Below are 53600 nucleotides of genomic sequence, written 5' to 3'. Positions count from 1 at the left end.
CTTAGTGAAGCCTTCGGTAACACCGATAACCATGCCGTTCAGCAGCGCACGAGCGGTACCCGCCTGCGCCCAGCCGTTTGCAAAACCGTCGCGCGGAGCGAAGGTCAGTGCATTGTCAGCATGCTTAACTTCTACGGCATTATTGATAGTACGAGTCAGCTCGCCGTTTTTACCTTTAATCGAAATTACCTGACCGTCGAGTTTTACCTCTACGCCGGCAGGAACAACGACAGGTGCTTTAGCAACACGAGACATAGTTTCCTCCGATTACGCTACGTAGCAGATAATTTCGCCGCCAAGACCAGCCTGGCGTGCTGCACGATCAGTCATGACACCTTTAGAGGTAGAAATAACAGCAATACCTAATCCCGCCATAACTTTCGGCAGCTCATCTTTTTTCTTATAGATGCGCAGACCTGGGCGGCTGACACGCTGAATGCTTTCTACAACAGCTTTACCCTGGAAATACTTAAGAGTCAGTTCCAGTTCCGGCTTGATGTCGCCTTCGATTTTGAAATCTTCAATATAACCTTCTTCCTTCAGCACGTTGGCAATTGCCACTTTCAGCTTGGAGGAAGGCATGGTGACCGCAGCTTTGTTCGCGGCCTGACCGTTACGGATACGGGTCAGCATATCCGCGATCGGATCTTGCATGCTCATCTGTCTTTACTCCCGTGATTCAATTGGTGACAATTACCAGCTAGCCTTTTTCAGACCCGGGATTTCACCGCGCATAGCGGCTTCACGGACCTTGATACGGCTCAACCCGAACTTCCGCAGGAAACCGTGCGGACGACCTGTTTGACGGCAGCGGTTACGCTGACGAGACGGGCTGGAATCACGCGGCAGAGTCTGCAGCTTGAGAACAGCGTTCCAACGATCTTCGTCGGTTGCGTTCACATCAGAAATGATCGCTTTCAGTTCAGCGCGTTTTGCGAAGAATTTGTCTGCTAATTTCACACGCTTAACTTCGCGTGCTTTCATTGATTGCTTAGCCATTAAGTAACCCTACCTTACTTGCGGAACGGGAAGTCAAAGGCAGTCAGCAGAGCACGGCCTTCATCATCAGATTTCGCAGTAGTGGTAATGGTGATATCCAAACCACGAACGCGATCGACTTTGTCGTAGTCGATTTCTGGGAAGATGATCTGCTCACGAACGCCCATGCTGTAGTTGCCACGACCGTCGAAAGACTTCGCGGACAAACCACGGAAGTCGCGGATACGCGGTACAGCAATGGTGATCAGACGCTCAAAGAACTCCCACATGCGCTCGCCGCGCAGAGTTACTTTACAGCCGATCGGATAGCCCTGACGGATTTTGAAGCCTGCAACTGATTTGCGTGCTTTGGTGACCAGCGGTTTTTGACCGGAGATTGCTGCCAGGTCAGCTGCTGCGTTTTCCAGCAGTTTCTTGTCAGCGATCGCTTCACCAACACCCATGTTCAGGGTGATCTTCTCGACCCGAGGGACTTGCATGACAGAAGTGTAGCCAAACTCTGTCATGAGTTTCTGGACTACTTCGTCTTTGTAGTAATCATGCAGTTTCGCCATCGTACTACTCCAAATTACTTGATAGTTTCGCTGTTAGACTTGAAGAAACGGACTTTTTTGCCGTCTTCGAATCTAAAGCCTACACGGTCAGCCTTGCCGGTTGCCGCATTGAAAAGCGCAACGTTAGAAACCTGAATAGCGGCTTCTTTTTCAACGATGCCACCTGGTTGGTTCAGAGCCGGAACCGGCTTCTGGTGTTTCTTAACCAGGTTGATGCCTTCAACGATGACCTTGCCAGAAGACAGGACATTCTTAACTTTACCGCGCTTACCTTTATCTTTGCCGGTCAGCACGATAACTTCGTCGTTACGACGGATTTTCGCTGCCATTGTTCGCTCCTTAGAGTACTTCTGGTGCCAGAGAGATAATTTTCATGAACTTTTCAGTACGAAGTTCACGAGTTACCGGCCCAAAAATACGTGTTCCGATTGGCTGCTCGCTGTTATTGTTCAAAATAACGCATGCGTTACCATCGAAGCGAATGACAGAACCGTCCGGGCGACGAACACCCTTCCTGGTGCGCACCACTACCGCCTTCAGGACATCACCTTTTTTCACCTTACCACGCGGAATTGCTTCCTTGATGGTAACTTTGATGATATCGCCGACGCCTGCGTAGCGACGGTGCGAGCCACCCAGAACCTTGATACACATTACGCGACGTGCACCGGAGTTGTCGGCGACGTTCAGCATAGTCTGTTCTTGGATCATTTTAGTGCTCCGCTAATGTCAACTACTACTTCGGGACCCAAAATTCAGGTCGTTAGAAAGCCCCATATTTGAGGGCGCGGCATTATAACACCGGTTCTCACAGATGGGTAGAAAAAATGAACGGCTCAGCAATGGAGCCGCTTATTTTCCCTGATAACAGGGAGGGCGTATTCTAGGGAATAGTCTCAGCAGTAGCAAATGTAATCTGCCTTATTTTTCGACACTCGCCATTGTCTCCCTGTTTAGCGTCTTTAGGCCATCAGCTGCGCGGCCAGCTGATTATGACGATGCAGCACGTTCGGCAGGTCGATAACCGTCAATTCCCCGTTGCGCACCACCACTTTTCCATTAATAACGCTATAGGCCACCTGCCCCGGATTGCAGAAGACCAGCGCCGCAACCGGATCGTGCCCTGCCCCGGCCAGCCCCAGCCGGTTAAGATCGAAGACCGCCAGATCCGCCTGCATGCCGGGCGCAATGACGCCGATGTCATCGCGGTTCAGCACCTTTGCGCCGCCTCGCGTCGCCAGTTCCAGCGCCTGCCGCGCGCTCATCGCATCGGGGCCGAAGCCGACCCGCTGCAGCAGCATCGCCTGACGCGCTTCGCCAATCATGTCGGAACTGTCGTTAGAGGCGGAGCCGTCGACCCCGAGTCCGACGTTCACGCCCGCGTCGCACATATGCCGTATCGGCGCGATACCGGAGGCGAGACGCATATTGGAGCAGGGACAGTGCGCCACGCCGGTGCCGGTACGCGCAAACAGCGCGATGCCGTGATCGTCAAGCTTCACGCAGTGCGCGTGCCAGACGTCGTGCCCTACCCAGCCGAGATCCTCGACATACTGCGCCGGCGTCATATTGAACTTCTCGCGGCTGTAGCGGATATCGCTGTCGTTCTCCGCCAGATGGGTATGCATAGAGACGTTGTAGCGGCGAGCCAGTGACGCGGACTCCTTCATTAGCTCGCGACTGACCGAGAAGGGCGAACAGGGCGCGACGACGATACGCAGCATGGCGCCGCGACGGCTGTCGTGGTAACGCTCAATGACGCGCTGCGTATCCTCGAGGATAGCGGCCTCTTTCTCTACCAGGCTATCCGGCGGCAGGCCGCCCTGCTTCTGACCGACGCTCATGCTGCCGCGGCTGGCGTGAAAGCGCATGCCCATCTCCGCCGCCGCCGCGATGCTGTCGTCGAGCCGGCAGCCGTTGGGATAGACGTAAAGATGATCGCTGGTTGTGGTGCAGCCGGAGAGCATTAGCTCGGCCATCGCCGTCTGCGTGGAGACATGTATCATTTCCGGCGTCAGCTTCTGCCAGATGGGATAGAGGTGCGTCAGCCAGTTGAACAGCTCGCCGTTTTGCACCGATGGCACGACGCGGGTGAGGCTTTGATACATATGATGATGCGTATTGATCAGGCCCGGCACCACGATGTGCCCGCGCAGGTCGATAATCTCGTCTGCGCTTTGCGGCAGCTCGTCCGCTGTACCGACCGCCTCAATTTTGTCGCCTTTTATGTAGATGCTGCCATTGCGAATCTCGCGGCGCGCATCATCCATACAGACGACCCTCTCAGCATTTCTTAATAACAGAGTCCGTTGCATCCCATTCCCCTTCTGCTGCGGTGAGTGAAGGGTCGATAGTATCGCCTCTTTTTTCGCCAGGCCAACAGAAGGGATCGCCGCCAGCAGCGGCACGCTAAGCAGAGACCGACGAAGCCGGTCGGGGGATTCCTTTTTCACGCTACGCTTCCTTGTCCAAATGAGAAACAGAGTGCGGCGCCCTCGCCGCAGCACAAGCGTTAGCCATTATGAACAGGTCGGCAGGCGATAATTTAGCCATTATTGGGAATGGGGTGAATAACAGGCAAAAAAAAACCCTCTGCCGAGGCAGAGGGTTTCTTCAGAAAAAACAGTTCCTGTTACAGAACGGCTTTCTCGATGACGCGAACCAGAGTCCAGGATTTGGTCTTGGACAGCGGACGGGTTTCGCGGATTTCAACCACGTCACCAATACCGCATTCGTTGTTCTCGTCATGGATGTGCAGCTTAGTCGTACGCTTAATGAATTTACCGTAGATCGGGTGTTTCACGAAACGCTCGATAGCGACAACTGCAGATTTCTGCATTTTGTCACTAACAACACGACCTTGCAGAGTACGGATTTTATCGGTCATTACGCACCCGCCTTCTCAGTCAGTAAAGTCTTAACGCGTGCAACATCACGGCGAACCTGTTTCAGCAGATGGGTCTGCTGCAGTTGGCCAGATGCTGCCTGCATGCGCAGGTTAAATTGCTCACGCAGCAGATTAAGCAGCTCAGTGTTCAGCTCTTCAACGCTTTTTTCACGCAGCTCTGTTGCTTTCATTACATCACCGTCTTAGTAACAAAGGTGGTTTTGATAGGCAGTTTTGCTGCTGCCAGCTTGAAGGCTTCACGGGCCAGCTCTTCTGGTACGCCGTCCATTTCATACAGGACTTTACCAGGCTGAATCAGGGCAACCCAATACTCCACGTTACCCTTACCTTTACCCATACGCACTTCCAGCGGCTTCTCGGTGATCGGTTTGTCCGGGAATACACGGATCCAGATCTTACCTTGACGCTTAACTGCACGGGTCATAGCACGACGTGCTGCTTCGATCTGACGAGCAGTCAGACGACCACGGCCAACAGCTTTCAGACCGAAAGTACCGAAGCTAACATCCGTACCCTGCGCCAGACCGCGGTTGCGGCCTTTGTGCACTTTACGGAATTTTGTACGCTTTGGTTGTAACATCAGCGACTCTCCTTACTTACGGCCTTTACGCTGCTGCTTTTTAGGTTGAGCAGCCGGTTCCGGTTGTTCAACAGCAGCCATACCACCCAGGATCTCGCCTTTGAAGATCCATACCTTAACGCCGATTACACCATAAGTGGTGTGCGCTTCAGAGGTGTTGTAGTCAATGTCAGCACGCAGAGTGTGCAGCGGTACGCGACCTTCACGGTACCATTCGGTACGTGCGATCTCAGCGCCACCCAGACGGCCGCTAACTTCAACTTTGATACCTTTAGCGCCCAGACGCATGGCGTTCTGAACAGCACGCTTCATCGCACGACGGAACATCACGCGACGCTCCAGCTGTGAAGTGATGCTGTCAGCAACCAGTTTCGCGTCCAGTTCCGGCTTACGGACTTCGGCGATATTGATCTGTGCAGGTACGCCAGCGATGTTCGCGACGACCGTGCGCAGTTTCTCTACGTCTTCACCCTTTTTACCGATAACGATACCCGGGCGAGCGGTGTGAATGGTCACACGGATGCTCTTAGCCGGACGCTCGATAACGATGCGGGATACAGACGCTTTTGCCAGTTCTTTAGTCAGGAACTGACGAACTTTAAAATCGCTGTCCAGGTTGTCAGCGAATTCTTTGGTGTTCGCAAACCAGGTAGAGTTCCATGGTTTTACAATACCCAGGCGAATACCATTAGGATGTACTTTCTGACCCATTGCTAGTCTCCAGAGTCTCAGCGATCGGACACAACCACAGTAATGTGGCTGGTGCGCTTCAGGATGCGATCTGCACGACCTTTAGCACGCGGCATAATGCGCTTCATGCTCGGGCCTTCGTCTACGAAAATTTTCGCGACTTTCAGATCGTCGATATCAGCGCCATCGTTGTGTTCGGCGTTAGCAATGGCAGATTCCAGGACCTTCTTAACCAGTACAGCCGCTTTCTTGTTGGTGTAGGTCAGAATATCCAGAGCCTGCGACACTTTCTTACCGCGAATCAGGTCAGCAACAAGGCGAACCTTCTGAGCAGAAGAACGAGCATGGCGATGTTGAGCAATAGTTTCCATCTCTTCCTCCTACTTATTTCTTCTTGGCTTTCTTATCAGCAGCGTGGCCGCGATAAGTACGTGTCGGTGCAAATTCACCCAGCTTGTGGCCGACCATTTCGTCGGAAACAAAGACAGGAACGTGCTGACGACCATTATGGACAGCGATGGTCAAACCGATCATGTTAGGGAAGATCGTTGAACGACGGGACCAGGTGCGCAGGGGCTTCTTGTCTCCGCTTTCCACCGCTTTCTCTACCTTCTTCAGCAAGTGCAGGTCAATAAAAGGACCTTTCTTGAGAGAACGTGGCATGGCTTATCCTCTAAAATTATTTGCTACGGCGACGTACGATAAATTTATCAGTACGCTTGTTGCTACGGGTCTTCTTACCTTTGGTCTGAACGCCCCACGGAGTTACCGGGTGCTTACCAAAGTTACGACCTTCACCACCACCGTGCGGGTGATCTACTGGGTTCATCGCGGTACCGCGAACGGTCGGACGAACACCACGCCAACGAGTTGCACCAGCTTTACCCAGCACGCGCAGCATATGCTCAGCGTTGCCGACTTCGCCCAGGGTTGCGCGGCAATCAGCTTCGATTTTACGCATTTCGCCTGAACGCAGACGCAGGGTAACGTAGGAGCCTTCACGCGCAACGATCTGCACGTAAGCGCCAGCAGAGCGAGCGATCTGACCGCCTTTGCCCGGCTTCATTTCTACGTTGTGCACAGTAGAACCCACCGGGATGTTACGCATCGGCAGGGTGTTACCTGCTTTGATCGCAGCATCAACGCCAGACTGAATCTGGTCGCCGGCTTTCAGGCCTTTAGGGGCCAGGATATAACGGCGCTCGCCGTCTTTGTACAGAACCAGTGCGATGTTCGCAGAACGGTTCGGATCGTACTCAAGACGCTCAACAACTGCCGGGATACCGTCTTTGTTGCGTTTAAAGTCAACAATACGGTAAGCCTGCTTGTGACCACCACCGATATGACGGGTAGTGATACGACCATTGTTGTTACGACCACCGGATTTGCTGTTCTTTTCGATCAGCGGGGCAAAAGGTTTGCCCTTGTGCAGCTCAGGGTTTACCACTTTAACGACGTGGCGACGACCCGGAGATGTCGGTTTACATTTAACAACTGCCATTGTCTTTCTCCTCCGACTTACTCAGCGCCGCCGACGAAGTCCAGGTTCTGGCCTTCCTTCAGGGTGACGTAAGCTTTTTTCCAGTCGCTGCGACGACCGATACGCTGTCCGTGACGCTTAGTTTTCCCTTTAACAACCAGGGTATTCACGTCTTTAACTTCTACTTCGAACAGTTTTTCAACAGCAGCAACGATCTCTGCTTTGGTCGCGTCTTTAGCAACTTTGAGAACGATGGTGTTGGTTTTTTCCATCGCAGCAGACGCTTTTTCAGATACGTGCGGCGCGCGCAGTACTTTCAGCAGACGTTCTTCACGGATCATGCCAGCATCTCCTCAACTTGCTTAACTGCATCAGCAGTCATAACGACTTTGTCGAAGGCGATCAGGCTAACTGGGTCGATACCCGCTGCATCGCGCACGTCAACCTTGTACAGGTTGCGGGCAGCCAGGAACAGATTCTCATCCAGTTCACCGGTGATGATCAGCACGTCTTCCAGCGCCATGTCTTTCAGTTTCTGTACCAGCAGCTTGGTTTTCGGTGCTTCTACAGAGAACGTCTCGACAACGATCAGACGATCTTGACGTACCAGCTCGGACAGGATGCTTTTCAGCGCGCCGCGGTACATCTTTTTGTTAACTTTTTGACTGTGGTCCTGCGGACGCGCAGCGAAGGTCACGCCACCTGAACGCCAGATCGGGCTCTTTACAGAACCTGAACGCGCACGGCCGGTGCCTTTCTGGCGCCAGGGCTTTTTGCCCGAACCAGTTACTTCAGCACGCGTTTTCTGCGCGCGGGTACCCTGACGGGCGCCTGCAGCGTAAGCAACAACAACCTGGTGAACCAGCGCTTCGTTGAAATCACGACCGAAGGTAGTTTCGGAAACAGTCAGCGCGCTCTGCGCGTCTTTCAGTACTAATTCCATTGCTATCCCCTTACGCCTTCACAGCTGGTTTAACGATCAGGTCGCTGCCGGTCGCACCCGGGACAGCACCTTTCACCAGCAGCAGGTTGCGCTCAGCGTCAACACGTACCACATCCAGGCTCTGAACGGTTACGCGCTCATTACCCAGCTGACCTGCCATTTTCTTGCCCTTGAACACTTTGCCCGGAGTCTGGTTCTGACCGATAGAACCCGGAACGCGGTGAGAAAGGGAGTTACCGTGGGTAGCGTCCTGGGTACGGAAGTTCCAGCGCTTAACGGTACCTGCGAAACCTTTACCTTTAGAGGTACCGGTAACGTCTACTTTTTTAACGTCAGCGAAAATTTCAACACTGATGCTCTGGCCAACTGAGTACTCTTCACCTTCAACGGTGAGGAATTCCCACAGACCACGGCCGGCTTCAACGCCAGCTTTAGCAAAATGACCAGCTTCAGGTTTGGTCACACGGTTCGCTTTTTTCGCACCGGTGGTAACCTGGATTGCCTGGTAACCATCGTTCTCCAGGCCTTTGACCTGAGTAACGCGGTTTGCTTCAACTTCGATTACGGTTACTGGGATTGAAACGCCGTCTTCAGTGAAGACGCGGGTCATGCCCACTTTTTTACCGACTAAACCAATCATTGTATCAACCTCTCAATCGCTCGATGACCTGATTAACCCAGGCTGATCTGCACGTCTACACCGGCAGCCAGATCCAGACGCATCAGAGCATCAACGGTTTTTTCAGTTGGCTCAACGATGTCTACCAGACGCTTGTGAGTGCGGATTTCGTACTGATCGCGCGCATCTTTGTTAACGTGCGGAGAGATCAGAACGGTGAAGCGCTCTTTGCGAGTCGGCAGCGGGATCGGACCACGAACCTGCGCACCAGTGCGCTTGGCGGTCTCAACGATTTCCGCGGTTGATTGATCGATCAGACGATGATCAAACGCTTTAAGACGGATACGGATTCTTTGGTTCTGCATGAGACCAGAGCTCCAAACTTTTTATAGACGAAAAAAATTACTACTCGCACCCATTACGATTGATGGGAGAGTGTAATCGTTCAGCATATAACTCCACAATTGGGAGTATTGTCAGGCGACCTAACATGCTGCCGCCTGCGATTCTGCTCGAATCGCGCCTGCTAATATTGGCAAGCCCGCGCATTATACGTAAATCTGCTCAGGAAGCAACCCGTGTTCTGTTTTTAACCTTATTTTATAGCGGTATTATTGCGGCAGAACGTGGCGAAGCGGAGTAGAGGCGGATGTGTGCATCAGGATTAGGTAAAAAGACACAAGCCCGCTCTCGCTATCTGGCGGCGAAAACGGGCTCTTTTAAGGTGTGCTTCACGGCTGCTCTACTCTTCGTCTCTTTCCCGGATTTGCGCCTGCAGGTAGTTCTGAATGCCCAGCTTGTTGATGAGATCGAGCTCGGTTTCAATCCAGTCGATATGGTGCTCTTCATCCGCGAGGATTTCGATCATCATGTCGCGGCTGACGTAGTCATGCACCTTATCGGCGTAGGCAATAGCTTCGCGCAGGTCTTTCGCCCCTTCCAGCTCCAGCTGAAGATCCGAGCGCAGCATCTCCTCCACATCTTCGCCAATCCGCAGCCGGCCTAAATCCTGCAGGTTGGGAATCCCCTCCAGAAACAGAATGCGCTCGATATATTTATCAGCGTGCTTCATCTCGTCGATGGATTCATGGTACTCCGTGTCGTTGAGGCGCATCAGACCCCAGTTTTTAAACATCCGCGCATGAAGAAAGTACTGGTTGATGGCAACCAGTTCATTTCCCAGCAATTTATTGAGATGGCTTATGATTTTAATGTCGCCCTTCATTTTGCTTCCTCCGCTTCCAGTTAAATTAGAGCGTAGATGCGGATAAAAAGAAGTCAAAAAAACGCGACAAAATTTGTGGGTATTAAGGCCAGCGCGTAGGGAGGATTAGGCGATCTCTTTATAGAGCGGCACGTTTTGCAGTTCGTCTTCCATGATTTCTCGCGCTACGCGAATGCACTTGCCGCACTGCTTTCCGACCGGAACAAGCTGGCGCAGCTGCTGGATAGATTTAGGCTGATAGCGGCGAACCGCCTCGCGAAGGGTTTTGTCACTGACGGCGTTACACAAACAGACGTACATTTACTGCTCACCTCGATCGTTTTATGATCAAAGATTAAATGAGAATCGTTTTTATTTCAAACCTAAGATTAGTGTGGATAAGGTGGCCTGAGCAGGTTTCAGACATAAAAAAAGAGCACCGAAGTGCTCTTTTCTGCTCTGGTGGCCCGAAGGCCACCTGGCTAACGCAATTAAGCGATAACTTCAGCAACAACGCCCGCACCAACGGTACGGCCGCCTTCGCGGATTGCGAAGCGCAGACCCTGGTCCATCGCGATCGGATGGATCAGAGTAACGGTCATTTTGATGTTGTCGCCCGGCATTACCATCTCAACGCCTTCCGGCAGTTCGATGTTGCCAGTCACGTCAGTAGTACGGAAGTAGAACTGCGGACGGTAGCCTTTGAAGAACGGAGTGTGACGACCGCCTTCTTCTTTGGACAGAACGTAGACTTCTGACACGAAAGTGGTGTGCGGCTTGATTGAGCCCGGCTTAGCCAGAACCTGGCCACGCTCGATCTCTTCACGCTTGATACCACGCAGCAGAACGCCGACGTTCTCACCAGCCTGACCCTGATCCAGCAGTTTGCGGAACATTTCAACGCCGGTACAGGTTGATTTCGCGGTGTCTTTGATGCCCACGATTTCAACTTCGTCGCCGACTTTCACGATGCCGCGCTCAACACGACCGGTAACAACGGTACCACGGCCAGAGATTGAGAATACGTCTTCGATCGGCAGTAGGAACGGCAGGTCGATTGCGCGAACCGGATCCGGGATGTAGGTATCCAGGTGGCCAGCCAGCTCAACGATCTTCGCTTCCCACTCAGCGTCGCCTTCCAGCGCTTTCAGCGCAGAACCGCGAACGATCGGGGTGTCGTCGCCCGGGAAGTCGTACTGTGACAGCAGGTCACGGACTTCCATCTCAACCAGTTCCAGCAGCTCTTCGTCATCAACCATGTCGCACTTGTTCAGGAACACGATGATGTACGGAACGCCAACCTGACGACCCAGCAGGATGTGCTCACGGGTCTGCGGCATCGGGCCGTCAGTCGCAGCAACAACCAGGATAGCGCCGTCCATCTGCGCCGCGCCGGTGATCATGTTTTTCACATAGTCGGCGTGGCCCGGGCAGTCAACGTGCGCGTAGTGGCGAGACGGGGTTTCATACTCAACGTGAGAGGTGTTGATGGTGATACCACGTGCTTTCTCTTCCGGCGCGTTATCGATCTGGTCGAATGCGCGAGCCTGGCCGCCGTAGGTTTTAGCCAGAACGGTGGTGATTGCTGCAGTCAGGGTGGTTTTACCGTGGTCAACGTGACCGATGGTGCCCACGTTTACGTGCAGTTTGTTACGTTGAAATTGCTCTTTCGCCATGGCGATAATCCTTACTGTTATGCCTTCATCATTGATGAAGGCATCTGTTCACAATTTTTAAACCGTAGCCTTATTTGCTACGAGCTTCAATAACGGCCTGAGCGACGTTGTTCGGCGCATCATCGTACTTCAGGAACTCCATGGAGTAAGAAGCACGGCCTTTAGTCAGAGAACGCAACTGCGTCGCGTATCCGAACATTTCAGACAGCGGAACTTCAGCGTGAATCTGAACGCCGGTAGCGTTAGATTCCTGCCCTTTCAGCATACCACGACGACGGCTAAGGTCACCGATGACGTCACCGGTGTTCTCTTCCGGAGTCTCTACTTCAACCTTCATGATCGGCTCAAGCAGTACCGGCTGTGCTTTCTTAAAGCCATCTTTGAAGGCGATAGAAGCGGCCAGTTTAAACGCCAGCTCTGAGGAGTCCACGTCATGGTAAGAACCGAAGTGCAGACGCACGCCCAGATCAACAACCGGATAACCTGCCAGCGGGCCAGATTTCAGCTGTTCCTGGATGCCTTTGTCAACCGCAGGGATGTATTCGCCAGGAATCACACCACCTTTGATATCGTTGACAAATTCGTAGCCTTTCGGGTTTGAACCCGGCTCCAGCGGGTACATGTCGATAACAACATGACCATACTGACCGCGACCACCAGACTGCTTGGCGTGTTTACCTTCGATGTCGGTAACTTTAGAGCGAATCGCTTCGCGGTAAGCAACCTGCGGTTTGCCCACGTTCGCTTCAACGTTGAATTCGCGCTTCATGCGGTCAACGATGATGTCGAGGTGCAGCTCACCCATACCGGCGATGATGGTCTGGTTAGACTCTTCGTCAGTCCATACGCGGAATGACGGGTCTTCTTTAGCCAGACGGCCCAGAGCCAGACCCATTTTTTCCTGGTCAGCTTTGGTTTTCGGCTCAACGGCGATAGAGATTACCGGCTCCGGGAACTCCATGCGTTCCAGGATAATCGGGTTGCTCGGGTCACACAGGGTGTCACCGGTGATCACGTCTTTCAGACCGATCGCAGCCGCGATGTCGCCCGCGCGAACTTCGCTGATCTCTTCACGTTTGTTGGCGTGCATCTGTACGATACGGCCGAAACGCTCACGTGCGGATTTCACGGAGTTCAGTACGGTGTCACCTGAGTTAACCACGCCAGAGTAGACGCGGAAGAAGGTCAGGTTGCCCACGAACGGGTCGTTGGCGATTTTGAACGCCAGCGCAGAGAACGGCTCGCTGTCGTCAGCGTGACGCTCAGCAGGCGTGTCTTTACCGTCGTCCAGCATACCGTTGATCGCAGGAACGTCAGTCGGTGCCGGCAGGTATTCAACCACGGCATCCAGCATTGCCTGAACACCTTTGTTCTTGAACGCAGAACCACAGGTAACCAGGATGATTTCGTTGCGCAGTACGCGCTGACGCAGAGCGGTTTTGATCTCTTCTTCGCTCAGCTCTTCGCCGCTGAAGAATTTCTCCATCAGCTCTTCAGAAGCTTCTGCTGCCGCTTCGATCAGCTTGCCGCGCCACTCTTCAGCCAGTTCCTGCATGTCGGCCGGGATATCTTCGTAAACGAAGGTAACGCCCTGGTCGGCATCGTTCCAGTTGATGGCTTTCATTTTGATCAGGTCAACAACGCCGGTGAAGTTCTCTTCAGCGCCGATAGCCAGCTGCAGCGGAACCGGAGTCGCGCCCAGACGGGATTCGATCTGACCAACAACTTTCAGGAAGTTCGCGCCCATACGGTCCATTTTGTTAACGAACGCAATACGCGGAACTTTGTATTTGTTTGCCTGACGCCATACGGTCTCAGACTGCGGCTGCACGCCACCTACAGCACAGTAAACCATTACTGCGCCATCGAGCACACGCATTGAACGTTCTACTTCGATGGTGAAGTCAACGTGTCCAGGGGTGTCGATGATGTTGATACGGTGCGGCTCAAACTGCTTAGCCATACCGGACCAGAATGCGGTGGTCGCTGCAGACGTGATGGTGATACCACGCTCCTGCTCTTGCGCCATCCAGTCCATGGTCGCTGCGCCATCGTGTACTTCACCGATTTTGTGGTTAACACCGGTGTAGAACAGGATGCGCTCGGTCGTCGTGGTTTTACCGGCGTCGATGTGTGCGCTGATACCAATGTTACGGTAGCGCGCAATGGGTGTTGTACGAGCCATTTGATTCCTCTGATTCTCGGACGTTCAAAATTAGTCGAACCCAGCGGGTTAGCATTTTGCACGCCCGCTGGTTTAACAACAACTACGTGGCGATTACCAGCGGTAGTGAGCGAACGCCTTGTTGGCTTCTGCCATGCGGTGAACGTCTTCACGTTTCTTAACTGCAGTACCTTTGTTTTCTGCAGCGTCAGAAAGTTCGTTCGCCAGGCGGAGAGCCATAGATTTATCACCGCGTTTACGAGCAGCTTCTACGATCCAACGCATTGCCAGAGCATTACGACGAACCGGACGGACTTCTACTGGTACCTGATAGGTAGAACCACCAACGCGACGTGACTTAACTTCGACAGTCGGACGTACGTTTTCGAGGGCTACTTCAAAGGCTTCCAGCTCGTTTTTACCAGAACGCTGAGCCAGGGTCTCAAGCGCAGTATAAACGATTGATTCAGCAGTAGATTTTTTACCATCTACCATCAGGATATTTACAAATTTGGCCAGCAGCTCTGATCCGAACTTAGGATCCGGCAGGATTTTACGCTGACCAATGACGCGACGACGTGGCATGGAAATACTCCGTTGTTAATTCAGGATTGTCCAAAACTCTACGAGTTTAGTTTGACATTTAAGTTAAAACGTTTGGCCTTACTTAACGGAGAACCATTAAGCCTTTGGCTTCTTCACGCCGTACTTGGAGCGAGCCTGCTTACGGTCTTTAACACCTGAGCAGTCCAGCGCGCCACGAACGGTGTGGTAACGCACACCTGGCAGGTCTTTAACACGACCGCCACGGATCAGGATCACGGAGTGTTCCTGCAGGTTATGACCTTCACCGCCGATATAGGAGGTAACTTCAAAACCGTTAGTCAGACGAACACGGCAAACTTTACGCAGTGCGGAGTTCGGTTTTTTCGGAGTGGTGGTGTACACACGGGTACAAACACCACGTTTTTGCGGGCAAGCTTCCAGCGCAGGCACGTTGCTCTTTGCAACTTTGCGTACGCGTGGTTTGCGAACCAGCTGGTTAACTGTTGCCATTAAATAGCTCCTGGATTTGCTTTTGCTTCGTAAACACGTAATAAATCGCCCCGTATAACTACGAGGACGCAGAATTTTAGGGCTGAGCCAATAGGGTGTCAAGAAATAACCAGGCTTTAGGCATTACCAGGTCATTTGCTGCCGATGTTTTTCAGTGAGCGTGACGAAACCAGTATAGTCTACCGGCCTTATTTTGGCTGAAATTTGACCAGCAAGGCCGCGCGCGATCACGTCTTCCGTCAGCACCCACAGCGTTGAGGGCGACGTCAGCAAGCGGCTTAACGCGCTGCTGCCTTCCAGCGCGCCCAGCACGCCATCCTGCAGCAGCAGCAAATCGTCCTCTGCCGTCAGCAAGAGCAGCAGCGTGTCGAAGTCGCTGTAATAAGGTGAATGCATTAAGGTGTGCAGCATAGCGCGCTCTTAAAAGGTGATGATGCGATCGTAGGTCGCCAGCTGCTGCCGCAGCGCCGCCGCATCCAGAATGCCGACATCCATTACGCGCGCGCCCTCTTCCGCCAGGCCGCGTTCGCGCAGCGCTTCGCGGCTGATATAGCACTGCTCGATATCATACAGCGCCAGTACGCCAAACGTGGCGGCATGATTGCGCGCGAGGATCTTCTCCGGCTGCTGGTCAGGCATAAGCTGCAGAACGCCGTCGCCGATAAAGAACAGCCCTATCGACTCGCTTAGCGCGCCGGTGGCCAGCGCGGCGTCGAGTCCCTCGCGGCCAGCGCTGCTGCCGTGCGGCGCGCGGGTAAACACAAAAGCGACGCGGTTCATTAAAACTGCACCAGGCGATCGCAGCCGAGCGCGGCTTCCGCCAGCGCGCCCAGCCCGCTGAGTTCAAATCCCGGCTGCAGATTGCTGCCCGCCAGCTGCAGCCGCTCCGCCTCCTGCGCGTCGGTGACGCCGCGACGCAGCGCGGCGGCCACGCAGATATTCAGCGCCACGCCCTGTTCCTGATGCAGCTCCAGCCAGGCGCGCACGATATCCGCTTCATCGCTGGCCGGCGCGGTAAGCTCGTTGGCGTTCAGCACGCCCTCGCGATAGAAAAAAACGCTCTGCAGCTGATGACCTGCGGCCAGCAGCGCGCGGGCGAACAGCAAGGCGCTGCTCGCCTGCTGCGTGCCGTAGGCCGGCCCGGTCACCAGCAGGGTGTAACGCATTAGCGCTCCTGCCCCTGGAAATCGCCGTTCTTGAACTGGCGAATATAGAGATAGACGGTGTGCTTAGAGATATTGAGGCGATCCGCGACCTGGTTGATAGCGTCTTTGATATCGAAGATGCCTTTCTCATAGAGATTCAGCACGATCTGACGATTCTTGGCGTTATTAGAAACATTGCGATCGGCACTCACCTCTTCGATGGTGAACTCCAGCGTCTGCGTCACCAGATCTTCCACCGAGCTGGCGAAATTCACGTTCGAATCGACCTGGTGCATCTCCGGCGGCATAAAGGTTGACATAATCTGCGAGAACGGCACATCGAGGTTCATGTTGATGCACAACAGCCCAATGACGCGCTGCTGCCGATTGCGTATCGCGATGGTGACCGACTTCATCAGCACGCCGCTTTTGGCGCGGGTGAAATAGGCGCGAGAAACGTTGCTGTCTGCGCCGTGCATATCATGCAGCATGCGCAGCGCCAGATCGGTAATCGGCGAGCCCACTTTACGGCCGGTATGCTCGCCGTTGGCGATGCGTACCGCCGAACACTTCAGATCTTCCAGCGAATGCAGCACGATTTCGCAGTGCGAACCAATCAGCATCGCCAGGCCATCGACTACCGACTCATAGGATCGGAGGATATCGTAGTCCGTCTGCTCGAAGGGACGCTGCTCCAGTAAATCGAAGTCGCTCAGTTCGCCGGGATTGAATGGATTTGACATCGAAGACATTACCCTAAATGGCTGGAGCCTGTCTCAGCGCAGCGGGCAGACTCTTTTTATTGGGAAAGTTATGCAGAGGATAGTCTGGCAAATGTCGCACGCTTATGCCAGAGCTTTGTCGCAGGCCGGAAATGAAACCGCCGCCCGAAGGCGGCGGCAGACAGATTATTGAGATTTCTTCGCGTCGGCGGCTGGCGCCTGCGCTTTCTCGTCTGCTTTAGGCGCCGGCTTGATGTCGAGCAGTTCAACATCGAACACCAGCGTCGAGTTAGCCGGAATGCCCGGCACGCCGTTTTTGCCGTAGGCGAGCTGCGGCGGGATCACCAGCTTGATTTTACCGCCTTTCTTCACGTGCTTCAGACCTTCGGTCCAGCCCGGAATCACGCCGTCGAGACGGAAAGAGAGCGGTTCACCGCGCGTATAGGAGTTGTCGAACTCGGTGCCGTCGATCAGGGTGCCTTTGTAGTTCACGACAACGGTATCGCTGTCTTTCGGCGCGTCACCGCTGCCTTCTTTCTCTACTTTATACAGCAGGCCGGATTCGGTTTTCTTCACGCCGCTCTCTTTGGCGAACTTGTCGGCGAAAGCGGTGCCTTTATCGGCGTTCTCTTTCGCGTCTTTTTCCATCTTCGCCTGCGCGGCGCCTTTCACGCGGCCTTCAAAGGCCTGCAGGGTCTGCTCGATCTCTTGATCGGAGAGTTTGCTCTTGCCGCCGAACGCATCCTGAACGCCCGCGATCAGCTGATCTTTGTCCAGCTTGATGCCCAGTTTCTCCTGTTCCTTCAGGGAGTTGTCCATGTAGCGACCCAGTGAGGCGCCAAGAGCGTAAGCTGATTGCTGGTCTTCATTTTTGAAGGCCGCATTTTTCGGCGCCTGCGGTGCCGCATCGCTCGCAGCAGGCGCTGCGGTCGTTTCGGCTGCCATTGCCAGCGGCGCGTTCAGCGCGATGGCCATGGTGGTGGCTAACATTGTGACTTTAAACAGTGATTTCATCCTTTCTCCAAAACCGAAGCGTCTCACCTCGGGAATTATTGCGGACTAAAGCTCCACACTATAACTGTACGCGGCAGCGGCGAACACTCCCGCAGCGTAATTACCCGGTTCTCCTCCGACCTTTTTTGCATCAGGAAGTTTCATCAGAGATGATGCTGCAAAAGGCGTTATTCAACCCTTCACAGGCGAGGCGGCAAAGAAATCGGGTGATTCCTACAGGAGAAGCCGTAGAATCAGCGCCTGATGCGAGATTCGCAGCGTCGTACTATAAGGAGAGGTCATGCAACAATCAGAGTGGGAACAACGGCTTGAAGCGCTGGAAAGCAAGCTGGCCTTCCAGGAGCTGACCATCGATCAGCTTAATCAGACGGTGGTGCAGCATGAGCTGGAAATGGCGAAAATGCGCGAGCAGCAGCGCCTGTTGCTGGATAAGCTGAAAGCGGCCGCGCCGTCGATGGTGGCGTCGCAGTCGGAAGAGACGCCGCCTCCGCATTATTGATCTGTCCAGAATGGCTGCGCAGCAGCGATGCCGCGTTGCTCGCGCATTCTTCGATCGCAAAGGCAAAAAAAAGCCACCTCGAAGGTGGCCTTTGAAATCTGGGTGGCTTAGTGGTTGCAGCCGCAACCGCCGTGACTGCCGCAGCCGCCATTGCCGTGATCGTGACCATGGTCATGATCGTGGTCATGGTCGTGACCGTGCTCGCCGTGAACGTGGCCGTGCGCCAGCTCTTCCGGGGTCGCTTCGCGGATCGCGACGACTTCCACGTTGAAGTTCAGGTTCTGACCCGCCAGCATGTGGTTGCCGTCAACCACGACGTGCTCGTCTTCCACTTCGGTGATTTCGACCGGAACCGGACCCTGATCGGTTTCCGCCAGGAAGCGCATGCCAACCTGCAGTTCGTCAACGCCCATAAAGACGTCTTTAGGTACGCGCTGCACCAGGTTGTCGTCGTACTGGCCGTATGCATCGTTAGCCGGAATATGCACGTCAAACTTGTCGCCGACATCGTGATTTTCCAGCGCTTTTTCCAGACCAGAAATCAGGGAACCATGACCGTGCAGATAGTCTAACGGCGCACTTACCGGCGACTCGTCAACCAACACACCATCTTCTGTACGTACCTGATAGGCCAGGCTCACCACCAGGTCTTTTGCTACTTTCATGATATCTCCTAACCGTTGAGAACTAAGATCCCGTCTCATTGGTCTATTCTTACGTGCAATAACACCAACCAGAAAGGTTCGGGGCTGAGATCGCCTCTTGCGCGATGCGATTAACCTCAGCGTTAGTGGCGCCGATTGTATCGGAATTCAATCCCGCTGTAAGTTTAAGCGTAAAAAAAGCTGCGCCATTTCGCTACTCGGGATGGAAAATACCGATCACTTGCTCCTGGCTGCGAACCTGATCGCGAACCTGCTTATCCGCCTCGCGCATCTGGTGTCCGCACTTTACGCACTCTACGACGTCAACGTTGTTTTCTCGCCACATCGCCAGCGTGTCTTTTTCCTGACAGTGCGGGCAAACCGCACCGGCAATAAATCTTTTACGCATAGTAGTTAACCTGTTTGCTGTTACTGATCTTCGTCCCAGTCGTCTATCTGCCGTCTCTCATGCTGCATCTCGCGCTGGAAAATATCCTCCAGCTCGCGCCGCGCCTCGCGTACGCGAGAGATCTGGGCGTTGTCCGTGTGGTTTGGCATCAGCTCGCGCAGCATGCGCATATCGAGACGGCGGAAGTGCAGCTGCGCGCGCTGCGCCTGGTGTGGATGCATGCCGACCGAAATCAGCGCCTTGCGTCCCAGTTCCAGCGCGCTAGAGAAGGTTTCACGCGAGAACTGCGTGACGCCCGCCAGCAGCAGCTCGTGCGCCTCGACGCGTCCGCGCGCCCGCGCCACGATCTCCAGCTGCGGGAAATGCTGCTGACAGAGATGCACGATCGCCATGGTATCTTCCGGCTCGTTGCAGGTGATGACGATCGACTGCGCGCTGGCCGCGCCGGCGGCGCGCAGCAGCTCCAGCTCGGTGGCATCGCCATAGTAAACCTTGTAGCCGTACTTGCGCATCAGGCTGACCGCGCTGATGTCGCGCTCCAGCACCGTGATCCTTTTATTATTGGCCATCAGCAGACGGCCCACCACCTGCCCCATTCGGCCGAAGCCCACCACGATTACCTGCGGCTGGTCATCCTCCACGAACGGCTTTTCGCCATCTTCGTCCACTTCATTGAAGCGCCGCGCCAGCAGCTTATCGATCGCCTGCATCAGCAGCGGCGTGGTCATCATCGACAGCGTGACCGTCACCAGCAGCAGCGGCAGCTGATCGCCGGCGAACAGGCGCGCCGACGAGGCGGCGGAAAAGAGCACAAAGGCGAATTCGCCGCCCTGGCTCAGCACGCCGGCGAACTGCTGACGCTCGGAGCTGCGCAGGCCGTAGACCCGCGCCAGCACATAGAGCACCAGCGTCTTCACCGTGACCAGAATCAGCACGCCGAGCAGGATCTCTAGAATATGGGTATAGAGCACGCCGAGGTTAAGCGCCATGCCGACGGAGATAAAGAACAGCCCGAGCAGCAGTCCCTTAAAGGGATCGATGGCGACTTCCAGTTCGTGGCGATACTCGCTTTCCGCCAGCAGAATGCCAGCGATAAAGGTGCCCAGCGCCATCGACAGCCCGAGGGCGTCCATAAACAGCGCCGAGCCCAGCACCAGCAGCAGCGCGGCGGCGGTAAAGACCTCGCGCACGCCGGAGGCGGCGATAAAGCGGAAAATCGGCCGCAGCAGGTAGCGTCCGCCCACCAGCATGCCGGCGAAGGCCAGCACCTTCATGCCGATCTTCATCCAGTCGATATTGCCGCTGTCGCTGCCCGCCAGCAGCGGCACCAGCGCCAGCGCCGGAATCACCGCCAGGTCCTGGAACAGCAGCACTGAAAAGCCGAGCTGCCCCGCCTCGCTGCGGTTCATGCCTTTGTCGCGCATCAGCTGCAGCGCCATCGCGGTCGAGGACATAGCGAGGCCGATGCCGCCAATCACCGCGGCCTGCCAGCTAAAGTCGCTCAGCCACAGCAGCGCGCCGAGGATGCCAGCGGAGATCAGCACCTGCGCCGCGCCAACGCCGAAAATCGAACGCCGCAGCGCCCAGAGCTTCGACGGATTCAGCTCCAGCCCGATGATAAACATCAGGAACACCACGCCCAGCTCCGAGAAATGCAGGATCTCCTCGACGTCGCTGATAAAGCCCAGCCCCCAGGGGCCAATAGCGATGCCGGCCACCAGGTAGCCCAGCACCGCGCCAATGCCGAGACGCGCGGCGATGGGCACGATCAGCACCGCCGCCACCAGATAGATCACGCCTGCAGTCAGCAGCGTTTGTCCTTCCATCAGAGACCTCCATTGGGCAGCGGCGCGGCAAGCCATTCGCCATAGGCGCGCGCGAAATGGCCCATCACCTCTTTTGGCTGGCGACGCGCCCAGTAAAGGATCATCGGCGTCATCCAGTACATGCGGCACATCTGCGCGGTGAGTTCGAACGGGCGCATAATGTCCGACATGGAATAGCGGTTGAGGCCGCTCTGCTGATAGGCCGCCTCCGGCTCGCCGGTGGTGATCACGCTGCGCCAGTATTTGCCTTCCAGCGCGTTGCCGTCGACGCCGTTGGCGAAGCCGCGCGACAGCACGCGGTCCAGCCACTCTTTCAGCAGCGCGGGGCAGCTATAGGTGTAGAGCGGATGCTGGAAAACGATCACCTGATGCTCGCGCAGCAGCTGCTGTTCATAGTGAATATCGATAAAAAAATCAGGATAGTGCGCGTACAGATCGTGTACGGTGACGTTCTCCTGTTGCTGAGCCGACTGCAGCAGGACCCGATTCGCTATCGACTCCTGCGTTTCCGGATGGGCGTAAAGCAGCAAAACTTTTGCTGGCTGCGACATAGTTATCCTCTTCCAAAGCGTCGTCATAGCGGCGCTTTTCCGCTACCATGCACGACGCGACACCCTCTAATTATGTGGTGGGTAAATTAACATATTCTGACGATACGGCGCTTATGATTGTCTTTTCTTCTCTGCAAATCCGCCGCGGCGTCCGCGTGCTGCTCGATAACGCTTCCGCCACCATCAATCCCGGTCAGAAAGTCGGCCTGGTGGGTAAAAACGGCTGCGGCAAATCGACCCTGCTGTCGCTGTTAAAAGGCGAAATCGCCAGCGACGCGGGCGGCGTGACCTTTCCCGGCAACTGGGCGCTGGCCTGGGTTAACCAGGAAACCCCGGCGCTGAGCAAACCGGCGCTGGAATACGTTATCGACGGCGATCGCGAATATCGCGAGCTTGAGGCGCAGCTGGCGGACGCCAACCAGCGCAACGACGGCAACGCCATCGCGCTGCTGCACGGCAAGCTGGACGCGATTCAGGCGTGGAGCATTCACGCCCGCGCCTCAAGCCTGCTGCACGGCCTCGGCTTTAGCCAGGAGCAGCTGAACCGACCGGTGAGCGACTTCTCCGGCGGCTGGCGCATGCGCCTTAACCTTGCGCAGGCGCTGGTCTGCCGTTCAGATCTGCTGCTGCTTGACGAACCCACCAACCACCTCGATCTCGACGCGGTGATCTGGCTGGAGCGCTGGCTGAAAAGCTACGAAGGCACGCTGATTCTGATCTCGCACGACCGAGACTTCCTCGATCCGGTAGTGGATAAGATCATCCATATCGAGCAGGAAAGCCTCTACGAATACACCGGCAACTACAGCTCGTTCGAACGCCAGCGCGTCGCCAAACTGGCGCAGCAGCAGGCGCTGTTTGAAAACCAGCAGGAGAAAGTGGCGCATCTGCAAAGCTATATCGACCGCTTCCGCGCCAAGGCTTCAAAAGCGAAGCAGGCGCAGAGCCGCATCAAGATGCTGGAGCGCATGGAGATGATCGCGCCGGCGCACGTCGACAACCCCTTCAGCTTCAGCTTCCGCGCGCCGGAAAGTTTGCCGAACCCGCTGCTGAAGATGGAGAAAGTCACTGCAGGCTACGGCGAGCGCATTATTCTCGACGCCATCAAGCTCAATCTGGTGCCGGGCTCGCGCATCGGCCTGCTGGGCCGCAACGGCGCGGGCAAATCGACGCTGATTAAGCTGCTGGCGGGTGAACTGACCCCTCTCGACGGCGAGGTCGGGCTGGCGAAAGGCATTAAGCTGGGCTACTTCGCGCAGCATCAGCTGGAGTATTTGCGCAGCGACGAGTCACCGCTGCAGCATCTGGCGCGCATTGCGCCGAAGGTGCTGGAGCAGCAGCTGCGCGACTATCTCGGCGGCTTCGGCTTCCAGGGCGACAAGGTCAGCGAAGTCACGGCGCGCTTCTCCGGCGGCGAAAAGGCGCGGCTGGTGCTGGCGCTGATCGTCTGGCAGCGCCCTAACCTGCTGCTGCTCGACGAACCGACCAACCACCTCGATCTCGACATGCGCCAGGCGCTGACCGAAGCGCTGATCGATTTCGAAGGCGCGCTGGTGGTGGTCTCGCACGATCGCCATCTGCTGCGCGCCACCACCGACGATCTCTATCTGGTGCATGACGGCAAGGTCGATGTTTTCCCGGGCGATCTGGAAGATTACCAGCAGTGGCTGAGCGATCTGCAGAAGCAGCAGGCGCAGGCGGACGCCGCGCCGAAGCAGGACAACGGCAACAGCGCGCAGGCGCGCAAAGATCAGAAGCGTCGTGAAGCTGAGCTGCGCACGCAGACGCAGCCGCTGCGCAAAGAGATCGAGAAGCTGGAGAAGCAGATGGCGAAATGGCAGAGCCAGCTCACCGAAGCGGAAAACCAGCTGGCCGATGGCGACATCTACGATCCATCCCGCAAAGCGGATCTGACCGCGGCGCTGCAGCGGCAGGCAGAGAGCAAAGCGGCGCTGGAAGAGGTCGAGATGGCGTGGCTGGATGCTCAGGAGCAGCTGGAGGCGATGCTCGCCTCCTGACAATTAGCTGTTAATTTCAGTTTTCAGTTTTCAGTTTTCAGTTTTCAGTTTTCAGCGGACTTAAAACGATCGTACCGGAGCGAGACAAGGCGCCAGCCGCGCCATAAGCGGAGCATACTGACGTATGTGAGCATTATGGCGCGGCGCAGCAACGCGGTCGTAGCCCGGTACGAACGTTTTAATGTAAGCAGTACGGACGTTTTAAAAGGGCTGATCCCCCAGCACCGTCGCCCGATGCATAATGCGCCTTGCCGGATAATAATCCGCATTCGCATAGTGCTGCGTCACGCGGTTATCCCAGATCGCCACGTCGTTCGGCTGCCAGCGCCAGCGCACCTGAGACTCCGGCTTAGTCGCATGCGCATAGAGCAGCTCCAGCACGGCATGGCTCTCTTTCTCGCTCAGCTCGACAATCCGCGTGGTAAATCCTTCATTAACGAACAGCGCCTTGCGCCCGCTCACCGGATGGGTGCGGACCACCGGATGCTGCACCGGCGGATGCTTTGCCACCGCCTCTTGCCAGCGCTGATGCTCCTCTTCGGTTCGACGATATTTATACTCCTGGAACGACTTCCTGAAGTCGTGCTCGGCATGCAGCCCATCCAGCAACGTCTTAATCGGAGCGGAAAGGGTTTCATATGCCGCGATGCCGCTCGCCCACAGGGTATCGCCGCCTGACTCGGGCAGCAGCTTCGACGCCAGAATCGCCACCGCCGGCGGCGTATTGATAAAGGTCACGTCGGTGTGCCAGTTGTCGTTGTCCGGCGGATTATCCTGATGGGTATCCAGCACGATAATCTCCTCTACTCCGTCGGCGTGCGGATAAACCGGATGGATATGCAGGTCGCCGAAGCGCGCCGCCAGCGCGCGCTGCTGGTGCGGCGTAACCGGCTGATCGCGCAGAAACAGCACCTGATGGCGCAGCAGCGCGTGATAGAGCTGTTCAAACTGGGCGTCGCTGAGCGGCCGGGTTAAATCGAGATTCGCCACCTGCGCGCCAATGTAAGGCCCGAGCGCGGTAATGTTTAGCTTTTCGTTCATGAGTGTTCTCCATTCCAGGGCGTCAGACGACGCTGCAGGGCGCGCAGCCCGAGTTCTAAGGTAAAGGCAATCAGCGCGATAACCGCGATGCCCGCCAGCACGACGTCGGTCGCCAGAAATTCGCCGGCGGACTGCACCATGAAGCCGAGCCCGCGCGTCGCGGCGATCAGCTCCGCCGCCACCAGCGTCGACCAGCCGACGCCGAGGCCGATGCGCAGACCGGTCAGGATCTCCGGCAGCGCGCCAGGCAGGATCACCCAGCGCAGCAGCTGCCAGCGGCTGGCGCCCAGCGACTGCGCGGCGCGGATGCGCACCTGCTGCGTATTGCGCACGCCGGCCAGAGTCGAGAGCGTTACCGGCGCAAAAATAGCCAGATAAATCAACAGAATTTTGGAGGTCTCGCCGATGCCGAACCAGATCACCATCAGCGGCAGATAGGCGAGCGGCGGCACGGGACGGTAGAGCTCAATCAGCGGATCGAGCAGGCCGCGCACCGCCGGGCTCAGCCCCATCGCGATGCCGACCGGAATACCGATGGCCGCCGCGGCGAACAGGGCGACCAGCATGCGCGTCAGGCTAGCGGCGAGATGCTGCCACAGCGTGGCGTCCATAAAACCCTGCGGGCTGGCGATCAGCAGCAGCTTGCTCAACACCTGCTGCGGCGCCGGCAGAAACAGCGGACTGATCAGCTCCAGGGCCGTGACGCTCCACCAGATCAGCAGCAGCAGCGCCAGGCTCAGCAGGCTCAGGCTAAACGAGCGGGAAAAAGGCCAGCGCAGACGGCGACGCGCCGCCGTGGTTTTGTCGTTGATCACCGCGCTCATGCAAAGGCCTCCCGCTGCTCGAACACCCGGCTCAGCACATATTCGCGCTGCGCAATAAAAGCGGGATCGGATTTGATGGCGCGGCAGGGTTCGCCAGCGGCGAAGCGCTGACCGAAGTTAAGCGTCAGACGCTCCACGATGCGGCCCGGCCCTGGCGAAAGCAGCAGCAGCTCGCTGGCGAGAAACACCGCCTCTTCGATATCGTGCGTGATAAGAAAAATTTGCTTGCCGCTGTCGCGCCACAGCGTCAGCAGCAGGGTCTGCATTTGCTCGCGGGTAAAGGCGTCCAGCGCGCCGAAAGGCTCGTCGAGCAGCAGCAGCTGCGGATCCGCCGCCAGCGCGCGGGCGATGCCGACGCGCTGGCGCTGGCCGCCGGAGAGCTGCCAGATGGGACGGTTCTCCGCCCCTTCCAGTCCCACCTTCTTAATCAGCCGCCGTGCGATGGCGTTGCGCTCGCCGCGCGCCATTCCCGCAAGCTGCAAACCGAACGCGACATTGTCCAGCACGTTGCGCCACGGCAGCAGCCCTTCATGCTGAAACACCACGCCGCGCTCCGCGCCCGGCCCGCTGATGGTTTTCCCCTCCAGCGTGATGCTGCCGGACTCGACCGGCAGAAAGCCGGCGATCAGGTTCAGCAGCGTGGTTTTGCCGCAGCCTGACGGGCCAAGCGCCACCAGCAGTTCGCCTTTATCCAGCTGCAGGTTGATATCCTGCAGCGCGGGTCGTCCGTCATAACGCGCGTTAAGATGAGCAATGCGCAGCATGGGGTTCTCCTTACTGTTTCGCCAGCGGCTCGACAAAGCGGGTGGTGACGAAGTCGCTGTAGTCGGCATTCGCCTGCGGCACTTTGCCCTGCTCTTTCAGGAAATGCGCCGTATCGACGATCGCTTTGTTTACCGGCTTGCCCAGCTGTTCCACCTGCTGCTGCGCCGTGAGATAGGTATTGCCTTTCACCAAATCAGGCACCTGCGCTTCCGGCACGCCGCTCAGGCGTGACAGCTTGCTGAGGTTATCCGGCTGCTTGAGCCACGCGTCGGGGTTATCGATATAGGGTTTCTGCGCTTCGAGGGCGCTGCGGGCGAAGGCGGTCACTACCTCAGGATGCGCCTTCGCGAAATCTTTGCGCACCACCCAGACGTCGAGCGTCGGCGATCCCCACTGCCCAACCTGGGAAGAGTCGGTCAGCACTTTGCCGTCTTTCTCCAGCTGGTTGACGGCGGGCGCCCAGACGTAGGCGCCGTCGATATCGCCGCGCTGCCAGGCGGCGATAATCGCGGGCGGCTGCAGGTTCACCAGCTGCACCTCGGTCGGCTTGATGCCCCAGTGCTTCATCGCCGCCAGCAGGCTGTAGTGGGTGGTGGAAATAAAGGGCACGGCGATGCGCTTGCCGATCAGATCTTTCGGGCCGCTGATGCTTTTCTTCACTACCAGCGCCTCGGAGTTGCCGAGCTGGGACGCCAGTAAAAAGGCCTCGATCGGCAGCTGCTGGGTAGCGGCCACCGCCAATGGGCTGGAGCCGATATTGCCGATCTGCACGTCGCCCGACGCCAGCGCGCGCAGCACGCCCGCTCCGCTGTCGAACTTACGCCAGTCGACGGTCGCGCCGCTCTCTTTGGCGAAGGTGTTATCCGCCTGCGCGACTTTTGCCGGTTCGGCGGAGGTCTGGTACGCCACCGTCACGTTGACGGCCTGTGCCTGAAAGACCAGCAGCGAAAGCGCTGCAGCCAGAATCGTTAAGGGTCTTTTTACTGCCATGATGTCGCACTCCGCCAGGATCTGATGATGGGCGCAGTGTCGCCAGCGACGATGATTTCATAAAGGAATTAAAAATTATTCTTAATAAACAGATGTTCTTAGATCATGATCGGCAAAGCTGATGCAAAATCTGACAATAGATGCGCCATTATTCAGACAAAATGGCAGGCGCTCACATTGCCGCTGTGCTATTGATAAGGCTCTACGGTAAACCGACGAAAAAAGGGTTGCGGCAACATGTCCATCGAGAAGGTCGCGCTGCTGGCGGGCGTATCAAAAGCAACGGTATCCCGCGTGCTTAACGATCATCCAGGGGTGAAAGCGGATACGCGCGATCGGGTGCTGGCGGCGCTCTCCGCCAGCGACTATCAGCCCAATTTGCTGGCGCGCCAGCTGCGCACCGCCCAGAGCCATATGCTGCTGGTGCTGATCTCCGATATCACGAATCCCTTCTGCTCGCGCGTGGTGCAGGGTATCGAAGCGGAAGCTGAGGCGCAGGGCTACCATATTCTGCTCTGCAACTCCGCCTCACAGCTGCGGCGCGAATCCGCCTATCTCGGCCTGCTGACCGGCAAAGTGGTGGATGGCGTCATCACCATGGACGCGGCGTCTGCGTTGCAGGATATCGCCGCCCTTATCGGCGACGCGCCCTGGGTGCAGTGCGCGGAATACGATCCCGCTATACCGGCCTCTTCCGTCGCTATCGACAACCGCGACGCGGCGCAGGAGACGGTGCGCTATCTGGCGGGCAAAGGCCGCCGCCGTATCGGGCTGGTAAACAGCGATATGCGCTACCTCTATTCACACCAGCGGGAGGCGGGCTATCGCGCAGGGCTGGATCAGCTGGCGCTGCCGTGGCGCGGCGTGGCTTATGCGAAGGAGATTTCATGCGAGGCGGGCAGCCAGGCGCTGCGCCAGCTTTTGCAGCAGCCCGAACCGCCGGACGCGGTGCTGGCGGTATCGGACGTGCTGGCGGTAGGCGTGGTGCACGCCGCGCGAGAGGCGGGTCTGCGCGTGCCGGAAGATCTCGCCGTCGTCGGCTTTGACGGCATCCCTTTCACCAGCAGCCTGAACCCGCCGCTCACCACCGTGGAGCAGCCGATGTATCAATTGGGCGCGCGCAGCGTGCAGCTTTTGCTGCAGCGCATTCGCCGTCCGGCGTCGCCCGTCGTGCGCGAAGTGCTGCCGTGGACGCGCGTCGAGCGCGCCTCCAGCTAGCTCAGCGCCAGATCAGCAGCACGCAGGCGGCGGTCAGCAGCCCCATCGTCAGGTTAAAAAGGGTCCAGGCGCGGCGGCTGCGCAGAATGCGGCCGATCATCGCGCCGAAGCCGATCCAGATAATGCCCGCCACCAGGTTAACCAGGAACATGCCGAAGCTGATGGCCGTCACCGAATGCAGATAGGCGGAGCCGGCAAGGCTGAAGCTGGCGATCGCGCCCAGCGCCATCAGCCAGGCCTTCGGATTGATCAGCTGCAGCAGGCCGCCCTGCCAGAACGGCATCGGTTTCGGCGGCGCGTCGCCGGTTTCCAGCTCTTCATAGGCGGCGGTGGCGATTTTCCACGCCAGCCAGAGCAGATAGAGACTACCGGCAATCTTCAGAAAGAGGTGCAGCGCGGGATAGAGTAGGATCAGGCTGCCGACGCCGAACGCCACCATTAGCAGCATCAGCTGCATGCCGATCATAATGCCGATCATGAGCGGCACCGTGCGCCAGAAGCCGAAATTGGCGCCGGACGCGGTGAGTAACATATTATTAGGGCCTGGCGTGATAGCAGCGACCCAGAGAAAACCTAACATTGAGAAAAACAGGCTCAGTTCCATGAACGGGTGCTCCTTACCCCCAGATTCGCAACAAGCCTAACGAAGCTAACAGTGTGATATGGATCCGACAAGTGCTGGCGACATGAATTTTACTCCTGACGCAGCGGCGAGCTTTATGCCGCCGCGCGCCCTGCGCAATCCGCATCTGCAGACGGTGCTGCCGCGTCTGGTGCGCCGTCGCCTGCTGCTGCGTCCGCACTGGCAGCGCCTCGACCTGCCGGACGGCGACTTCGTCGATCTCGCCTGGAGCGAAGACCCGCAGCAGGCGAGCCATAAGCCGCGCGTGGTGCTGTTTCACGGTCTGGAGGGCAACTTCCACAGTCCTTACGCTCACGGGCTGATGCACGCCTGCCAGCGTCAGGGCTGGCTTGGCGTGGTGATGCACTTTCGCGGCTGCGGCGGCGAGCCGAATCGCCTGCATCGCATCTATCACTCCGGCGAAACCGAAGACGCCGCCTTTTTTCTGCGCTGGCTGAAAACGCGCTGGGGCGATGTGCCGACCGCTGCGGTCGGCGTCTCGCTCGGCGGCAATATGCTGGGCTGCCTGCTTGGCAGACTGGGCGACGCCGCGCCGCTCGACGCCGGCGTGATCGTCTCGGCGCCGCTGCTGCTGGAGCCGTGCAGCCTGAAGCTGGAACAGGGCTTTTCGCGCTTCTATCAGCGCTATCTGCTCGACCAGCTGAAAAAGAACGCCGAGCGCAAGCTCCGCGCCTGGCCGGGGACGCTGCCGGTGGATCTGCCGCAGCTCATGGCGCTGCGTCGCCTGCGCGACTTCGACGACGCCATTACCGCCCGCGCCCACGGCTTTCTTGATGCGGGCGACTACTACCGTCGCGCCAGCGCCATGCCGCTGCTGAAAAATGTGCGTAAGCCCTTGCTGATCATTCACGCGAAAGACGATCCTTTTATGACTGACGAGGTGATCCCGCAGCCGGATCGGCTCTCAGCCAGTACCACCTATCAACTCACGCCACATGGCGGACACGTTGGCTTTGTCGGCGGCACGCTGCGTCAACCGCAGATGTGGCTCGAGCAGCGTGTGCCGCAGTGGCTTACACAGTGGCTCTCATCATGATTATTCCCTGGCAACAGCTCGATCCCGACACCCTTACCAACTTGATCGAAGCCTTTGTGCTGCGTGAAGGCACCGACTATGGCGAGCAGGAGCGCAGCCTGGCGCAAAAGGTGGCCGACGTGCGCCGCCAGCTGGAGCGCGGCGACGTGGTGCTGGTCTGGTCGGAACTGCATGAAACCATCAATATCATGCCGCGCAGCGAATTCCGCGGCTGATGCGTCGAGGCGCTTTTCGTGTTAACAATGCTCATCGCCCGACTTCACAGGGAGCTTTTCCATGTCAGCACGACACCCGATTATTGCGGTAACCGGCTCCAGCGGCGCCGGCACCACCACCACCAGCCTGGCGTTTCGTAAAATTTTCCAGCAGCTCAATCTGCACGCCGCCGAGCTGGAGGGCGACAGCTTCCACCGCTATACGCGGCCGGAAATGGATATGGCTATCCGCAAGGCGCGCGATTTAGGGCGCCACGTTAGCTATTTCGGCCCGGAAGCCAACGACTTCGGCCTGCTGGAGCAGACCTTTATCGACTACGGCAATGCGGGCAAAGGCCAGTCGCGCAAATATCTGCACACCTACGACGAAGCGGTGCCCTGGAACCAGGTGCCGGGCACGTTTACGCCGTGGCAGCCGCTGCCGGAGAATACCGACGTGCTGTTTTACGAAGGGCTGCACGGCGGCGTCGTCACGCAGCAGCATAACGTGGCGGAAAAAGTCGATCTGCTGGTGGGCGTGGTGCCGATCGTCAACCTGGAGTGGATCCAGAAGCTGGTGCGCGACACCGGCGAGCGCGGCCACTCGCGCGAGGCGGTGATGGACTCGGTGGTGCGCTCAATGGAGGATTACATCAACTTCATTACGCCGCAGTTTTCACGCACCCACATTAACTTCCAGCGCGTCCCGACCGTCGATACCTCGAACCCGTTCGCCGCGCGCGAAATTCCGTCGCTGGACGAGAGCTTCGTGGTAATTCACTTTCGCGGGCTGGAGCATATCGACTTTCCCTATCTGCTGGCGATGCTGCAGGGCTCATTTATTTCGCATATCAATACGCTGGTGGTGCCGGGCGGCAAGATGGGGCTGGCGATGGAGCTGATTATGGCGCCGCTGGTGCAGCGGCTGATGGAAGGCAAACAGATCGCCTGACCAGGACTGGTCAGGCGCGGGTGCGCTTTTTTACAGCGCGACCACTTCATAGCTGTGGGTCATCTCTACGCCTTTGCCCAGCATTAACGCCACCGAACAGTATTTCTCCGCCGAGAGATCCACCGCGCGCGCCACCGCTTTATCGCTCAGCGCCTTGCCGGTCACCACAAAATGCAGATTGATATGGGTAAACAGGCGCGGCGCCTCTTCGCGACGCTCCGAGGTCAGTTTCACCTCGCAGTCCACCACATCGTTGCGGCCTTTTTGCAAAATAGAGACCACGTCGATGGCGCTACAGCCGCCCGCGGCCATCAGCACCATCTCCATTGGACTGGGCGCTTTATCACCGGAGTTACCGTCCATCAGGATCTGATGTCCCGACGCCGACTCGCCGAGAAAGGTTAATCTTTCGACCCACTTCACTCTTGCCTGCATGTTTCCACCTCGAGAATAGCCTGTTTGCCGCCAGAGTACGCGTTCACCTGGCAAACAGCAATCCAGAGTAATCCCCCCTTTGCTGAAGCGAGACAACAGAAGACAGTCGGCAAAAGCTGTGCTACAAACAGTGCTGAAAATAGTTCGTTCTGTTAGGGACGAAGACGGGACACATCAAGCGCCTGGCGCAAAATAAGGCCCGAATAATCTCCTTTAGGGGAAACGCTTGAAGCTTTCATCGCCTGGCAGGGATTAATCCCCCCGCGTTTTGGGCACGATTACAACAGAGGATAATAGCGAATGGTTCTCGGCAAACCGCAAACAGACCCTACACTCGAATGGTTCCTGTCCCATTGCCATATTCACAAATATCCATCCAAAAGTACGCTGATTCATCAGGGTGAGAAGGCTGAAACCCTCTACTACATCGTGAAAGGTTCCGTGGCGGTGCTGATCAAAGATGAAGAGGGCAAAGAGATGATCCTCTCTTACCTGAATCAGGGTGATTTTATCGGCGAGCTTGGCCTGTTTGAAGAAGGTCAGGAGCGCAGCGCCTGGGTACGCGCGAAAACCGCGTGCGAAGTAGCGGAAATTTCCTACAAGAAATTCCGTCAGCTTATCCAGGTGAATCCGGATATTTTAATGCGTCTCTCTTCGCAGATGGCGCGCCGTCTGCAGGTTACATCGGAAAAAGTGGGCAATTTAGCTTTCCTCGACGTGACCGGACGTATTGCACAAACCCTGCTTAACCTGGCGAAGCAGCCAGACGCCATGACGCATCCCGACGGCATGCAAATCAAAATTACTCGTCAGGAAATTGGCCAAATCGTTGGTTGCTCGCGCGAAACCGTGGGCCGCATTTTGAAAATGTTGGAAGACCAGAATCTGATTTCCGCACACGGCAAAACCATTGTCGTTTACGGCACCCGCTGATTTCCTCTCACTCACGGCGTGATGTCACCGTCACGCCGTTACTGCTTTTAGTGAAGTGATGTGGCGTCGAATCATCTATCACCCCGAAGTTAACTATGCCCTGCGGCAGACGCTGGTGCTCTGCATTCCGGTGGCGCTCGGCTGGCTGTTCGGCGATCTGCAAAAAGGCCTGCTCTTCTCTCTGGTTCCCGCCTGCTGCAACGTCGCGGGTCTGGATACGCCCCATAAGCGCTTCTTCAAACGTCTCATCGTCGGCGGCTCGCTGTTCGCGCTCGGCAGCTTTCTGATCCAGCTATTAACCCTGAAAGGGGTGCCGCTGCCTGCCGTGCTCTTCGCCCTGCCGCTGCTGCTGGGCGTCACCGGCGAAATCAGCCCGCTGCACGGCCGCCTGCTCTCCGGCACGCTGGTGGCGGCCATCTTTACCCTGAGCCTGATCGGCCGCATGCCGATCTATGTGCCGCCGCTGCTCTATATCGGCGGCACGCTCTGGTACGGACTCTTCAACTGGTTCTGGTTCTGGCTGTGGAAAGAGCAGCCGATGCGCGAAACCCTGAGCCTGATCTACCGCGAGCTGGCGGACTACTGCGACGCGAAATATACCCTGCTGACCCAGCTTACCGACCCGGAAAAGGCGCTGCCGCCGCTGCTGGCGCGTCAGCAGAAAGCGGTCGATCTGATCAACACCTGCTATCAGCAGATGCATATGCTCTCCGCCAGCCGCGACAACAGCCACAAGCGGCTGACGCGCGCGTTTCAGGTGGCGCTCGACCTGCAGGAGCATATCTCCGTCAGCCTGCATCAGCCGGAAGAGGTGCAGAAGCTGGTGGAGCGCAGCCATGCGGAAGCGGTGATCCGCTGGAACGCCAAAATCATCTCGGCGCGGCTGCGCGCGCTGGCCGACGCCATTCTTTACCATCAGTTGCCGAGTCGTTTCGATATGGAGAAGCCGCTCGGCGCGCTGGAGAAGATCGCCCGTCAGCATCCCGATAATCCGGTGGGCCACTTCTGCTACTACCACTTCAGCCGCATCGCGCGCGTACTGCGCACGCAAAAACCGCTCTACCAGCGCGACCTGATGACCGATCGCCAGCGCCGCCTGCCGCTGCTGCCCGCGCTGCGCAGCTATCTGTCGCTAAAGTCCGCCGCGCTGCGCACCGCGGCGCGCTTCGCCGTGATGCTGATGTTCGGCAGCGCGCTGGCGATGCTGTTCGATATTCCCAAGCCCTACTGGATCCTGATGACCATTATGTTCGTCAGCCAGAACGGCTACAGCGCCACGCGGGTGCGCATCCAGCACCGGGCGCTGGGCACCTTCGTCGGCCTGGCGATCGCCGCCGCCTCGCTGCGCTTCGCGGTGCCGGAATCGCTGGTGCTGCTGTTTATGCTGGTGGTGACGCTGGTGAGCTATCTGGTGACGCGTAAATATTACGGCTGGTCGATGATCGGCTTTACCGTGACGGCGGTCTACTCGCTGCAGCTGCTGTCGCTGAACGGCGCGCAGTTTTTACTGCCGCGCCTGATGGACACGTTAATGGGCTGCCTGATCGCCTTCGGCGGCATGCTGTGGCTGTGGCCGCAGTGGCAGAGCGGGCTGCTGCGTCAAAACGCCCACGACGCGCTGGAAACCTATCAGGATGCGCTGCGGCTGCTGCTGGGGCCGGAGCAGGAGGCGAAGAAGCTGGCCTATCAGCGCATGCAGGTCAATCAGGCGCACAACGCGCTCTTCAACTCGCTCAATCAGGCGATGCAGGAGCCGGGCTTCAACGCCCAGTATCTGAAAGATATGCGCCTGTGGGTCACGCACAGCCAGTTTATCGTCGAGCATATTAACGCCATGACCATCCTCGCCCGCGAGCACACCATGCTGACGCCGGATCTGGCGCAGCGCTATCTGCAGTCGTGCGAAGTTGCGCTGCAGCGCTGCCAGCAGCGGCTGGAGTATGACGGGCCGGGCTCGCAAACTAACGTGATGGCGGGCGTAGAGAATCTGGATGAAGGGCCGACGACGATTCTGGAGCAGCATGTGAAGCGTATTCTGGAGCATCTTAACGTGATGCACACCATATCGTCGCTGGCGTGGAGCCAGCGGCCGCACCATGGCCGCTGGCTAATCAGGCATTTGCGGAAAGGATAGTCAGGCAGTCAGCGCGCGTTCTACCGCACGGGCGAAACGCGCCATGCCCTCTTCGATATCGGTGGGCTCAATCACCAGCGACGGCGCAAAACGGATCACGTCGGTGCCCGCCACTAACACCATCAGCCCTTCCGCCGCTGCGGCGTTAAGGATGTCGCGCGCCTTACCGGCGTGCTGCGGCTTCAGCGCCGCGCCGATCAGCAGTCCTTTGCCGCGGATTTCCGAGAAGAGATCCCGCTTCGCGTCGAGCGCCTTCAGCGCCGCGACGAACTGCTCGCGACGCGCCTGAACGCCTTCCAGCACCTCCGGCGTATTAATCACGTCCAGCGCCGCTTCCGCGACCGCGCAGGCGAGCGGATTGCCGCCATAGGTGGTGCCGTGTACGCCCGGCGACATAGTTGAAGCGATTTCATGAGTGGTCAGCATGGCGCTGACCGGGAAGCCGCCGCCCAGCGCTTTGGCGGTAGTGAGAATATCCGGCGTCACGCCGTAGTGCTCATAGGCGAACAGTTTGCCGCTGCGTCCCATGCCGCTCTGCACCTCGTCCAGCACCAGCAGCGCCTGATGCTTATCGCACAGTGCGCGCAGCCCCTGCATAAACTCTGGCGTCGCGGGCATCACGCCGCCCTCGCCCTGAATCGGCTCGACCACGATGGCGCAGGTATGGTCGTCGATAACCGCTTTTACCGCCTCGAGATCGTTAAAGGGAACGTGCACGATATCCGCCGGTTTCGGCCCGAAGCCGTCGGAGTATTTCGGCTGTCCGCCAACGGAAACGGTAAACAGTGTGCGGCCGTGAAACGCGTTGTGGAAGGCGATGATTTTGCTTTTGAACGGGCTGTGGCGCTGGCAGGCGTAGTAGCGCGCCAGCTTGAAAGCGGCCTCGTTCGCTTCCGCGCCGGAGTTAGCGAAGAAGACGCGATCGGCGAAGGTAGCGGCGATGAGCTTGCTGGCAAGGCGCAGCGCTGGCTCGTTGGTAAAGACGTTGCTCAGATGCCACAGGGTTTCGCCCTGAGTTTTCAGCGCCTCGACCAGCGCCGGATGACAGTGGCCCAGCGCCGTGACGGCGATGCCGCCGGAGAAGTCGATATACTCTTTGCCCTGCTGATCCCAGACGCGGCTGCCCTTGCCTTTGACCGGCACGAACTGCGCAGGTGCATAAACAGGCAAAATGACGTTATCGAACGTTTCCCGCGTTACCGCAATTTTCTCCGCTGCCATCGACGACCACCTTTGATTATTTATTGAGCCACAGTGAAATAATAGTCATAAAATATGCATAATAAATCAACCGAAGGCAAACATAACTTCAGGTTTCAAGAAAATTACGCAGCAGCTGATGCCCCTGCTCGCTCAGAATGCTTTCCGGATGAAACTGCACCCCTTCCAGCGCTATTTCCCGGTGGCGAAAGCCCATGATCTCATCCGGCTCGCCCTCTTTCAGGCTCCAGGCGGTGATCTCGAACGCGTCGGGCAGTGAGTCCCACGCCACGATCAGAGAGTGGTAGCGCGTAACGGTCAGGGGATGATTGAGGTTGCGGAACACGCCGCGCTGGTTGTGGGCGATAGCGGAGGTTTTACCGTGCATCGCCTGGCGGGCGCGCACTATCTTCGCGCCGAAAGCCTGGGCGATCGCCTGGTGACCCAGGCAGACGCCGAGCACCGGAATGCGTCCGGCAAAGTGGCGGATCGCCGCCATCGAAATGCCTGACTCGTCGGGCGTACAGGGCCCCGGCGAAATCACCAGATGCGACAGCGGCAGCGCCGCCATCTCTTCCAGCGTGATGGCGTCGTTGCGTACTACGCGTACCTGCGCGCCAAGCTCGCAGAAGTACTGATAAAGATTCCAGGTAAAGGAGTCATAGTTGTCGATTAGCAGCAGCATAGTCCGTCCTGACTGAGAAAACCGCCGCTATTCTACGCGTTTTACAGGCTGGCGCGACTCACGACGCGGGCAAACACCGCCTCCAGCGGCGCCAGATCGCCATCCGCCCCCGCCTGAGTAGCGTCGCGCCACTGCGCGGGCTCGACCTTTTGCCAGTCGAGAAAATAGCCGGCATGCAGCGCCAGCTGCTCGAAGAAGATGCGCTGGGCGCGCCCGTTGCCTGCGCGGAACGGATGCAGCATCGCGATTTCGCAGTAGTAGTGCGCGATGCGCGCCGCGAAATCCGCCTCTTCCAGATTGCGCAGTCCCTCTTCCTCTTCCAGCGCGTCCATCAGCGTATTGCCCTCTTTTTCGATGTACTCGAAGTGGCAAAACGGCGTGTCGTCGCGCCAGATATCAATGGTGCGCAGCTCGCCCGCCCAGGCGTAGACATCCTGGAACAGCGTGCGGTGAATATGGCGCAGGAAAGGCAGACCGATGGTGGCTGGCCCCAGCTCCAGGGTGGCGAGGCGCGCGGCGCTGAACGCCAGTTCCGCCTTGCGCAGCTGGGCGGCGTCGTGGATATCCAGACGGTTTTTCAGCACATCGTCGTTCTGCCACAGATAGGGATCGCGGGCAACGCTGCTATTCGGCACCATACTGCCTCCTCAACGAATCGAGTCGCGCTTCGGCCGCGTCAGCCTGTTCGTAAGCGCTGGCAGGCTCCGCCAGGGTTAAGCCGTCCAGCCGACAGCTGGCCTGATAGCTGGCGACGCGTCGCTGCTGCCAGAGCGTATTTTTCTGTTTCTCGGTGAGTTTGTTTGCCATGCCGCCTCCTGCTCAGGGTTGTCCACACTCTCGAAGCTGAGTATAGGAGCAATTTTTTCCTTTGCCGGAGGCGGACAAGGCGAGGCCGCCAGAGAATGGCGGCGCTATAGGTCAGGGCAGGACTTTGGCGGAAAGGATAACTACCGGTTTTACCGGCACATTTTGATAAGGTCCGACATCTTTAGTCGGGACCTGGGCGATTTTATCGGCCACGTCCATTCCTTTCACAATTTTACCAAAAACCGCATAGCCGAAGTCGCGCTGGCCGTGGTCAAGGAAGGCGTTATCGGCGACATTAAGAAAGAACTGGCTGGTGGCGCTGTCTTTATCGGCGGTGCGCGCCATAGAGATGGTGCCGCGCAGGTTGCGCAGACCGTTGTCCGCCTCGTTCTTGATCGGCGCGTTGGTCTGTTTCTGCTGCATGTCAGCGGTAAAACCGCCGCCCTGCACCATAAAGCCCGGGATCACGCGATGAAAAATCGTGTTGTTGTAAAAACCGCTGTTAACGTAGTCGACGAAGTTTTTCACCGAAACCGGCGCTTTTTGATTATTCAGTTCGAGTTCGATATTACCGGCGGACGTGGTGAACAGGACGTGCGTATCGCCTTTGGCAGCCAGCGCCGAGGCGGAAACGGAGGAGAGCGCAAACAGGGCGACCGCCGCTGTAAGAGTACGTTTAAGCATGAATGAGTCCTTACCTTGGAGAGCAGCTTTTAACGACACTGATTGTAAAGAGCATAAAATACAAGAGCCAGCGTTTTACCGTTATTTACGCACGGGTTGCTCAAGCCAGCAGAATCGACCGCGCAAACGTTTTCGTGACATAAATCACATTATGAATGAAATATGAAAACTGATTTTCAGTCTTTATTTATTAAGATCACAGTTCCGTTTACACTTTCTGACAGTTTTACGCCGCCCTCTCTGTTTTCCACAGGTTCAAAACATGACAAATCGTAATCGTATCGGGCTTACCTGGATAAGCTTTTTCTCGTACGCGCTGACCGGCGCGCTGGTGATCGTCACCGGCATGGTCATGGGCGACATCGCGAAGGATTTCCAGCTGCCGATTGAGAGCATGGGAAATACCTTTACCTTCCTGAACGCCGGCATTCTGGTCTCGGTGTTCCTGAACGCCTGGCTGATGGTTATCGTGCCGCTGAAGCGCCAGCTGATTTTCGGCTTTATTCTGATGGTGCTGGCAGTGCTGGGCCTGATGACCAGCCGCGATCTCTCCGTCTTCTCGCTCTGCATGTTTGTGCTGGGCGTCGTCAGCGGCATCACTATGTCGATCGGCACCTTCCTGATTACCCATCTGTATGAAGGCCGTCAGCGCGGTTCGCGCCTGCTGTTCACCGACTCCTTCTTCAGCATGGCCGGCACGCTGTTTCCAGTGCTGGCCGGTATCCTGCTGGCGCGCGCGCTGCCGTGGTACTGGGTCTACGTCTGCATCGGGATTATCTACGTCGCCATTTTCGTTCTGACGCTGTGCGTTGAGTTTCCGGTGCTGCGCAAGCCGGAAAACAGCCCGACGGTGGAGAAAGAGAAATGGGGCGTCGGCGTGCTGTTTCTCGCCGTGGCCGCGCTCTGCTACATCCTCGGCCAGCTCGGCTTTATCTCCTGGGTGCCGGAGTACGCCACCAAAACCATGGGCATGGATATCGCCAGCGCGGGCCAGCTGGTCGGCAACTTCTGGACCGCCTATATGGTCGGCATGTGGGTCTTCAGCTTCCTGCTGCGCTTCTTCGATCTGCAACGCATCCTGATGGTGCTGGCCGGTCTGGCGACGCTGCTGATGTACTGGTTCGTCAGCACCACAGACGCCAGCATGCTGCGCTGGGTGATTATGATCCTGGGCTTCAGCTCCAGCGCTATCTACACCACCATCATTACGCTCGGCTCGCTGCAGACCAAAGTCTCCTCGCCGAAGCTGGTGAACTTTATTCTCACCTGCGGCACGGTCGGCACCATGCTAACCTTCGTGGTGACCAGCCCGATCGTGAAGCAAGGCGGCGTCCATGCCGCGCTGCTGACGGCGAACGGCCTCTACGCCGTGGTGTTCGTGATGTGCGTGCTGCTGGGCTTTGTCACCCGACACCGCCAGCACGGCCACGTGATGCACTGATGAAACAGGGCGGCGCAGGCCGCCCTCTTCTTTCCCCGCCCTGAAATGTGATCCAGCTCTTTTTTTCAGTAAATCGAATAACTTACAAAAAGTGCTTCAGAAACAGCGATATACCTCAAAATAGGTATACAGGGAGGCGCTTGATGTATATCAATATGAGCTAAAAACGGCGCGCTATTGTAGCCTCAATTCCCGCAATTTTGAGGCAAGCATGAGCAAGCACAATGTCGTCGTTATCGGTAACGGCATGGTTGGGCATCGCTTTATTGAGGAGCTGATCGACAAAGCCGAACCCGGCCAGTTTGCATTAACCGTCTTCTGTGAAGAGCCCCGCGTCGCCTATGACCGCGTTCACCTTTCCGCCTACTTCTCTCACCATACCGCCGAAGAACTCTCTCTGGTTCGCGAAGGCTACTATGAAAAACATCAGGTCAACCTGCTGCTGGGCGAGCGCGCCATCACCATCAACCGCGAAGAGAAGCTGATCCACTCCAATACCGGCCGCGCGGTGAGCTACGACACGCTGATTTTCGCCACTGGCTCTTACCCCTGGATCCCGCCGATCAAAGGCGCGGAAGCCGCCGACTGCTTCGTCTATCGCACCATCGAAGATCTCAACGCTATTGAAGCCTGCGCGCGCCGCAGCAAACGCGGCGCGGTAATCGGCGGCGGCCTGCTCGGCCTGGAAGCCGCTGGCGCGCTGAAAAACCTGGGCGTGGAAACCCACGTAATCGAGTTCGCGCCGGTGCTGATGGCGGAGCAGCTCGACGTCCAGGGCGGCGAGCAGCTGCGTCGTAAAATCGAAGAGATGGGCGTGCTGGTGCACACCAGCAAAAATACCCGCCAGATCGTGCACCACGCCGCGGGCGGCAAAACGCTGGAGTTCGCCGACGGCAGCGCGCTCGATGTGGACTTTATCGTCTTCTCCACCGGCATTCGTCCGCAGGACAAGCTGGCGAAACAGTGCGGCCTGGCGCTCGGCCAGCGTGGCGGCATCGCCGTGGACGACCGCTGCCGCACCAGCGATCCGGCGATCTACGCCATCGGCGAGTGCGCCGCCTGGCAGGACCGCGTCTTCGGCCTGGTGGCGCCCGGCTATAAAATGGCGCAGGTGGCGAGCGACGCCTTAACCGGCCGCGACAGCGCCTTCCAGGGCGCCGACATGAGCGCCAAACTCAAGCTGCTCGGCGTGGACGTCGGCGGCATCGGCGACGCGCGCGGCCGTACGCCGGGCGCGCGCAGCTACGTCTGGCTGGATGAGAGCCGTTCGGTCTACAAACGCCTGATCGTCAGCGAAGATGGCAAAACCCTGCTCGGCGCGGTGCTGGTCGGCGATACCAGCGACTACGGCAATCTGCTGCAGCTGGTGCTCAACGCCATCCCGCTGCCTGAAAATCCAGAAGGGCTGATCCTGCCTGCGGGCAGCGGCGAAAAGCCGGTAATGGGGGTCGATTCGCTGCCGGATAGCGCGCAGATTTGCTCCTGCTTCGACGTCAGCAAAGGCGACATCATCAAAGCGGTCCAGGGCGGCTGCCATACCGTCGCCGCGCTGAAGAGCGAAACCCGCGCCGGCACCGGCTGCGGCGGCTGCATTCCGCTGGTGACGCAGGTGCTGAACGCCGAGCTGAGCCGTCAGGGCATCGAGGTCAACAATCATCTCTGCGCTCACTTCCCCTACTCGCGTCAGGAGCTTTATCACCTGATCCGCGTCGAGGAGATTAAAACCTTCGACGCGCTGCTGGCGAAATACGGCACCGGCTACGGCTGCGAAGTCTGCAAACCCACGGTGGCGTCGCTGCTGGCGTCGTGCTGGAACGACTTCGTGCTGGCGCCGCAGCATACGCCGCTGCAGGACAGCAACGATCTCTTCCTCGGCAATATCCAGAAAGACGGCACTTACTCCGTGATCCCGCGCTCGCCCGGCGGCGAAATCACGCCGCAGGGTCTGAAGGTAATTGGCGAGGTCGCCGAACGCTACAATCTCTACACCAAAATCACCGGCTCGCAGCGCATCGGCCTGTTCGGCGCGCAGAAAGACGATCTGCCCGCTATCTGGTCGCAGCTTATCGCCGCGGGCTTTGAAACCGGCCAGGCCTATGCCAAAGCGCTGCGCATGGCGAAAACCTGCGTCGGCAGCGCCTGGTGCCGCTACGGCGTCGGCGACAGCCTCGGCTTCGGCATCGCGCTGGAGAATCGCTACAAAGGCATCCGCACGCCGCACAAAATGAAGTTCGGCGTCTCGGGCTGCACGCGCGAATGCGCCGAGGCACAGGGCAAAGACGTCGGCATCATCGCCACGGAAAAAGGCTGGAACCTCTACGTCTGCGGCAACGGCGGCATGAAGCCGCGCCACGCCGATCTGCTGGCGGCCGACCTCGATAGCGATACGCTGATCGCCTACCTTGACCGCTTTATGATGTTCTACATCCGCACCGGCGATCGGCTGCAGCGCACCTCGCTGTGGCTGGAGAGTCTGGAAGGCGGCATCGACTACCTGCGCAGCGTGATCGTCGACGACAAGCTGGGCATCAACAGTAAGCTGGAGGCGGAGCTAAGCGAACTGCGCGCCCGCGTGCGCTGCGAGTGGAAAGAGGCGGTGGACGATCCCACGCAGCAGGCGCGCTTCGCCCACTTCATCAACGCGCCGCTGCGCGACCCCAACGTGCAGATGGTGGCTGAACGCAGTCAGCATCGTCCGGCGCGGCCGGAAGAGCGCATCGCCGTCACCCTGATTGAGGAGAGCGAAGTATGAGCCAGTGGACGCCCGTCTGCGATCTGCAGCAAATCCTGCCCGCTACCGGCGTATGCGCGCTGGTGAATAACCAGCAGATCGCCATTTTCCGGCCGCGCGACGATAGCGAGCTGTTCGCCATCAGCAATATCGATCCTTTCGCCCAGGCCAGCGTGCTGTCGCGCGGCATTATTGCCGAGCATGAAGGCTGCCTCTGGGTGGCCAGCCCGCTAAAGAAACAGCGTTTTCGCCTCAGCGACGGCTGCTGTATGGAGGATGCGTCGCGCTCTGTCGCCGCTTATCCCGTTCGCGTCAACGCGGGCAAGGTCGAGGTTTGCGCCTGATCTCCTCCTCGCCCTGATGCTATGCTACGCCGCCGACGCCCCGCGCGTCGGCGGTCTGCCCCCTCTTCTCGCTTTCAGGATGCGCCATGGACTACTTTCCCCTTTTTTGTCGCCTGCAGGGCAAACGCTGTTTGCTGGTGGGCGGCGGCGACGTCGCCGAGCGCAAAGCGCGCCTGCTGCTGGCCGCCGGCGCCGATCTGCATGTCGGCGCGCTGCACTTTTCCCCTGCTTTCCAGCAGTGGGCCGACCGCGGCGAGCTGGCGCTGATTTCGGGCGCGTTCGACGACGCCTGGCTGGATAAGTGCTGGCTGGTGGTCGCCGCCACCGATGACGATGCGGTGAATCAACAGGTGGCGCAGGCCGCCGAAGCGCGCCGTATCTTCTGTAATCTGGTGGACGCGCCGGAGCAGGCCAGCGCCATTATGCCGTCGATTATCGATCGTTCGCCGCTGATGGTCGCGGTCTCTTCCGGCGGCCGCGCGCCGGTGCTGGCCCGCCTGCTGCGCGAAAAAATCGAGGCGATGCTGCCACAGCATCTCGGCCAGCTGGCGTCGCTGGCAGGCACGCTACGCGCGCGCGTTAAACAGCGTTTCGCCTCGATGGCGCAGCGACGCTTTTTCTGGGAGCGCTTTTTCACCAGCGATCGGCTGGCGCAGACGTTGGCCAACGGCGACGGCGCGCGCGCGGAGCAGCTGGTCGACGAGCTGTTCAGCGACGCGCGGCCCGCTCAGGGCGAGGTGACGCTGGTAGGCGCCGGGCCGGGCGACGCCGGGCTGCTGACGCTGAAAGGGCTGCAGCAGATCCAGCAGGCGGACGTCATTGTCTATGACCGGCTGGTCTCCGAGGAGATCCTTAATCTGGTGCGCCGCGACGCGGAGCGCATTTTCGTCGGCAAGCGCGCCGGACACCACTGCGTGCCGCAGGAGCAGATTAATCAGCTGCTGCTGGAGCAGGCGCAGCGCGGCAGGCGCGTCGTGCGACTAAAAGGCGGCGATCCCTTTATTTTCGGCCGCGGCGGCGAGGAGCTGGAGGCGCTGACAGAGCATCATATTCCGTTCAGCGTGGTGCCGGGCGTCACGGCGGCGTCGGGCTGCTCGGCCTACAGCGGCATTCCGCTGACGCATCGCGATCATGCCCAGAGCGTGCGGCTGGTCACCGGCCATCTGCAGCAGAAGAATGCGCTGGAGTGGGAGAAGCTGGCCGCCGAACAGCAGACGCTGGTGTTCTATATGGGGTTGTCGCAGGCGCCGCATATTCAGCAGCAGCTGATGCGTCACGGCATGCGCGGGGATATGCCGGCGGCGCTGATTGAGAACGGCACCAGCACGCGGCAGCGCGTGGTGACCGGCACGCTGGATCGGCTCAGCGAGCTGGCGCAGCAGGTAGAGAGCCCGTCGCTGATTATTATCGGCAGCGTGGTGTCGCTGCGCGATCGCCTGCGCTGGTTTTAGGCTGGCCTCGGAAACGAATTTAAAAAACGTTTGAGTTGACTGAAATAAGGTGCCAACGCGGATGAGGTGGTCCGATCGCAAAGACGCAAAAACGGCGTCCTTGCCAGCTCGGCCTGCGCCATCCCTGGCGCAGGACGCTTTGCTCTTCGGCCCACCTCACCCGCTTGCTAACTTTACTGCTGCCTGAAAAAAGCGGGATGGCTTCCGCCTTTTACTTTTTAATCAAATTATGGCGCGGCGACAAAGCCGATCGCTTCATATACCTTCTTCAGCGTCTCCTGCGCGCGCTCACGCGCTTTCTGCGCGCCGTCGCGCATCACCTGCTCGAGGAAGGCTTCGTCGTTGCGATAGCGGTTATAGCGCTCCTGCAGTTCGGTGAGCATGCCCGATACCGCATCCGCCACCGCCCCTTTCAGGTGGCCATACATCTTGCCTTCGAACTCCGCTTCCAGCTCGGCGATGGTTTTGCCGGTAACGCCAGAGAGGATATCCAGCAGGTTCGAGACGCCCGCTTTCTCTTTGACGTCGTAACGCACTACCGGCGGCTCTTCGGAGTCGGTCACGGCGCGCTTGATCTTCTTCACCACCGATTTCGGATCTTCCAGCAGGCCGATAACGTTATTGCGGTTATCGTCCGATTTGGACATCTTGCGCGTCGGCTCCAGCAGCGACATCACGCGCGCGCCCGATTTCGGAATAAACGGCTCAGGCACGCGGAAAATATCGCCGTAGAGCGCGTTAAAGCGCTGCGCGATATCGCGGCTCAGCTCAAGGTGCTGCTTCTGATCTTCACCTACCGGCACCTGATTGGTCTGGTAGAGCAGAATATCCGCCGCCATCAGCACCGGATAATCGAACAGGCCCGCGTTAATGTTCTCTTCATAGCGCGCCGACTTATCTTTGAACTGCGTCATGCGGCTCAGCTCGCCGAAATAGGCGTAACAGTTCAGCACCCAGCTCAGCTGAGCGTGTTCCGGCACGTGCGACTGCACAAAGATGGTGCTCTTGCTGGGATCGATGCCGCAGGCGAGATAGAGCGCCAGCGTATCCAGCGTCGCCTTGCGCAGCGCCGCCGGATCCTGACGAACGGTGATAGCGTGCAGATCGACGATGCAGTAAATGCAGTGGAAATCGTCCTGCATCTGCACCCACTGACGCAGCGCACCCATATAGTTGCCAATGGTAAGTTCGCCGGACGGCTGTGCGCCGCTGAAAACAATGGGTTTGCTCATACTTGTGTCCTGATTAGTGCAGCCCGAGAAGGGGCAAAAGTTCATCAAAAGAGTCGAGGGTCAGGTCAGGCTTGCTGTCGGCGATCGGCTCGCCGTAGTTGTAGCCATAGGTCATGGCGACGTTCGGCACGCCAGCGGCCTGCGCCGCCTGAATATCGTTGCGTGAATCGCCGACGAACAGCAGTTGATTCGGCAGCACGCCGAAGCGGCCCAGCACCAGAAAAATCGCGGCCGGATGCGGTTTTTTTACGATGACGTCATCGCCGCCGATGATCAGCGTAAACGCCCCGGCGATACCGAGGGAGGCCAGCAGCGGCGCGACGAACGGCGTCGGCTTATTGGTGACGATCGCCAGCGGCAGCCCTTTGGCATGCAGCGCCAGCAGCGTCTCTTTCACCTGTGGAAACAGCGTGCTGCCCGCATCTACCGTCGCGGCGTAGTGTTTGTCGAACAGGGCGCGCGCGTCGCGCTGCTCGTCGGGCTGCGGCTCGCGGCCCAGCGCCCAGGTCAGCGCGCGCGACATCATTACGTCCGCGCCGTTGCCGATCCAGGTTGAGGCGCGCTCAACGCCCGCCGGCGGCAGCTGCAAGTCCGCCAGCGCCAGGTCGATCGCCTGCGACAGGCCGGGTGCGCTGTGCACCAGCGTTCCGTCGAGGTCGAACGCCAGCGCGCGAATATCAGTGAAATGAGCCATTAACCTTCTCCAGTTCGTGACGCATTTCATCAATCACTTTCTTGTAGTCGGGATGGCCGAAAATCGCCGAACCGGCGACGAACATATCGGCACCGGCGGCGGCGATCTGCGCGATGTTATCGATTTTGACGCCGCCGTCCACTTCCAGACGAATGTTGTAGCCGCCGTGATCGATGAGTCTGCGCGCTTCGCGCAGTTTATCCAGCGTGCCGGGAATAAAGGACTGGCCGCCGAAGCCTGGATTGACCGACATAATCAGGATCACGTCGAGCTTATCCATCACATAATCGAGATAGCTCAGCGGCGTCGCCGGATTAAACACCAGGCCCGCTTTGCAGCCGTGCTCTTTGATCAGCTGCAGCGTACGGTCGACGTGTTCGCTCGCTTCGGGATGAAAAGTGATATAGCTGGCGCCTGCTTTGGCGAAGTCCGGGATCAGCGCATCGACCGGCTTAACCATCAGATGCACGTCAATCGGCGCGGTAATGCCGTAGTCGCGCAGCGCTTTCAGCACCATCGGCCCCATCGTCAGATTGGGAACGTAGTGATTGTCCATCACGTCGAAATGCACCACGTCGCCGCCGGCGGCTAACGCTTTTGCGGTATCTTCACCCAGGCGGGCAAAGTCCGCCGACAGGATTGAAGGGGCCAGCAAATATTGTTTCATCCGATTCTCCCAATGTTGTGCGCCAGCCTTGCGGCTGACGTAATGCCTGGTCGCGGACGAAACAGACTAGCAGTAAAGTGCCAGCAGTTCGTCGACCTGTGTGCGACCCGTTATGCTTCGGCTGATAGAACGCCGCGCTTTCACCACGTGTAATACTGCATCCTGATACCAGAGACGCGTCAGAGCGGTGTCGTGATTAGAGATCAGAACCGGTATGCGGCTCTCGAGCGCCAGCCGCGACGCCAGCTCCGCCAGATGCTGCTGCTCGCGCATACTAAAGCTGTTGGTGTGGTAGGCCGTAAAATTGGCCGTCGCCGACAGCGGCGCGTAGGGCGGATCGCAATAGACCACTGAACCCACCTGCGCATTGGTCAGGGTAACATCGTACGATTCGCAGACAAAGGTCGCCTTTTGCGCGCGCTCAGCGAACCACAGCAGTTCCGCTTCTGGAAAGTAGGGTTTGCGGTAGCGGCCGAAGGGCACGTTGAACTCGCCGCGCAGATTGTAGCGGCACAAGCCGTTGTAGCCGTGACGGTTAAGATAGAGAAACAGCAGCGCGCGTTCGTAGGCGTCGCGGCTGGCGTTAAAGGCGATGCGGCGCTGGTAGTAGCATTCCGACGTATTGCCTTCCGGCGAGAAAAGTCGACGCGCATCCTCGATAAATGCCGCGCTGCGGTGCTTAACGATGTTGTAGAGATTGATCAGGTCGCTGTTGATATCCGCCAGATGGTAGCGCTCATAGTCGGTGTTGAGAAACACCGACCCCGCGCCGACAAAAGGCTCAATCAGGCAGTCGCCTTGCGGCAGATGGCGACGGATATCCTCCATCAGGGGATATTTGCCTCCTGCCCATTTCAGGAAAGCGCGATTTTTCTTCATGCTGTCGTGGTTATACATCTTATTGTGGAGCTGTGGCGGACCGACAGCAGAACGGCGCTTATCAACGGGGCCGGCTTAACCGGCCCCACATAGTTTACTGGCTGGCTTCTTTCTTAACCTGACTTACAGGCTTCACCCAGGGATTCTGCGCGCGAACTTCCGCGGGCAGCGAGGCCACGGCGCGTCGGGCATCCGCCGAGGTGGCGTAAGAGCCGCTCACCAGCACGTACCACGGCTGGCCGTTGCGGGTGGTTTTATAGACATGATAGCCGCTGAGATTCTGTTTCTTCGCCCAGGCGTTCAGGCTCTCTGCGCGCGAGGCGCCGCTCAGCTGCAGCGTGTAGTTGCCGCCTGGCACCGATTTCGCTGCCGCGCCGTTGCCGGTCGCGCTGCTGGCTGCCGTGCTGCTGCCGCCTGTCGCGCCGTTAAGAGCAGGGCGCGCTGGCGTGGTATGGGTGCGGCTTTCGCTGGCTGCCGGACGGCTGGCGGTCGAAGATTTATGTGCCGGTTCGCGTGACGCATGCGTCTGCGCAGCGGGACGCTGCGTGGTCGGACGCGTCGCCGCAGGCGCGCTAATGCTGCCGTTTCCAGCGTTGCCGCTGACGGTTGCAGGCGCGGTCGGCAGCGAACTGCCGCCCTGTGCGGCGCTATCGACCTGCTGCTGCTGATTGCTCAGCGCGCTGTTGAGATCGCCAGGCAGGGTAACGCGCTGCTGGCTGGCGGGCGCTTCAACCGGCGCCGCCTGAGTCGGCGTAGAGGAGACCGGCGGCATAGAGACGTCGCGCGGCGTGGTGCCGTCGGCCGGCGCGCTGTTTGCGGCCGCGCCTTCCGTCGGCGCCGTCTGGCCGCCGCTCATCGGCGTCGAGCCGGAAAGATCGATGCTCTTTTCGCCGCCGCTGCCGCTGGATGCCGGCGCGTTAGCCGCGTCTTTGCCTGCCGCCGGTTTGCTCTCGTCCGGGCCTTTCAGCGCCGATCCAATGCCGAGCACCAACAGCAGCAGCACCAGAATGCCGATGCCCATCATCATATGCTGGCGCGAAACCGGCACTTTAGGGGCGGAAGCCGTCTTACGCGGGCGCGAGGGACGGCGGTCGCTGGCGTCAGGTTTTAACTCGTCTTCCGGTTTAAACTCATCCATTTTGCCTCCTCCGTAAAGCGGCATTCGGCCATGCGCACCCCGCGCGCCGCGTCACCACTTAACTGCTTATATTCAGGGTTTTTGACAGTCGTTAATCGCAGCCAGCACCATATCATGCGCCACGCCGCCGCGCACTTCGGAGCGGCCTAACGCCAGCGGCAGCACCAGCCGCAGCTCGCCTGCCAGCACCTTTTTGTCGCGCAGCATATGCGGCAGATAGGCTTCCGCCTTCATGCTTTCCGGGCCGTGCACGGGCAAGCCCGCGCGCTGCAGCAGCGCGATAATCCGCTGCGTATCGGCCTCGCTGAACTGGCCGAGACGCTGCGCCGTGCGCGCCGCCATGACCATGCCCGCCGCGACGGCTTCGCCGTGCAGCCAGTTGCCGTAGCCCATATGCGCTTCAATAGCGTGGCCGAAGGTATGGCCCAGATTCAGCAGCGCGCGCTGGCCGTGTTCATGTTCGTCGGCCGCCACCACGTCCGCCTTAAGCTCGCAGCAGCGGCGAATGCACCAGGCGGTCGCCTGTTCATCCAGCGCCAGCAGCGCATCGAGATTTTGCTCCAGCCAGCTAAAGAACTCGCCGTCCAGAATAATGCCGTATTTGATCACTTCCGCCAGGCCTGAAGCGAGCTCGCGCGGCGGCAGCGTGCGCAGACAGTCGGTATCGATCACCACCGAGGCAGGCTGGTAAAAGGCGCCGATCATGTTTTTGCCTAACGGGTGGTTAACGGCCGTTTTGCCGCCGACCGAAGAATCGACCTGCGACAGCAGCGTGGTGGGCACCTGAATAAAGCGCACGCCGCGCTGATAGCTGGCGGCCGCAAAGCCGGTAAGATCGCCGATCACGCCGCCGCCCAGCGCGATAAGCGTGGTGTCGCGGCCGTGCGGCTTTTGTAGCAACGCGGTAAAGACGTCATCCATCACGGCCAGCGTTTTGTACTGCTCGCCGTCGGGTAGAATCACCTGGTCCACTTTGACGCCTGCGGCCGTCAGCAGCGCCGAGAGCTTATCAAGATAGAGCGGCTCCAGCGTCTGGTTGGTGACCAGCATTGCATTATCGCCCGCTTTCAGCGGCCAAAAAGAAGCCGGATCCTTGAACAGTCCGGCGGCAATGGTGATGGGATAGCTACGCTCTCCCAGTGAGACGGTGATCTTCTCCATGATGCTCGATACCTGTTACTGAGCCTTGCGGCGTTAGATCAGTTTTTTTCCAACATGTGGATAATCTGGTTGGCCACCACTTTCGCACTTTGATCGTCAGTACGAATGGTGACATCCGCGATCTCTTCATAGAGCGGGTTGCGCTCGCCCGCCAGCGCTTCAAGCACTTCACGCGGCGGCGAATCAACCTGCAGCAGCGGACGCTTTTTATCGCGTTGCGTGCGTGCCAGCTGTTTCTCGATGGTGGTTTCAAGATACACCACGACACCACGGGCGGAGAGACGATTGCGTGTTTCCCGAGATTTGACGGAACCGCCGCCGGTCGCCAGGACAATGCCCTGCTTTTCGGTCAGCTCGTTAATGATTTTTTCTTCGCGGTCACGAAATCCAGCTTCGCCCTCGACGTCAAATACCCAGCCCACATCCGCTCCGGTACGTCGCTCAATTTCCTGATCGGAATCGAAAAATTCCATATTGAGTTGCTGAGCTAACTGACGACCAATAGTGCTTTTGCCGGCACCCATCGGCCCAACCAGAAAGATATTGCGTTTCTCTGCCATTTTGTCGGTATTACTAAGAATTCGTTGATGATACCCCGCGTTCAGCGATATCGCTGGCGGGACAGGAACTGAGACCTCATGAGCGTTAGCAAGAGTCAGACGAAAAATTATCTCAACACTCAAGGGCGTTTGGCAACCGAATAAATCGCCCTCCGGCATTCCCCTTGCGGGGCCGGTGTGCGATATGCGAAACGATGCGCATTAGCGCTGCGCTTTTTACGCGCCGCCTACAGAAGAGATATCTGACCCTGACGGATACGCGCCGTCGGGACGGTTACAGCGTTCTAAAAATCGCTAAACCTTGTAAGCTAATTCCTGTCCTGCGTCAACGCAGTTGGCACTGGGGAGCGCATTTTCCGGTTTATCCGGCGGTAAGCGCTGCTTCCCTGACCAATCGCGGCGTAATGAAGATGACCAGCTCGCGTTTTTTATTTTCCGCGGTCTGATGGCGAAACAGCGATCCCAGCAGCGGAATATGGCCCAGCACCGGCACGCGACTTTCGCCCAGGCTGCGCTGCTGCTGAAAAATGCCGCCCAGCGCCAGCGTTTCGCCATCTTTCAGCGTGACCTGGGTTTCAATCTCCTGCTTATCAATGGAGAGGACGCTGCCGTCGCCGCTCTGCACCGCGCGGCCCGGCACGTTCTGGCTGATGCGGATTTTCAGCTGGATGCGTCCGTTACCCAGCACGTTGGGCGTGACCTCCATGCCCAGCACCGCCTCTTTAAATTCGATAGTGGTCGCGCCGCTGTTGCCCGCCGACACTTCGTAGGGTATCTCGCTGCCCTGTTTGATCATCGCCTTCTGCTGATGCGAGGTGAAGAGACGCGGGCTGGCGATAATCTCGACCTGGTTTTCCTGCTCCAGCGCGCTGAGCTCCAGATCGAGCAGCCGACCGCCGACCCGCGCCAGCGTCACGCCTGCGGTGATGCCCGGCGAACTCGCCGCCAGCGGGATCGCCAGCCGGGGATTGCGCAGCGCATCGGTCACCGCCTCCGCGCCGGCCGGCAGGTTCCAGCTCACGCCGAGCTCCCGCAGCCTCTCCTCGCTGATGGTGACGATATGCGCCGCCAGCTCTACCTGTTCGAGCGGCACATCAAGCGCCCGCAGCCAGCGTTCGGCATCGCTGAGCGCCGTCGGCGTATCGCGCAGCAACAGCGCGTTAGCGCGCGCGTCGAGGGTTACGCTGCCGCGCGGGGTCATCAGCGCCTGCCGCTCGCCCTGAAAGCTGCGGTAGACCTCTGTCGCGCTGGCGTAGCGCAGCGTGACGGCGCGCAGCGCCAGCGGCTCCTGCTGCGCGCTGACCGCCTGCGCCTGCTGCTCTTTTAGCTGGCGCCAGCTGTCGGGATAAACCAGCAGCACGTTCTCTTCTTCCACGACGGTAAGCTCAGCCAGCCGCGTCACCAGCGACAGCGCCTGCCGCCAGGGCATGTCGTCGAGACGCAGCGACAGCCTGCCCTCTACGCCTGGCGCAATTAACAGGTTCACGTGCTGATAATCCGCCAGCGCCTGCAGAATGCGCTCGACCGGCGCGTCGTCGAAGTTGAGGCTGAGCCGCTGGCCGTGTTCACCATCGCTGGGATCGTCAGTGGCCTGGACGGGCGCGAGCCAAAGACTCGTCAGCAGTAAAAGGGTCATCCTGAACATAGGCGCTTCCTTTGAGAGAAAGAGTGACGAATTGCGGCGCACAGCCGCTGCCTGCGGTGAGCGTCAGGCTGCGAGGCGTCATAGCGCTCAGTCGCCAGCCCGGCAGCGGAAGGCGATCCGCCGCTGCGATTTTAACGACGCCCCCCTGCGGCGACGTCAACCAGGCGCGCAGGCGCGGCGCACGTCCCAGCACGCCCTGCAGCCGCCAGCCGGTTAGCGCGGCTGGCGGCTCGCATCGGCTCTCCGGCGGCGGCTGAAACGGATCGCGCGGCGCGGCATAAAACGTGGTCGCCGCCAGCCAGAGAAGCAGCCATTTAGCGCGCATCGTCGCTCTCCAGCCAGAGTTTCGCCTGCATCTTTCCCTGCCGCGCCTCCAGCAGAAAACGCGTCGGAAAGGGCGCGGTGGTGCGCGCCAGCTCGGCGAACAGCGGCAGAAACTGCTCCCACGCCAGCAGCAGCGTCAGGGCGCGCGGCTCTGTTTCGGGCTGCCACGCCTGCAGTTGGCTGCCGCGCGCCGTCAGAACGGCGTCGAGCGGCGCGGCACGGGACGACGCCTCAGACTGGCGCGCGCTATCGGCCAGCTGCGCGTGCAGCAACGTCTCGTCAGGCAGCGCATTGAGCTGCGCCAGCTGCTGCTGGTACTTCTGCTCAAGCCGGGCGATATCAGCGCGCAGCACATGTTGCGCTAACTGCTGCGGCCGCAAAAGCAGCAGCCAGAGCGCCAGCGTCGCCGCGGCGAAACACGCCGCTACTATGCCGATCTGTCGGCGCAGCGGCAGATGCAGCCACCACTCCAGCGCGCTATTCATCCGCGCTCTCCTCAAGATGCGCGCGCAGCGTAAAGCGATAAACGCCGTCCGGCTGCCGCTCGACGTTACCCTGCCGCACCGCGGCGAAGAGCGCTGCCTCGTCGAGACGGCGCCGCAGTTCGCTTATCGCCCGCATCTCCTGCGCGCGTCCCTCGATACGCAGCTGCGTCGGCATCTTCTCTACGCGCTCCAGCCAGACCCGCTGCGGCAAAAGCGTCGGCAGCGCCTGCCAGAATCGGTGCCAGCGCATCAGATCGTCGGCGTGACGCCGCGCGCGCCGCCACGATGCCTGCTGCGCCGCCAGCTGCTGCTGCAGCTCGCGCCGCTGGCTAATCCGCTGAGCGATCGCCGTCAGCGCGTGGCGCGCCTCGCTCTGGGCGCTGAGCAGATGCTGGCTGACGCGGTCGAGACGCCATAGCGCCAGGGCCGCCGTCAGCACCAGCGCCAGCAGCAGCGTCGCCGTCAGCCCGAGCACGGCGCGCTGCTGCTGGCGCAGACGCGCGTGCCGCCACGGCAGCATATTCACCGCGATCATCAGCTATCCTCTGGACGCAGCGCCAGTCCGGCGGCGATGCAGAACGCCGCTTCCTGCTGGGGCAGCGGCAG

The 53600-nt window shown here is 58.6% G+C and carries 68 protein-coding genes (2 of these 68 only partly in view); 12 read left to right on the top strand and 56 right to left on the bottom strand.

What is annotated here, in order from left to right:
- From rplF to fkpA, 29 genes are all read right to left on the bottom strand, one after another.
- A protein-coding gene (gene rplF, locus PVE98_RS01605) for a 50S ribosomal protein L6 (RefSeq protein ID WP_033752942.1) crosses the window boundary here: on the bottom strand, window positions 1–255 show its start. 279 nt of this gene lie to the left of the window's left edge; the window shows 255 of its 534 coding nt (coding positions 1–255); its start codon is at window positions 253–255; its stop codon lies off the left edge, out of view.
- A gap of 12 nt (window positions 256–267) precedes the next feature.
- Window positions 268–660: a 30S ribosomal protein S8 gene (gene rpsH / locus PVE98_RS01600; RefSeq protein WP_033752943.1), complete on the bottom strand. Its 393-nt coding sequence runs from the start codon at window positions 658–660 to the stop codon at window positions 268–270.
- Window positions 661–693: 33 nt separating this feature from the next.
- Window positions 694–999, bottom strand: coding sequence for a 30S ribosomal protein S14 (rpsN, locus tag PVE98_RS01595; protein ID WP_033752945.1), 306 nt, complete (start codon window positions 997–999; stop codon window positions 694–696).
- Between the two features lie 14 nt (window positions 1000–1013).
- On the bottom strand, window positions 1014–1553 hold the full coding sequence (rplE, locus tag PVE98_RS01590) for a 50S ribosomal protein L5 (RefSeq protein ID WP_033752947.1): 540 nt from the start codon (window positions 1551–1553) through the stop codon (window positions 1014–1016).
- 14 nt (window positions 1554–1567) lie between these two features.
- The gene (rplX, locus tag PVE98_RS01585; RefSeq protein ID WP_003850150.1) at window positions 1568–1882 is read right to left on the bottom strand and encodes a 50S ribosomal protein L24; all 315 of its coding nucleotides are present in this window, start codon (window positions 1880–1882) and stop codon (window positions 1568–1570) included.
- Between the two features lie 10 nt (window positions 1883–1892).
- On the bottom strand, window positions 1893–2264 hold the full coding sequence (gene rplN / locus PVE98_RS01580) for a 50S ribosomal protein L14 (protein WP_006120590.1): 372 nt from the start codon (window positions 2262–2264) through the stop codon (window positions 1893–1895).
- 251 nt (window positions 2265–2515) lie between these two features.
- Window positions 2516–3868, bottom strand: a complete 1353-nt coding sequence (locus PVE98_RS01575) for an 8-oxoguanine deaminase (RefSeq protein ID WP_096072147.1) — start codon at window positions 3866–3868, stop codon at window positions 2516–2518.
- A gap of 317 nt (window positions 3869–4185) precedes the next feature.
- Window positions 4186–4440: a 30S ribosomal protein S17 gene (gene rpsQ / locus PVE98_RS01570; protein WP_033752951.1), complete on the bottom strand. Its 255-nt coding sequence runs from the start codon at window positions 4438–4440 to the stop codon at window positions 4186–4188.
- A complete protein-coding gene (rpmC, locus tag PVE98_RS01565) occupies window positions 4440–4631 on the bottom strand; it encodes a 50S ribosomal protein L29 (protein ID WP_025902044.1) in 192 nt (63 codons plus the stop codon). Before rpmC ends, rpsQ begins: the two co-directional genes overlap by 1 nt.
- Window positions 4631–5041, bottom strand: a complete 411-nt coding sequence (gene rplP, locus PVE98_RS01560; RefSeq protein WP_002438716.1) for a 50S ribosomal protein L16 — start codon at window positions 5039–5041, stop codon at window positions 4631–4633. The genes rpmC and rplP overlap by 1 nt, the downstream gene beginning before the upstream one ends.
- Window positions 5042–5053: 12 nt before the next feature.
- Complete coding sequence (gene rpsC, locus PVE98_RS01555) at window positions 5054–5752, bottom strand: 30S ribosomal protein S3 (RefSeq protein ID WP_009087585.1); 699 nt, start codon at window positions 5750–5752, stop codon at window positions 5054–5056.
- 17 nt (window positions 5753–5769) lie between these two features.
- Entirely contained in the window at window positions 5770–6102 is a 333-nt protein-coding gene (gene rplV, locus PVE98_RS01550; RefSeq protein WP_007891659.1) for a 50S ribosomal protein L22, read from the bottom strand.
- Window positions 6103–6115: 13 nt separating this feature from the next.
- A complete protein-coding gene (rpsS, locus tag PVE98_RS01545) occupies window positions 6116–6394 on the bottom strand; it encodes a 30S ribosomal protein S19 (RefSeq protein WP_001138115.1) in 279 nt (92 codons plus the stop codon).
- Window positions 6395–6410: 16 nt separating this feature from the next.
- Window positions 6411–7232, bottom strand: a complete 822-nt coding sequence (rplB, locus tag PVE98_RS01540) for a 50S ribosomal protein L2 (RefSeq protein ID WP_033752967.1) — start codon at window positions 7230–7232, stop codon at window positions 6411–6413.
- 17 nt (window positions 7233–7249) lie between these two features.
- Window positions 7250–7552: a 50S ribosomal protein L23 gene (gene rplW, locus PVE98_RS01535; RefSeq protein ID WP_033752969.1), complete on the bottom strand. Its 303-nt coding sequence runs from the start codon at window positions 7550–7552 to the stop codon at window positions 7250–7252.
- Entirely contained in the window at window positions 7549–8154 is a 606-nt protein-coding gene (gene rplD, locus PVE98_RS01530) for a 50S ribosomal protein L4 (protein ID WP_033752971.1), read from the bottom strand. The genes rplW and rplD overlap by 4 nt, the downstream gene beginning before the upstream one ends.
- Window positions 8155–8164: 10 nt before the next feature.
- Complete coding sequence (rplC, locus tag PVE98_RS01525; RefSeq protein ID WP_033752973.1) at window positions 8165–8794, bottom strand: 50S ribosomal protein L3; 630 nt, start codon at window positions 8792–8794, stop codon at window positions 8165–8167.
- A gap of 32 nt (window positions 8795–8826) precedes the next feature.
- Entirely contained in the window at window positions 8827–9138 is a 312-nt protein-coding gene (gene rpsJ / locus PVE98_RS01520; protein ID WP_001181005.1) for a 30S ribosomal protein S10, read from the bottom strand.
- 377 nt (window positions 9139–9515) lie between these two features.
- Window positions 9516–9998 (bottom strand): bacterioferritin, encoded by a 483-nt coding sequence (bfr, locus tag PVE98_RS01515; RefSeq protein ID WP_033752977.1) that lies wholly within the window; start codon window positions 9996–9998, stop codon window positions 9516–9518.
- 105 nt (window positions 9999–10103) lie between these two features.
- Window positions 10104–10298: a bacterioferritin-associated ferredoxin gene (gene bfd / locus PVE98_RS01510; RefSeq protein ID WP_033752979.1), complete on the bottom strand. Its 195-nt coding sequence runs from the start codon at window positions 10296–10298 to the stop codon at window positions 10104–10106.
- 170 nt (window positions 10299–10468) lie between these two features.
- Window positions 10469–11653, bottom strand: coding sequence for an elongation factor Tu (tuf, locus tag PVE98_RS01505; RefSeq protein ID WP_033752981.1), 1185 nt, complete (start codon window positions 11651–11653; stop codon window positions 10469–10471).
- Between the two features lie 70 nt (window positions 11654–11723).
- On the bottom strand, window positions 11724–13838 hold the full coding sequence (gene fusA, locus PVE98_RS01500) for an elongation factor G (RefSeq protein WP_033752983.1): 2115 nt from the start codon (window positions 13836–13838) through the stop codon (window positions 11724–11726).
- A gap of 93 nt (window positions 13839–13931) precedes the next feature.
- The gene (gene rpsG / locus PVE98_RS01495; RefSeq protein WP_013510774.1) at window positions 13932–14402 is read right to left on the bottom strand and encodes a 30S ribosomal protein S7; all 471 of its coding nucleotides are present in this window, start codon (window positions 14400–14402) and stop codon (window positions 13932–13934) included.
- Window positions 14403–14498: 96 nt separating this feature from the next.
- Window positions 14499–14873 carry a 30S ribosomal protein S12 gene (gene rpsL / locus PVE98_RS01490; protein WP_003852912.1) on the bottom strand — a complete coding sequence of 125 codons (375 nt, stop codon included), beginning with the start codon at window positions 14871–14873 and terminating at the stop codon, window positions 14499–14501.
- 123 nt (window positions 14874–14996) lie between these two features.
- The gene (gene tusB, locus PVE98_RS01485; protein ID WP_096072148.1) at window positions 14997–15284 is read right to left on the bottom strand and encodes a sulfurtransferase complex subunit TusB; all 288 of its coding nucleotides are present in this window, start codon (window positions 15282–15284) and stop codon (window positions 14997–14999) included.
- Window positions 15285–15293: 9 nt separating this feature from the next.
- Window positions 15294–15653, bottom strand: a complete 360-nt coding sequence (gene tusC / locus PVE98_RS01480; protein ID WP_033752995.1) for a sulfurtransferase complex subunit TusC — start codon at window positions 15651–15653, stop codon at window positions 15294–15296.
- Window positions 15653–16039, bottom strand: coding sequence for a sulfurtransferase complex subunit TusD (tusD, locus tag PVE98_RS01475; RefSeq protein WP_033752997.1), 387 nt, complete (start codon window positions 16037–16039; stop codon window positions 15653–15655). The genes tusC and tusD overlap by 1 nt, the downstream gene beginning before the upstream one ends.
- The gene (locus tag PVE98_RS01470) at window positions 16039–16761 is read right to left on the bottom strand and encodes a transcriptional regulator (protein WP_096072149.1); all 723 of its coding nucleotides are present in this window, start codon (window positions 16759–16761) and stop codon (window positions 16039–16041) included. The genes tusD and PVE98_RS01470 overlap by 1 nt, the downstream gene beginning before the upstream one ends.
- 165 nt (window positions 16762–16926) lie before the next feature.
- Entirely contained in the window at window positions 16927–17754 is an 828-nt protein-coding gene (fkpA, locus tag PVE98_RS01465; protein WP_033753002.1) for an FKBP-type peptidyl-prolyl cis-trans isomerase, read from the bottom strand.
- Between the two features lie 280 nt (window positions 17755–18034).
- On the opposite strand from fkpA, the gene PVE98_RS01460 reads away from it, so the two are divergent.
- Window positions 18035–18253 carry a SlyX family protein gene (locus tag PVE98_RS01460; RefSeq protein ID WP_033753004.1) on the top strand — a complete coding sequence of 73 codons (219 nt, stop codon included), beginning with the start codon at window positions 18035–18037 and terminating at the stop codon, window positions 18251–18253.
- A gap of 107 nt (window positions 18254–18360) precedes the next feature.
- Here PVE98_RS01460 and slyD read toward each other — a convergent pair whose 3' ends face one another.
- The 4 genes from slyD to kefG all read right to left on the bottom strand — a co-directional run bounded on the left by slyD (window position 18361) and on the right by kefG (window position 21683).
- Window positions 18361–18918, bottom strand: a complete 558-nt coding sequence (gene slyD, locus PVE98_RS01455) for a peptidylprolyl isomerase (protein ID WP_096072150.1) — start codon at window positions 18916–18918, stop codon at window positions 18361–18363.
- 193 nt (window positions 18919–19111) lie between these two features.
- Window positions 19112–19306, bottom strand: coding sequence for a YheV family putative zinc ribbon protein (locus PVE98_RS01450; RefSeq protein WP_033753007.1), 195 nt, complete (start codon window positions 19304–19306; stop codon window positions 19112–19114).
- A 20-nt stretch (window positions 19307–19326) separates the two neighbouring features.
- Window positions 19327–21132, bottom strand: a complete 1806-nt coding sequence (gene kefB / locus PVE98_RS01445; protein WP_033753009.1) for a glutathione-regulated potassium-efflux system protein KefB — start codon at window positions 21130–21132, stop codon at window positions 19327–19329.
- Entirely contained in the window at window positions 21132–21683 is a 552-nt protein-coding gene (gene kefG / locus PVE98_RS01440) for a glutathione-regulated potassium-efflux system ancillary protein KefG (RefSeq protein ID WP_096072152.1), read from the bottom strand. The genes kefB and kefG overlap by 1 nt, the downstream gene beginning before the upstream one ends.
- Before the next feature lie 113 nt (window positions 21684–21796).
- On the opposite strand from kefG, the gene PVE98_RS01435 reads away from it, so the two are divergent.
- The gene (locus PVE98_RS01435; protein ID WP_096072153.1) at window positions 21797–23701 is read left to right on the top strand and encodes an ABC transporter ATP-binding protein; all 1905 of its coding nucleotides are present in this window, start codon (window positions 21797–21799) and stop codon (window positions 23699–23701) included.
- A gap of 201 nt (window positions 23702–23902) precedes the next feature.
- On the opposite strand, the gene tauD is transcribed toward PVE98_RS01435, so the two are convergent.
- From tauD to tauA, 4 genes are read right to left on the bottom strand one after another with little or no spacing between them, the layout of a single operon-like run.
- Window positions 23903–24742, bottom strand: a complete 840-nt coding sequence (tauD, locus tag PVE98_RS01430) for a taurine dioxygenase (protein WP_096072154.1) — start codon at window positions 24740–24742, stop codon at window positions 23903–23905.
- Complete coding sequence (gene tauC, locus PVE98_RS01425; RefSeq protein ID WP_096072155.1) at window positions 24739–25566, bottom strand: taurine ABC transporter permease TauC; 828 nt, start codon at window positions 25564–25566, stop codon at window positions 24739–24741. Before tauC ends, tauD begins: the two co-directional genes overlap by 4 nt.
- Window positions 25563–26330 (bottom strand): taurine ABC transporter ATP-binding subunit, encoded by a 768-nt coding sequence (gene tauB / locus PVE98_RS01420; protein ID WP_096072156.1) that lies wholly within the window; start codon window positions 26328–26330, stop codon window positions 25563–25565. Before tauB ends, tauC begins: the two co-directional genes overlap by 4 nt.
- 10 nt (window positions 26331–26340) lie before the next feature.
- Window positions 26341–27321, bottom strand: coding sequence for a taurine ABC transporter substrate-binding protein (tauA, locus tag PVE98_RS01415; RefSeq protein WP_187143610.1), 981 nt, complete (start codon window positions 27319–27321; stop codon window positions 26341–26343).
- 237 nt (window positions 27322–27558) lie between these two features.
- Here tauA and PVE98_RS01410 point away from each other — a divergent pair, with 237 nt between their 5' ends.
- Entirely contained in the window at window positions 27559–28539 is a 981-nt protein-coding gene (locus PVE98_RS01410; protein ID WP_333620622.1) for a LacI family DNA-binding transcriptional regulator, read from the top strand.
- A gap of 1 nt (window position 28540) precedes the next feature.
- Here the strand turns inward: PVE98_RS01410 and PVE98_RS01405 are convergent, their stop codons facing one another.
- Window positions 28541–29143 carry a LysE family translocator gene (locus tag PVE98_RS01405; RefSeq protein WP_096072159.1) on the bottom strand — a complete coding sequence of 201 codons (603 nt, stop codon included), beginning with the start codon at window positions 29141–29143 and terminating at the stop codon, window positions 28541–28543.
- 58 nt (window positions 29144–29201) lie between these two features.
- Here PVE98_RS01405 and PVE98_RS01400 point away from each other — a divergent pair, with 58 nt between their 5' ends.
- From PVE98_RS01400 to PVE98_RS01390, 3 genes are all read left to right on the top strand, one after another.
- Complete coding sequence (locus tag PVE98_RS01400) at window positions 29202–30218, top strand: hydrolase (RefSeq protein WP_033753032.1); 1017 nt, start codon at window positions 29202–29204, stop codon at window positions 30216–30218.
- The gene (locus PVE98_RS01395) at window positions 30215–30433 is read left to right on the top strand and encodes a YheU family protein (protein ID WP_033753035.1); all 219 of its coding nucleotides are present in this window, start codon (window positions 30215–30217) and stop codon (window positions 30431–30433) included. The genes PVE98_RS01400 and PVE98_RS01395 overlap by 4 nt, the downstream gene beginning before the upstream one ends.
- Before the next feature lie 61 nt (window positions 30434–30494).
- Window positions 30495–31364, top strand: coding sequence for a phosphoribulokinase (locus PVE98_RS01390; RefSeq protein ID WP_033753039.1), 870 nt, complete (start codon window positions 30495–30497; stop codon window positions 31362–31364).
- Window positions 31365–31394: 30 nt separating this feature from the next.
- Here the strand turns inward: PVE98_RS01390 and PVE98_RS01385 are convergent, their stop codons facing one another.
- Window positions 31395–31799, bottom strand: coding sequence for an OsmC family protein (locus PVE98_RS01385; RefSeq protein WP_096072160.1), 405 nt, complete (start codon window positions 31797–31799; stop codon window positions 31395–31397).
- Between the two features lie 300 nt (window positions 31800–32099).
- Between PVE98_RS01385 and crp the strand changes: the two genes are divergently transcribed.
- Both crp and PVE98_RS01375 read left to right on the top strand, forming a co-directional pair.
- Entirely contained in the window at window positions 32100–32732 is a 633-nt protein-coding gene (gene crp, locus PVE98_RS01380; RefSeq protein ID WP_000242758.1) for a cAMP-activated global transcriptional regulator CRP, read from the top strand.
- 58 nt (window positions 32733–32790) lie between these two features.
- Entirely contained in the window at window positions 32791–34866 is a 2076-nt protein-coding gene (locus PVE98_RS01375) for a YccS/YhfK family putative transporter (protein WP_033753048.1), read from the top strand.
- Here PVE98_RS01375 and PVE98_RS01370 read toward each other — a convergent pair whose 3' ends face one another.
- From PVE98_RS01370 to ppiA, 5 genes are all read right to left on the bottom strand, one after another.
- Complete coding sequence (locus PVE98_RS01370) at window positions 34867–36087, bottom strand: aspartate aminotransferase family protein (RefSeq protein WP_096072161.1); 1221 nt, start codon at window positions 36085–36087, stop codon at window positions 34867–34869.
- 88 nt (window positions 36088–36175) lie between these two features.
- Window positions 36176–36751, bottom strand: a complete 576-nt coding sequence (locus PVE98_RS01365) for an aminodeoxychorismate synthase component II (protein ID WP_033753053.1) — start codon at window positions 36749–36751, stop codon at window positions 36176–36178.
- Between the two features lie 41 nt (window positions 36752–36792).
- On the bottom strand, window positions 36793–37389 hold the full coding sequence (locus tag PVE98_RS01360; RefSeq protein WP_033753055.1) for a putative adenosine monophosphate-protein transferase Fic: 597 nt from the start codon (window positions 37387–37389) through the stop codon (window positions 36793–36795).
- Entirely contained in the window at window positions 37376–37558 is a 183-nt protein-coding gene (locus PVE98_RS01355; RefSeq protein WP_033753059.1) for a YhfG family protein, read from the bottom strand. The genes PVE98_RS01360 and PVE98_RS01355 overlap by 14 nt, the downstream gene beginning before the upstream one ends.
- 111 nt (window positions 37559–37669) lie before the next feature.
- Window positions 37670–38242: a peptidylprolyl isomerase A gene (gene ppiA, locus PVE98_RS01350; RefSeq protein WP_048781616.1), complete on the bottom strand. Its 573-nt coding sequence runs from the start codon at window positions 38240–38242 to the stop codon at window positions 37670–37672.
- A gap of 262 nt (window positions 38243–38504) precedes the next feature.
- On the opposite strand from ppiA, the gene tsgA reads away from it, so the two are divergent.
- The 4 genes from tsgA (at window position 38505) to cysG (ending at window position 44209) form a co-directional block, all read left to right on the top strand.
- A complete protein-coding gene (gene tsgA, locus PVE98_RS01345) occupies window positions 38505–39683 on the top strand; it encodes an MFS transporter TsgA (RefSeq protein WP_048781618.1) in 1179 nt (392 codons plus the stop codon).
- Between the two features lie 211 nt (window positions 39684–39894).
- Window positions 39895–42435: a nitrite reductase large subunit NirB gene (gene nirB / locus PVE98_RS01340; protein ID WP_333620621.1), complete on the top strand. Its 2541-nt coding sequence runs from the start codon at window positions 39895–39897 to the stop codon at window positions 42433–42435.
- The gene (gene nirD / locus PVE98_RS01335) at window positions 42432–42758 is read left to right on the top strand and encodes a nitrite reductase small subunit NirD (protein ID WP_033753071.1); all 327 of its coding nucleotides are present in this window, start codon (window positions 42432–42434) and stop codon (window positions 42756–42758) included. The genes nirB and nirD overlap by 4 nt, the downstream gene beginning before the upstream one ends.
- Before the next feature lie 86 nt (window positions 42759–42844).
- Window positions 42845–44209: a siroheme synthase CysG gene (gene cysG, locus PVE98_RS01330; RefSeq protein ID WP_096072163.1), complete on the top strand. Its 1365-nt coding sequence runs from the start codon at window positions 42845–42847 to the stop codon at window positions 44207–44209.
- 227 nt (window positions 44210–44436) lie between these two features.
- Here cysG and trpS read toward each other — a convergent pair whose 3' ends face one another.
- The 12 genes from trpS to pilM all read right to left on the bottom strand — a co-directional run.
- A complete protein-coding gene (gene trpS, locus PVE98_RS01325) occupies window positions 44437–45441 on the bottom strand; it encodes a tryptophan--tRNA ligase (RefSeq protein WP_033753076.1) in 1005 nt (334 codons plus the stop codon).
- A gap of 13 nt (window positions 45442–45454) precedes the next feature.
- Window positions 45455–46135 carry a phosphoglycolate phosphatase gene (locus PVE98_RS01320; RefSeq protein ID WP_096072164.1) on the bottom strand — a complete coding sequence of 227 codons (681 nt, stop codon included), beginning with the start codon at window positions 46133–46135 and terminating at the stop codon, window positions 45455–45457.
- Complete coding sequence (gene rpe / locus PVE98_RS01315; RefSeq protein ID WP_096072165.1) at window positions 46119–46802, bottom strand: ribulose-phosphate 3-epimerase; 684 nt, start codon at window positions 46800–46802, stop codon at window positions 46119–46121. The genes PVE98_RS01320 and rpe overlap by 17 nt, the downstream gene beginning before the upstream one ends.
- A 66-nt stretch (window positions 46803–46868) precedes the next feature.
- Window positions 46869–47681 (bottom strand): adenine-specific DNA-methyltransferase, encoded by an 813-nt coding sequence (gene dam, locus PVE98_RS01310; protein ID WP_096073849.1) that lies wholly within the window; start codon window positions 47679–47681, stop codon window positions 46869–46871.
- Between the two features lie 94 nt (window positions 47682–47775).
- Window positions 47776–48819, bottom strand: coding sequence for an SPOR domain-containing protein (locus tag PVE98_RS01305; RefSeq protein ID WP_033753086.1), 1044 nt, complete (start codon window positions 48817–48819; stop codon window positions 47776–47778).
- A gap of 72 nt (window positions 48820–48891) precedes the next feature.
- Window positions 48892–49980, bottom strand: a complete 1089-nt coding sequence (gene aroB, locus PVE98_RS01300; RefSeq protein WP_033753088.1) for a 3-dehydroquinate synthase — start codon at window positions 49978–49980, stop codon at window positions 48892–48894.
- 38 nt (window positions 49981–50018) lie between these two features.
- Window positions 50019–50540: a shikimate kinase AroK gene (gene aroK / locus PVE98_RS01295; protein ID WP_033753090.1), complete on the bottom strand. Its 522-nt coding sequence runs from the start codon at window positions 50538–50540 to the stop codon at window positions 50019–50021.
- Window positions 50541–50901: 361 nt separating this feature from the next.
- Window positions 50902–52185, bottom strand: coding sequence for a DNA uptake porin HofQ (hofQ, locus tag PVE98_RS01290; protein WP_096072166.1), 1284 nt, complete (start codon window positions 52183–52185; stop codon window positions 50902–50904).
- Window positions 52124–52510: a HofP DNA utilization family protein gene (locus PVE98_RS01285; RefSeq protein WP_096072167.1), complete on the bottom strand. Its 387-nt coding sequence runs from the start codon at window positions 52508–52510 to the stop codon at window positions 52124–52126. Before PVE98_RS01285 ends, hofQ begins: the two co-directional genes overlap by 62 nt.
- Complete coding sequence (locus PVE98_RS01280) at window positions 52500–52994, bottom strand: hypothetical protein (RefSeq protein WP_096072168.1); 495 nt, start codon at window positions 52992–52994, stop codon at window positions 52500–52502. The genes PVE98_RS01285 and PVE98_RS01280 overlap by 11 nt, the downstream gene beginning before the upstream one ends.
- Window positions 52987–53529 (bottom strand): PilN domain-containing protein, encoded by a 543-nt coding sequence (locus PVE98_RS01275; protein WP_096072169.1) that lies wholly within the window; start codon window positions 53527–53529, stop codon window positions 52987–52989. Before PVE98_RS01275 ends, PVE98_RS01280 begins: the two co-directional genes overlap by 8 nt.
- Window positions 53529–53600 carry the final stretch of a pilus assembly protein PilM gene (gene pilM / locus PVE98_RS01270; RefSeq protein ID WP_096072170.1) on the bottom strand. The gene runs 744 nt beyond the window's last position, so only the last 72 of its 816 coding nucleotides appear in the window; the start codon falls outside the window, past its right edge — the gene reads right to left on this strand; the stop codon is at window positions 53529–53531. The genes PVE98_RS01275 and pilM overlap by 1 nt, the downstream gene beginning before the upstream one ends.

The organism is Pantoea sp. GABEPS69 (assembly GCF_045780835.1).
GTDB classification, from domain to species: Bacteria; Pseudomonadota; Gammaproteobacteria; order Enterobacterales; family Enterobacteriaceae; genus Pantoea; species Pantoea septica.
This window is presented reverse-complemented; position numbering and strand designations above follow the sequence as displayed.

Coding starts and splice junctions, on each gene's coding strand:
- rpsH (WP_033752943.1), bottom strand. CDS start 660: ATGAGCATGCAAGATCCGATCGCGGATATGCTGACCCGTATCCGTAAC.
- rpsN (WP_033752945.1), bottom strand. CDS start 999: ATGGCTAAGCAATCAATGAAAGCACGCGAAGTTAAGCGTGTGAAATTA.
- rplE (WP_033752947.1), bottom strand. CDS start 1,553: ATGGCGAAACTGCATGATTACTACAAAGACGAAGTAGTCCAGAAACTC.
- rplX (WP_003850150.1), bottom strand. CDS start 1,882: ATGGCAGCGAAAATCCGTCGTAACGACGAAGTTATCGTGCTGACCGGC.
- rplN (WP_006120590.1), bottom strand. CDS start 2,264: ATGATCCAAGAACAGACTATGCTGAACGTCGCCGACAACTCCGGTGCA.
- PVE98_RS01575 (WP_096072147.1), bottom strand. CDS start 3,868: ATGCAACGGACTCTGTTATTAAGAAATGCTGAGAGGGTCGTCTGTATG.
- rpsQ (WP_033752951.1), bottom strand. CDS start 4,440: ATGACCGATAAAATCCGTACTCTGCAAGGTCGTGTTGTTAGTGACAAA.
- rpmC (WP_025902044.1), bottom strand. CDS start 4,631: ATGAAAGCAACAGAGCTGCGTGAAAAAAGCGTTGAAGAGCTGAACACT.
- rplP (WP_002438716.1), bottom strand. CDS start 5,041: ATGTTACAACCAAAGCGTACAAAATTCCGTAAAGTGCACAAAGGCCGC.
- rpsC (WP_009087585.1), bottom strand. CDS start 5,752: ATGGGTCAGAAAGTACATCCTAATGGTATTCGCCTGGGTATTGTAAAA.
- rplV (WP_007891659.1), bottom strand. CDS start 6,102: ATGGAAACTATTGCTCAACATCGCCATGCTCGTTCTTCTGCTCAGAAG.
- rpsS (WP_001138115.1), bottom strand. CDS start 6,394: ATGCCACGTTCTCTCAAGAAAGGTCCTTTTATTGACCTGCACTTGCTG.
- rplB (WP_033752967.1), bottom strand. CDS start 7,232: ATGGCAGTTGTTAAATGTAAACCGACATCTCCGGGTCGTCGCCACGTC.
- rplW (WP_033752969.1), bottom strand. CDS start 7,552: ATGATCCGTGAAGAACGTCTGCTGAAAGTACTGCGCGCGCCGCACGTA.
- rplD (WP_033752971.1), bottom strand. CDS start 8,154: ATGGAATTAGTACTGAAAGACGCGCAGAGCGCGCTGACTGTTTCCGAA.
- rplC (WP_033752973.1), bottom strand. CDS start 8,794: ATGATTGGTTTAGTCGGTAAAAAAGTGGGCATGACCCGCGTCTTCACT.
- rpsJ (WP_001181005.1), bottom strand. CDS start 9,138: ATGCAGAACCAAAGAATCCGTATCCGTCTTAAAGCGTTTGATCATCGT.
- bfr (WP_033752977.1), bottom strand. CDS start 9,998: ATGAAGGGCGACATTAAAATCATAAGCCATCTCAATAAATTGCTGGGA.
- bfd (WP_033752979.1), bottom strand. CDS start 10,298: ATGTACGTCTGTTTGTGTAACGCCGTCAGTGACAAAACCCTTCGCGAG.
- tuf (WP_033752981.1), bottom strand. CDS start 11,653: ATGGCGAAAGAGCAATTTCAACGTAACAAACTGCACGTAAACGTGGGC.
- fusA (WP_033752983.1), bottom strand. CDS start 13,838: ATGGCTCGTACAACACCCATTGCGCGCTACCGTAACATTGGTATCAGC.
- rpsG (WP_013510774.1), bottom strand. CDS start 14,402: ATGCCACGTCGTCGCGTCATTGGTCAGCGTAAAATCCTGCCGGATCCT.
- rpsL (WP_003852912.1), bottom strand. CDS start 14,873: ATGGCAACAGTTAACCAGCTGGTTCGCAAACCACGCGTACGCAAAGTT.
- tusB (WP_096072148.1), bottom strand. CDS start 15,284: ATGCTGCACACCTTAATGCATTCACCTTATTACAGCGACTTCGACACG.
- tusC (WP_033752995.1), bottom strand. CDS start 15,653: ATGAACCGCGTCGCTTTTGTGTTTACCCGCGCGCCGCACGGCAGCAGC.
- tusD (WP_033752997.1), bottom strand. CDS start 16,039: ATGCGTTACACCCTGCTGGTGACCGGGCCGGCCTACGGCACGCAGCAG.
- PVE98_RS01470 (WP_096072149.1), bottom strand. CDS start 16,761: ATGTCAAATCCATTCAATCCCGGCGAACTGAGCGACTTCGATTTACTG.
- fkpA (WP_033753002.1), bottom strand. CDS start 17,754: ATGAAATCACTGTTTAAAGTCACAATGTTAGCCACCACCATGGCCATC.
- PVE98_RS01460 (WP_033753004.1), top strand. CDS start 18,035: ATGCAACAATCAGAGTGGGAACAACGGCTTGAAGCGCTGGAAAGCAAG.
- slyD (WP_096072150.1), bottom strand. CDS start 18,918: ATGAAAGTAGCAAAAGACCTGGTGGTGAGCCTGGCCTATCAGGTACGT.
- PVE98_RS01450 (WP_033753007.1), bottom strand. CDS start 19,306: ATGCGTAAAAGATTTATTGCCGGTGCGGTTTGCCCGCACTGTCAGGAA.
- kefB (WP_033753009.1), bottom strand. CDS start 21,132: ATGGAAGGACAAACGCTGCTGACTGCAGGCGTGATCTATCTGGTGGCG.
- kefG (WP_096072152.1), bottom strand. CDS start 21,683: ATGTCGCAGCCAGCAAAAGTTTTGCTGCTTTACGCCCATCCGGAAACG.
- PVE98_RS01435 (WP_096072153.1), top strand. CDS start 21,797: ATGATTGTCTTTTCTTCTCTGCAAATCCGCCGCGGCGTCCGCGTGCTG.
- tauD (WP_096072154.1), bottom strand. CDS start 24,742: ATGAACGAAAAGCTAAACATTACCGCGCTCGGGCCTTACATTGGCGCG.
- tauC (WP_096072155.1), bottom strand. CDS start 25,566: ATGAGCGCGGTGATCAACGACAAAACCACGGCGGCGCGTCGCCGTCTG.
- tauB (WP_096072156.1), bottom strand. CDS start 26,330: ATGCTGCGCATTGCTCATCTTAACGCGCGTTATGACGGACGACCCGCG.
- tauA (WP_187143610.1), bottom strand. CDS start 27,321: ATGGCAGTAAAAAGACCCTTAACGATTCTGGCTGCAGCGCTTTCGCTG.
- PVE98_RS01410 (WP_333620622.1), top strand. CDS start 27,559: ATGTCCATCGAGAAGGTCGCGCTGCTGGCGGGCGTATCAAAAGCAACG.
- PVE98_RS01405 (WP_096072159.1), bottom strand. CDS start 29,143: ATGGAACTGAGCCTGTTTTTCTCAATGTTAGGTTTTCTCTGGGTCGCT.
- PVE98_RS01400 (WP_033753032.1), top strand. CDS start 29,202: ATGGATCCGACAAGTGCTGGCGACATGAATTTTACTCCTGACGCAGCG.
- PVE98_RS01395 (WP_033753035.1), top strand. CDS start 30,215: ATGATTATTCCCTGGCAACAGCTCGATCCCGACACCCTTACCAACTTG.
- PVE98_RS01390 (WP_033753039.1), top strand. CDS start 30,495: ATGTCAGCACGACACCCGATTATTGCGGTAACCGGCTCCAGCGGCGCC.
- PVE98_RS01385 (WP_096072160.1), bottom strand. CDS start 31,799: ATGCAGGCAAGAGTGAAGTGGGTCGAAAGATTAACCTTTCTCGGCGAG.
- crp (WP_000242758.1), top strand. CDS start 32,100: ATGGTTCTCGGCAAACCGCAAACAGACCCTACACTCGAATGGTTCCTG.
- PVE98_RS01375 (WP_033753048.1), top strand. CDS start 32,791: ATGTGGCGTCGAATCATCTATCACCCCGAAGTTAACTATGCCCTGCGG.
- PVE98_RS01370 (WP_096072161.1), bottom strand. CDS start 36,087: ATGGCAGCGGAGAAAATTGCGGTAACGCGGGAAACGTTCGATAACGTC.
- PVE98_RS01365 (WP_033753053.1), bottom strand. CDS start 36,751: ATGCTGCTGCTAATCGACAACTATGACTCCTTTACCTGGAATCTTTAT.
- PVE98_RS01360 (WP_033753055.1), bottom strand. CDS start 37,389: ATGGTGCCGAATAGCAGCGTTGCCCGCGATCCCTATCTGTGGCAGAAC.
- PVE98_RS01355 (WP_033753059.1), bottom strand. CDS start 37,558: ATGGCAAACAAACTCACCGAGAAACAGAAAAATACGCTCTGGCAGCAG.
- ppiA (WP_048781616.1), bottom strand. CDS start 38,242: ATGCTTAAACGTACTCTTACAGCGGCGGTCGCCCTGTTTGCGCTCTCC.
- tsgA (WP_048781618.1), top strand. CDS start 38,505: ATGACAAATCGTAATCGTATCGGGCTTACCTGGATAAGCTTTTTCTCG.
- nirB (WP_333620621.1), top strand. CDS start 39,895: ATGAGCAAGCACAATGTCGTCGTTATCGGTAACGGCATGGTTGGGCAT.
- nirD (WP_033753071.1), top strand. CDS start 42,432: ATGAGCCAGTGGACGCCCGTCTGCGATCTGCAGCAAATCCTGCCCGCT.
- cysG (WP_096072163.1), top strand. CDS start 42,845: ATGGACTACTTTCCCCTTTTTTGTCGCCTGCAGGGCAAACGCTGTTTG.
- trpS (WP_033753076.1), bottom strand. CDS start 45,441: ATGAGCAAACCCATTGTTTTCAGCGGCGCACAGCCGTCCGGCGAACTT.
- PVE98_RS01320 (WP_096072164.1), bottom strand. CDS start 46,135: ATGGCTCATTTCACTGATATTCGCGCGCTGGCGTTCGACCTCGACGGA.
- rpe (WP_096072165.1), bottom strand. CDS start 46,802: ATGAAACAATATTTGCTGGCCCCTTCAATCCTGTCGGCGGACTTTGCC.
- dam (WP_096073849.1), bottom strand. CDS start 47,681: ATGAAGAAAAATCGCGCTTTCCTGAAATGGGCAGGAGGCAAATATCCC.
- PVE98_RS01305 (WP_033753086.1), bottom strand. CDS start 48,819: ATGGATGAGTTTAAACCGGAAGACGAGTTAAAACCTGACGCCAGCGAC.
- aroB (WP_033753088.1), bottom strand. CDS start 49,980: ATGGAGAAGATCACCGTCTCACTGGGAGAGCGTAGCTATCCCATCACC.
- aroK (WP_033753090.1), bottom strand. CDS start 50,540: ATGGCAGAGAAACGCAATATCTTTCTGGTTGGGCCGATGGGTGCCGGC.
- hofQ (WP_096072166.1), bottom strand. CDS start 52,185: ATGTTCAGGATGACCCTTTTACTGCTGACGAGTCTTTGGCTCGCGCCC.
- PVE98_RS01285 (WP_096072167.1), bottom strand. CDS start 52,510: ATGCGCGCTAAATGGCTGCTTCTCTGGCTGGCGGCGACCACGTTTTAT.
- PVE98_RS01280 (WP_096072168.1), bottom strand. CDS start 52,994: ATGAATAGCGCGCTGGAGTGGTGGCTGCATCTGCCGCTGCGCCGACAG.
- PVE98_RS01275 (WP_096072169.1), bottom strand. CDS start 53,529: ATGATCGCGGTGAATATGCTGCCGTGGCGGCACGCGCGTCTGCGCCAG.